Raw genomic sequence first — 55,948 nt, 5'->3', positions numbered from 1 at the left:
CAGCGCGCATTTCACGATTTGACCCATCATATGAACCGACTGCATGACGAGCTTGGGCAGACACTCGCCGTATCCTCGGATTCGCAAGGAATGCACAGAAAAGGACTGGCCAACGTATGGAGGCTAACAAGCCAGGCCCAGAATGAAGTGAATCAGCTGCCGCTCGCGCTACTGCCTTTCAATAAAGCGGAGCAATTCCTGTCAAGGGCATCCAATTTCGCTTACCGGGCGTCAATACGCGATCTCGCCAAACAACCGTTGTCGCCTGAAGAAATGAAAACGATGAAGTCTTTATATGCGACTTCCGATACCGTGACCAAGCAGCTCGGACAGATCCAGGATGCGGTCATTAATAATCGGCTGAGGTGGATGGATGTCGAGGTGGCCATGGCGACGGAAAACACACCGCATGACAATACGATCATCGACGGCTTCCGCACCGTCGACAAGCAGCTCGGCTCGTATCCCGAGAACGAGTGGAGCCCGTCGGCGATGTCGACGGATCGCAAGCTGTCCGCCGACGGTTTAACGGGACGGGACATGACGCCTCAGGAAATCAAAGCCCGGGCACTCGCTTTCCTCGGCCGCCGGGAAGGCGCAGGCACCGGAGTTAAAGTGACGGAGAGCGGTAAAAAAACCGATCTTCCCGCGTACTCCGTAACGGTCAACGGCGGCAGCTCGAATGTCCAGATGGATTATACCCGTAAAGGGGGACATCTTCTTTGGTACATGAATCCCCGCAGTGTGGCATCCGCCAACATCAATTTCGATACCGCGAGGAACAAGGCATCGCAATTTCTTGTCCGTCACGACTATAAAGAAATGACTCCCGTGACATATGACCAGTATGATCATGTTGCGGTATTCACTTTCACCGGCAGCAAGGACGGCGTACGTATATATCCGGACAAAGTGACCGTTCGAGTCGCGCTGGATAACGGCGAAGTCGTCGGACTTCAAGCTCAGGATCACGTCTTCGGTCCCAAATCGGCAGCATCGGCCGCCGGCCGGCCTCAGATGAAGAAGGAGCAGGTTCAGAAAGGATTGAACCCGGATTTCAAAGTGCAGGACTATGCGCTTGCCGTTATTGAGAACGACATGCGTCAGCCGGTGCTGTGCCATGAGTTCGTCGGACGGATCAACGGACATCGATACCGGATTTATATGAACGCCAGCACGGGAATCGAAGAAATGGTCGAAGACATTCCCGAGTCTGCAAGCCCGATTTACCGATAAGAAGTCTATCCTCAAGCGCTTCGCCCTCATGTGACAGCCGGCTTGCCGGCTCCATGCAGGGCGAAGCCATTTCCATTCCAGCAGCTTTTGCCTATATCAAATTACCTCCGCATGGCAGGAGAGGAGTACATACAATCAGATGCGAAATAGGTTTGACAAAACCAAACAAATGGATTTCGTCACTTGGTCGGATCGTCTCGAACGGCTTCTTGTGAGATGGATCATCATTCTAGCAGTGCTGCTGACGGTCTCTCAAGGACTCCTCCAATTTCCTTCCGTGCGGGAGCGGGTCACCACGACGGACGCCTCCGAAGGAGTCCCCTATCACCCTCGACCGGCCAAGTGACGACATCTCCCGTTTTTGCATCTCGCTTTTTCGTGTGGTATAATTTGCTCAATTACAGCAGGCTATAGCCTGCCTATTTTTTCTTCCTGACATCTTCGTTTGCAGCAAGTAGGAGGCCAGTCGTTCTTTCATGAATTTTCCATCAGCTGAACGGATCAATATTGCCATTGACGGACCGGCCGGTGCCGGCAAGAGTACGGTTGCCAGACTGGCGGCTCAAGCCCTTCAATATATTTATGTGGACACTGGCGCGATGTATCGGGCCGTCACGCTGAGGGCATTGGAACAAGGAATGTCTAATGAAGACGAGGAACGCGTCGCCGCTCTGGCGAACGAACTCGATATCGAGCTTCTCCCCGGGTCGGACAGCCAGCGCGTGCTTGTTGACGGAGAAGATGTCAGCACCCGGCTTCGTTCGTTAGATGTGAATCGTAACGTGTCGCATTTTGCGCGGATCGAAGCCGTCCGCCATCGTATGGCCGATCTTCAGCGGCGCATGGCGAAGCAGAAGGGTGTGGTCATGGACGGCCGTGATATCGGCACCCATGTGCTTCCCGATGCGGAGTTGAAGGTTTTCCTGACGGCGAGTTCGATAGAACGCGCCAAACGCCGGTTTCTGGAGCTTGGACCCGATCCGGGAATCTCGCTGGAACAATTGGAAAAGGAAATCGCGGAACGCGATCGGCTGGATCAAGAACGGGAAATTGCTCCCCTCCTTTGCGCCCCCGACGCTCGTGTGCTCGACTCCACCGGCAAATCGGCGGACGAGGTCGCCGGGCAAATCGTCACTTGGGCACTTGCGATTGCGAGAACCATTTCGGCGGAGGAGAAGTAAATTATGATATATCGTTTTTGCCGGCTGTTAGCCCGTATCTTGTTTATGGTCGTTTACAGGCTTGAGGCGCGGGGTATTTCGAATATACCGCACACCGGTCCCGTCATTCTTTGCAGCAACCATAAAAGCTTGCTGGATCCCATCACGATGGGGGCATGGGTACCCCGCAAGGTTCATTATATGGCGAAGGCCGAATTGTTTACCGTTCCTTTGCTCGGGCCGCTTATCAAAGCGATAGGCGCGTTCCCGGTCAAACGCGGCGGAGTCAGCAAAGAAGCGATTAGAACGGCCATCTCCCTATTGCAGGAAGGTCACGTGATGGGCATCTTTCCTGAAGGCACCCGCAACGAATCGCTCGGCATGGGCAAAAGAGGAGCCGTCTCGATGGCTGTCAGATCCAAGGCGATGGTCGTTCCGGTAGCCTTGGTCGGAGACTATCGCCCTTTTCGCAAGATGATTGCCGTTTACGGGGCACCCATTGATATGACGCCTTTCGCGGAACAAGGGACGACCGAAAGTATGGAGCAAGCGACGGAATTGATCATGTCCCGGATCGCAGAGATGCTGAGAACCGGCCGGCCCGCACAGTAATCGCCTTTTATGCATGATTACGGCAATAATCCCTCATACTATAGGCATTATTTGGTTCTCATTTATTCGGGTAAAGAAGATTTAAGCACCGCAAGACGCGGGTTTAAATAAAGTTGGGGTAGAACTGAGGAGGTAATTTCACATGTCTGAAGAAACCAATGTCCAGGAAACGGCAGCCGCCGATACGGCCGGCCAAGACACGATGGAGAATGTAGTCACCTTGAAAAAAGGGGATACCGTGAAAGGCACGGTCGTAAAAATCGAAGATAACCAAGCGTTCGTCAGCCTTGGATATAAATACGACGGCGTGATTCCGCTTCGCGAGCTGTCGTCCGTCAATTTGGAGAATGCCGCCGATGCCGTTCAAGTCGGCCAGGAAGTAGAAGCAAAGATCGTCAGCATCAACGACGAAAAAGAATCGCTCGTTCTGTCCAAGCGCCAAGTGGACAGCCCGCGCGCCTGGGACGAGTTGCAGGCGAAGTTCGAGAAGGGCGAGGCATTCGAAGTCACGATAACGGATGTCGTTAAAGGCGGACTGGTGGCTGATGTAGGCGTACGCGGCTTTATCCCGGCGTCTATGGTTGAGCGCCACTTCGTAGAGGATTTCAGCAGTTATAAAGGCCGTTCATTAAAAGTGAAAGTCAAGGAACTAGACCGGGAGAACAACAAGGTCATCCTGTCCGCCAAAGACGTGCTCGATGCGGAATATGAAACCCAGAAGCAGCAAATTATGGGTTCTTTGCAGCCGGGTCAAGTGCTGGAAGGCACTGTTCAGCGTCTGACCCCATTCGGGGCATTCGTCGATATCGGCGGCATCGACGGCTTGGTCCACGTTTCCGAGATGGCTTGGCAGCACGTCGCGCATCCGGCGGATGTCGTATCGGAAGGCCAAAGCGTTAAAGTAAAAGTACTTAAAGTCGATCCATCGCTCGGCAAAATTTCGCTTAGTATCAAAGCAGCCCAACCGGGTCCATGGGATAACGCTTCCGGACAGTTCAACCCAGGTGATATCGTCACCGGTGTCGTGAAACGTCTGGTAAGCTTCGGCGCATTCGTCGAAATTGCCCCCGGTGTCGAAGGCTTGGTTCATATTTCGCAAATCGCTCACCGGCACATTGCGACTCCGCATGAGGTGTTGAAGGAAGGACAAGAAGTTCAGGCCAAGGTACTTGACTTCAACCCTGGCGAGAAGCGCGTCTCCCTTTCCATCAAGGAAACGGAAGAAGCACCTGCCCGTCCGGAGCGCGCGCCTCGCGAACGCAAGGAAGAATCCAACATTCCCGCTCCTGAAAGCATGAGCTTTAACCTGGGCGAGAAATTCGGCGACAAGCTGAGCAAATTCAAGTAACCTGAGCTTTTTCAAGTCATTTCATGTTTCGAAGACCCGCCATTACGGCGGGTTTTTTTGTATTCCATGAAATGCTTCAAAGGCCGTAGTTTCCTTTCTTTCCGGGTCATACTAAACCGAGGAGGTGGAGGGATGTCTCCCGTATTTGGCGCCATGTTCCTATGGACCTCAACGGCGATTCTATGGTGGAGCGGCTGGCGGGAAGAGGCGGCAGAGGACATTCCGGAGCGGGCGGTCGCGATTTACCTCGCGGGATGGCCGTTTGCGGTTCGCTTCAATCCGCATATTTCCCCTTCTCTCACGATTAACGGCGCGATGATCTGGACTGTTGCGGCTGTGACCGCATTGGCCTTCAGATTAGATTCTTCAAGAAGGTGGGCGGCGGTATCGGCAGGCGTTCTTCTCGGCGCAGTCCATCTCTTGTTAAACCGGGTTGCGGATTTCCCATCAGGCATGGCTGCCTATTATCCTTCGTGGGCCGGCGCTGTTCTGATCGGCGGGCTTGCCGGCGTATTTCTGCGTAATGCGCCGGAACAAATCATGACGATTTCGACCGCACTGTTCATTGGCGAGATCGTCGGCACATTCGCTCGATCCGCTTGGGAGCCGCTAATCTGGGGTGAATCCTCCCAATGGCTGGAAGGCTGGTGGATTGCGGTCATTTTTGCGCGTTTATGGTCGGTATCGGTGCGGATTCTCGCTTCGCAAGCGCGCAAGCGAGGCTGGAAGGCGGGTCTCAGAGGAGGGGAACAGCGATGATCATTATAGAATGGCTGAATAAATACGAGGATTACGCAAGCGTCATCTTCGGCACAGCATTCGGACTGATCGCACGATTAATGATGCTCCGGAGCGATTATAGGCAATATCCGGCCTATCCCCACGGCAAAATCGTTCACTTGGCTCTCGGGCTTATCGCGGGCGCTCTGGGGGCCGTTGCCGTCCCTGCCTTATATCACAAGGATTACACGGCCATTACTTTTCTTTCTCTCGCCGCCCAGCAATTCCGCGAAGTCAGAAATATGGAGCGCACCACCCTGAACGCGATCGATAAGTACGAGCTGGTGCCCAGGGGAGCCGCATACATTGAAGGGATTGCGGTGGTGTTCGAAGGCCGCAATTACTTGGCGATCTTCGCCGCTTTTCTGACCAGCCTTGCTTCGATGACGATATCCTGGATTGCGGGGCTTATCGCCGGACTTCTGTCGCTGCTCTTAGTGCATTTTTTCAGGAGAGGGAAAAGCATTCAGCACATTGCGATTATTGAGATGGCGCCGGTGAAGCTGGACGGGCCGAATCTGTTTGTCGGAGACGTCTATATTATGAACGTAGGGTTGGAAGAAAATCGGAAAATCATCGAAGAGGAAGGGCTAGGCTTTATTTTGCACCCCAAAAATGACAATGCGAGAGTGACGCTTTCCAATTTGGGCCAGCGCCAAGCGATCCTGCATGACCTTTCTACAAGACTTGGCGTGTTTCGGGACGAAGGGGATCCGCTCCTGCTTCCGCTGGCCAAGCTTGGATTGAAGACAGGAAAGCTGGGTCTGTTCGTTCTCCCGCGGGAAAAGGACAAGTCCGTCGCTTATCACGCAGTATGCAATGTGCCGTTACTTGAAGCGGCTGTGCGGATGCCGACGGAAGCAAACCACCGTCATTCGCAGGGGGCTCCCAATGGCTAAAATTGTCGGCGTTGTCACTACGGATCGGAATGGCGTTGCCGGCGGAGCGCCGATCTTTTTTGCAAAAAGCCGGGAGGACCTTGAAAAAGTGGCCCACATGCTCGAGAAAGTGCTGGACTGCGGCGCGCATCAGGTGCATGAGGATTTGTTTATCATTGTCGATCGGCATTAGCCAATCTAAGGGATTTTTGATATGATGAAAGTTGCGAACGTTTCTGTGATTCAGATATTGCGACGGCAAAGCCGTTTGTAGTTGTCGAGGAGTGAACTTATGGCACGACCAGTTATTGCCATCGTCGGACGGCCCAATGTAGGCAAGTCCACGATTTTTAACCGAATTATCGGCGACCGGCTCGCCATTGTTGAAGATAAGCCCGGTGTGACGCGCGACCGCATTTACGGCACCGGGGAATGGACAGGGCGTGCGTTCAGCGTCATCGATACCGGGGGCATTGAGATTGAAGGAGAAGACAGTCTGCTTCGGTCCGTCAGGATGCAGGCTGAGCTGGCCATAGAGGAAGCGGACGTCATCATCTTCATGGTGGACGCCAAAGCAGGGATCACCACTGCCGATGAAGAAGTCGCGAGAATGCTGTTCCGCTCTAAGAAGCCCATTGTCGTCGCTGTCAATAAAGTTGATAATTTACAGCGGATGGACGATATTTACGAATTTTACGGACTCGGGTTCGGGGATCCCGTTGCGCTCTCCGGCGCGCATGGCATGGGAATCGGCGATCTGCTCGATGCCGCCGTTTCCAAGCTGCCCGTGATCGAAGATGAAGAATATGATGACGATATCATCAAAGTAGCTTTGATCGGCCGGCCTAACGTGGGCAAATCCTCGCTGGTTAACGCCATACTGGGCGAGGAACGGGTCATCGTAAGCGAGGTCGCCGGCACAACTCGTGACGCTATCGATACTCCTTTCGAAAAAGATGGCCAAAAATACGTTCTGATCGATACCGCCGGCATGCGCAAACGCGGCAAAGTTTACGAGACGACCGAAAAATACAGCGTGATGCGAGCCATGAAGGCGATCGAACGCGCGGATGTCGTACTTGTCGTCATCAACGGTGAGGAAGGCATTATCGAGCAAGACAAACATATCGCCGGATACGCGCATGAGAACGGCAAAGCCGCCGTTTTTGTGGTGAACAAATGGGATGTCGTCGAAAAGGACGATAAAACGATGCAGCAGTTCACCAATACGATCCGTGAGCACTTTCTTTTCATGACCTATGCGCCCGTCGTCTTCCTGTCCGCTCTTACCAAGCACCGGCTGCACAGGCTGTTCCCTGTAATCAACCATGTAGCGGAGCAGCATGCGCTGCGGATTCCGACACATGTGCTTAATGACATCATTTCCGACGCGGTCGCCATTACCCCGCCGCCAAGGGACAAAGGCCGCAGTCTTCGCATCAATTACGCGACTCAGGTCGGCGTCAAGCCGCCCACGATTCTCATTTTCGTCAATGATCCGGAATTGATGCACTTTTCCTACGAGCGGTACTTGGAAAATAAAATTCGGGCGGCATTCGCGTTCGAAGGTACGCCGTTACGGCTGTTCACGCGTCGTAAGTCGGATCAGGAATAGGGGAGACCGGGTTGTTCAATTCAATTATCGCGATTGTGATGAGCTATTTCATAGGTTCTGTCTCTTTCAGTATCTTATTTGCCCGCTGGCTGCGTAAAATCGACATTCGTCAGCACGGCAGCGGCAACGCAGGGGCGACCAACACGCTGCGCGTTCTCGGGAAAGGCCCGGCTATTGCGGTCTTTACGCTCGACATCGCCAAAGGCGTCGCTGCAGTGCTGCTGGGCCGGCTCCTCGGCGATGAAAGCTGGGTGCCGGTAGCGAGCGGCCTTGCGGCGATTATCGGTCATAATTGGCCGATCTTTTTCCGCTTCAAAGGCGGCAAAGGCATCGCTACGACAATCGGCGCAGTGGCGATGCTCGCCTTTTTTCCGGCTTTACTGGCGGGAATCGCGGCTATTATTACAATTGCGGCAACCCGCTATGTATCGCTCGGATCAATGATCTTCGCGGTATTGCTGCCGATCGTTTTCTATCTGTTCGGCTTGGAGCAGGCTCTCGTTATGGGGGCGGTGGCTATCGGCATTCTGGCACTGCTTCGCCATCGGAAGAATATCGTCAAGCTGATCAACGGCACGGAAAATAAGCTGGGCGGAACTAAAAAGGGTGAGCATCATGGGTTATAAACAAGTCGCCGTCCTTGTAGCGGGGAGCTGGGGGACGGCTTTGGCGCGTGTGCTGGCCGACAACGGCCATACGGTAAAGCTATGGACCCGCAGCGCAAACCAGGCGGAAGAGATCAACGGTCAACGCCGCAATACAAAGTTCCTGCCGGAAGCGGAGCTGCCTGAAGGAATTATCGCTACGACGGATATGAAAGACGCCGTCTCGTCAGCCGAGGCCGTCCTGTTCGTCGCCCCTTCATCCGCGATGCGGGATGTCGCTCGTCAAGCGGCTTTATACTTACATAAAGATGCTCTAATCATACATGCAACGAAAGGGTTTGAGCCCGATTCGCTGAAAAGAATGTCCACGGTTCTTGCGGAGGAACTCGGCCGGTCCGAGCATCAGATTGTCGTATTATCGGGCCCGAGCCATGCCGAGGAAGTTGTCATTCGGCAGCCGACGACGGTTGTCGTCGCTTCCCAAGAAACGGCATGCGCAGAGGCCGCCCAGGATTTATTCATGAATGAAGAGTATTTCCGTGTCTATACCAACCCCGACTTCATCGGGGTGGAAACTGCGGGTGCGATCAAGAATATTATCGCTCTGGGAGCCGGCCTTACGGACGGGCTTGGCTTTGGAGACAATGCCAAAGCGGCGTTAATCACAAGAGGATTGGCGGAAATCGCCCGATTGGGTGCGGCCATGGGTGCGAACCCATTAACGTTCGCCGGTCTTGCCGGTGTCGGAGATTTGATTGCTACCTGTACTAGCAAGCACAGCCGTAACTGGAGAGCCGGCTCAATGCTCGCGCAAGGACTTCCTCTGGAGGTCGTGTTACAGCGTATGGGAATGGTGGTAGAGGGTGTACGAACGACCAAGTCCGCGCATATGCTTGCGTCGCGTTATGGTGTCGAGATGCCGATCACCAACCAATTATACGCCGTTCTTTTTGACGGAAGATCGCCCGAGCTTGCAGTGGGTGCGCTCATGGGCCGAGTGAAGAAGAACGAGATCGAAGAAGTTGCTGACGCCTCGCGCGACAAATGGCTCAGAGGCCAGCCGGGCGTGTGACTATTGGCGGCACTTTTTGCTCTCCCTCCTCATAGGATACAGTGCAAATACCCGGAGGAGGGGAAGCATGGACAAGAAAGTATCCAAAGATATTTTGGGTGTGGTGAAGGACAAAACCGGAAAAAAACATTACGGAGAACTCGATCAAAAAAAATAGCGAGCGGAGTTACCCCCGAAACTCTGAGCAACGAAGCGCAAATCCGCGAGCTCATCAAGCAGGTTTCGGGCATGGCGGGCGTGCCGGTATCCGAAGATACGATCAAGGAAATCGTAGGCGCCGTCACAAAACCGGGTTGAACATGAACAGCTTGGAGTCTCTCATTAAGATGATGTCTAAGAAATAATAGGGTTACGGCAGCAACGGGTTGATCGCTCCGCCAGAGCGGTCAACTTTTTTTATTTGAATTTGCCGTAGTCTTTGATCACCATCGTCGCTTTACAATGCACTCTAACATGAGGATAGACTTCTTCCCAATTCAGTTTTTTCCACCTGCCGTAACTCATGCTGTTCCTTACATATTGACCCAATCCGAGGCTGTCCACGTTGTTCTTCTGCATTTTGGATATCATATCATTGGCTTTATCCGTAATCTGCTCGGAGATTAATCGTTCCAATTTGCGGCGGTCTTGATCTATACTCAAATCCATTTTACCGTTGTACTCCAGTACGGAACCTTTAATCTGAACACTAACGTTAACCGTTATATCATCCCGGGACCGATTGGCGAACACTTTAATTTTTCTTTTGCTGATTAACGATGTGAACATGGCATTGTTTGCTTCTTTATTTGCGGACTCCCCAAAGTCCATGCTCAACTCACCCTGCCTGAAATCTCCTTGCAAAAATCCGAAAATGAGCACTTCATCCGCCGGTATCTTGGTCATATACCTGTCTTCATTGAATAAGGCAATTCCTTCCATAACGACGTTGCCACCTTGTTTTTTAACAATCGGCGCAATCGGATCGATGCCATCGTCATAATAATCCCGCGTGAAATCATACAGCGTAGCTTCCGCGCTCATCTTCGATTTTTCTTGTTTTTCCAACATTCTTTCAATATAAGGACCGGTCATGGGATGCGGGGGATATTTTTCCGTTACTAAATCGTGAGCGCTTCCGTCGACAACGGTTATTTTTAGCCGCTGGGAAATGGAGGGATCCCGCTGGAACGTGTCCATGAGCGGCCATATTCCTTCTTTCGCCAGCCTTGATCCGAACAACACATTTCGCAATTGACCGCTGACCAAAGATAATTCTGTTTTCCTCGATAACCTGATTCGTCCTCCTTTGCTGTTTATGGAAGTCGTCGTAAGAATTTCCTCCCGAACTTTCCTGTTTTCCGGGTCGTTTTTCGGAATCGTCATCGTAATTAACAGTTCCTTTGACGATTTTCCTTCTTCTTCAGGCAGTAAATCATAGCTGGTGGTGTGGACCGTGCCCAATTCTTCCAATATTCGCTGATCCGCGCAGGCGGGTAAAAGTAAGGGGATGATGAGCGCCGCGCCGATACGGCTGATTTTATGCATGGGTATGCCCCTTTCTTTGGAACAAAAGGACAATGATTAACAGCAAAGGAAGCCCGAATGCAATACCTTCTTCGGCGTAACTGAAATACTTAAGCAGCATTTCAACTTCGCTTATAACGTCAGGAACCCAAGCAGCGCCAAAAGAAAAGGCAAGAGCTGCGAAGGCGAGCCAGTTCGTGTCGGCTTTAGGAGCAATCCTTTTTAAAGCAAGTACGCTGGCCCAAGTATATAAGACGACGCTGACCAATACAGGGAATAAAATGAATGCGAACAATAAATTTTCCATTCTTTCTATAAAAGGCAATTTTATGTAAGATAACAAATCAAGCACGGGGTATTGCTGTCTCTTCAATTGCTCCAAACTGTAAACGCCGAAACTAATGACACTTACGACAAGGTAAGCCAACACACTCATCAAATTGCCGATGTAAACGGCTCTCGTCAATTTTTTGTTTTTTTCGGCGTACGGCAATAACAACAACGCGATTTCCAACCCCAGGAAAGCGGAATAAATATCGAATCCGCCTTGGACGAAGTCTGTTTCGCCCTGGAATACAAACGAAGTTAACCTGACCCACTGGAATTCTCCAAAAAAATAAATGACAAGCAGATGCATCCATACAAAGAGCCAAAAGAAAACGGTTGTCGCTTTTGAGATGCTGTAAATTCCTTTAATGACTAACGAGAATGCCAGGATATCCAGCAACAGTTTCAGTAACATAGGGTGAGTCGTAGGAAAGTCCAACATCTGAAAGATGAACACAAACTGCTTCGCGGCAAAACAGCCGATGAGAGTCCATAACGCGGCCAACAACACATAGAGAGGAAATAAAAAGAATTTTGGCAATGAAGCTTCAAGAATTTCGAAAATGGAGCGTCCTTGGCCATAATGGTAAACCAATGAAATGAGATAGATGTTCAGGATTGAAACGGCGAAAAAAAATGCCAAGGACAACCAGCCGTTATAGCCGTAATTAGAGGCAAACAATCGGGGGAGGATCAGCGCGATCACCCCCGATTGATTCATATAAATCATTATGGACACATGAAAAGGATGCAGTTTTTCCATCACGTAAAAACCATCCTATTTTCGCATTTTGTTTCTTACCGGATTCGGCGATTGGTTCACAAAGGGTCTTTTCTTTAACATAGAGAATGGCGCTCTAATAAAAATATCTCCCCAGTCTTTAAGGTTAGATGGGGCAAGCGGGGTTAAATACGAATTTTTTAAGCTTGTGAGCCCCGCAAGATGTACGATGATGAATCCAATACCCAGCATAAATCCGAAATTGCCCAATAATCCCGCTAAAATGATCAAAGGAAAACGGACGAGCCGAATGCACGAGCTCATGATGTAGCTTGGAATCACAAAGGAAGCAATAGCTGAAGAGGCGACGGCAATGATCAGAATATTGCTCGTTATCCCGGCCTGAACGGCCGCCTGCCCGATCACGATACCGCCGACGATACCGATCGTTTGTCCGATTTTCGTTGGAAGTCTTGCTCCTGCTTCTCTTAGCAGCTCAATCGTAATTTCCATCAGAATAGCTTCAAACAAGGGAGGGAATGGAACCCGGCTTCTGGACTGGGCGAGGGACAGTAAAAGTGTCTCGGGAACCATCTCATAATGAAAAGTGGTTACGGATACATAGATTGGAGTCAGCGTCAGTGTCATAAAAAGGGCAAAAAGTCTTAGCAGCCTCAGTGCACTGCCTACCGGCCACCGTTGGTAATAATCATCGGGGGAACTAAAGAACTCGAAGAAGGAGGCAGGCGCGCAAATGACGGAAGGGCTGCCGTTCAATATGGCGATTACTTTTCCCTCCGCAAGCATGGAAGCCGCGGTGTCCGGCCTTTCCGTGGATATGAACAGCGGGAATATCGAATTGGGATTATCCTCGATGTATTGTACAAGCATGTTCCCGTCAAAGACGGCATCCATCTCAACCCCGCTGATGCGATGTACCAATTCGTTCACATGCTCCATGTTTACCACATCGTTTATATACATCACGTAAACATGATTTTTGGTCAGTTCGCCGATTTCAAGCTTGATCACTTTAAGATGCGAGCTTTTTACTCTTCTTCGAATGAGGGACACATTTACTTCCACTTCTTCTACAAAGCCGTCATGGGGACCGACAATGACCGACTCCGTTTGAGATTCTTCTATGGCACGGCTTTTCGGGTCGTAAGCTTTGACGGAATATGTATTGCTGCCGTGAAAAACGGCAACTTCTCCGCTTAATATCGCTTTGATTAATGATTGTGACTCTGTAATCGGTTTATATATGGTTCTTTTCAGCAACTGGTCAACTTCGTCAGCGCGTATATGCGTGAAGGGTTCCGAGATTTCGCGAGTAAATTCTTGGCTTCCGATAAAATGTCCGAAATACACGAAGTCAACACCGATTTCGGGTAACTTTAGGTGATTAAGATCAGCGCAATTACGGAGTTCTGCCATTGCGTACTCCATGGAAGGCTGCATATTCGGCTCCTTATTCTCTTGTCTGCCGGAATCGTTCACTGCACCTCCGCCTCCTCCTGAATCCTTATCTCCAATGTTCGCAATCTGCCGAATTTTATACTTTGAAAAGGGTTTGCGGCCAAGCGGCGGCTTTTGTCTTCTTTCGTCGGAGATGGTATAATATTGTGCATTTGAGGATGTTTATCGTATGGAGGAACTTATAGTATGTATTTCCTGTTCCAAACCTATGCCGCCGCCAAGCTGGATGCCATGGGCAAGATGTGGCTTTCGCTGATCGGCATCGGCCTGATGGTCGCGGCGGCTCTCATTATAACTTTTGCCCGGACCAAGACAAAAGGATGGCTGCGGCGGGTACTGACGCTGGTTGCAGTCGTTCTCCTCTTGTATGGTTTCCTCTGCGGGTTTCTTTCGATTGTATGATAACTTTAAAGGGAAGAACGCTTACTGCAAACGTAGATGCACAGGTCGGTAAAAGCCTGCTGGACCATGCTTTGGCTGCCGGTGTCGATTGGCAATTCAACTGCTCCCGGGGCACTTGCGCAAAGTGCAGATGTATCGTGCAGGAAGGCGCCGATTTGTTGTCGGAACCGAATGACGCGGAATGGGATCGTCTTGGAGCTGAGGAACTGGATGAAGGATTCCGGCTTGGGTGCCAAGCCGCAGTCATGAAGCCGGGGGATATTAAAGCCGTCAACCGGACTTATTTTTAAACGATATAGGAAGTGGAGACATGAATACTGGTTTTCCTGCTTCCGCATTGTCCCTTTTGGCGGATAAGCTGACAGGCTGTGAAGCGAGCTGGGTCGTCGGAGGCAGCACCGGACTGAGTCTGCGGGGTGCATCGCTGGAGCGGCCTCCCAGGGACTTGGATGTTTATGCGGATCTGGCTTCAGTGCCGATTCTGCATGCTCGTTTGTCCGAGTATGCCGTCGATGGACCGGCTGAGAATGAGACTGAACGGTATCGGTCGATATTGTCCCATTACAGCATGGAAGAGACGATAGTCGAACTGGTGGGGCATTTCAGAGTCAGGGCCGTTCGATCGGAATATATGACAGAAGTGGACGATGTCCTCTATCCGAACGCCGATATTATTCATATTAAGGGGCACCAGGTCCGTCTCGTTCCATTAGCGCACGAGCTTATTTTTAATCTGCTCAGGGAGCGGATGGATCGGGCTTCCGTTGTCGGAGAGCTCATTGCACATGATCCGGCTCGGCATTTGCCCTTGTTGTACAAATTGCTGGCAACGAATCACATTTCTCCGGACGTGGCGCAGCGAGCATTGAGCTTGGCGGCAGGCGCGGCGGTGCAGGAGGATACTCGATGACAACCAACCACCTCGTCACTTTTCTTCCGGACAATCGTTCGATCGGCGTCCGGCCCGGAACAACGCTGCTGGATGCTTCCCGGCGGGCGCGTGTCAATATACGCACCCGATGCGGGGGGGTGGCGGGATGCCTGATGTGCAAGGTTTACGTTTCGAAGGAACAAGCGTCATCTCTGCAAGCGCCTACTCTCGCTGAGACTCGCAAGCTGGGCCCGCTGCTGGAGGCGGGAACGCGGCTCTCCTGTCAAGCGCGGGTCAAAGGAGACGTCACCGTGACCATCCCCGAGGATCCGCTCAAAGCAGTCATTCGCAAAAAGCTGGCGGAGCAAGAAGAGGATGATTTTTTCTGATCGCTATTTTAGGAGGCTATTAGCCGATGAAGTTTCGTAAGGTTGCGCGACGAATGGCTGTTATGATGATGTCTTCAGCGTTAATGTTCATGACCGGCTGTCTGTATCCGGATGACCACACTCCCGGGAGTAACGTGTCGGCTCGAGAATCCGTGCTTACGGTTCAGGACGCCGTTGACAGATATCAGGAACAGACGGGACTGCTGCCGATCCAGAACGCGGGAGAGGCCGTGCCGGTCTATGAGAAATACAAAATAGATTTCGGCAAATTGCAACGGATGAATTTTTTGGCGAATATGCCTTCCATGGCATTCGAGAACGGCGGAGATTATCAGTTTCTGATCGTCGACGAACAATCGAAGCGGCGGTAAAACTGCTGGATTTGGCCGTATTTCAAGCGGTGGCCGGCGTTCAGGATAAGGTGGATGAATATCGGTCGGCCAATGGCGGTAAGAATCCGTCTGCAGATGAAGTGTATCCTGGATTCTCAGTAGTGGATTTCAATAAGCTGGGGCAACGCGCTCCCGAGATCCGCAGCATGTACTCGCAGCAATCTCTGAATTTGCTGATCAACGACAAAGGACAAGTGTTTGTCGATTACGGAATCGATATTCAAACTGCGGCCGCCAAATCCAAAGCGGCACCGGAAGCCGGTGAAGATCTGCGGCATAAGCTGGTGGAGGCTTCCTACTTCGTGCCTGTGAAATCGCCTGTTTATCATTGGGTATCTAACGCCCCACAAGCCGTTCAGGGCTAATCCCATTCTTGAACAATTTTTTTACCTGAGAGAGACATACGTGTCTCTCTTTTTTCATATGATCATGGGGGAAACAACAGGAGCGCCGGCGGGCGTACGTCGGCATGGAAAACAATTTGCGGCGCCGCGTCATGAATAGAGGCGTTCGCACATAGAATGTTACCAGTCCAAGTTCGTGTACGAGTTCCGTCGCGCTGGCGGGTCACGAAGGTTTCGCGATTACGATGGGAGGGAAATTCTCAGTGGAAAAAGTGGACATTTTCAAAGATATTGCCGAGCGCACCGGCGGCGATATCTACCTCGGGGTCGTAGGTGCCGTCCGCACAGGCAAATCGACCTTTATTAAACGTTTTATGGAAACCGTCGTATTGCCCAACATAGCGCACGAGGCGGATCGAGTACGCGCAATTGACGAGCTGCCCCAGAGTGCGGCTGGCCGGACGATCATGACAACCGAACCTAAATTTGTGCCGAACAATGCGGTACAGCTGAAAGTGGCCGAAGGCCTTGAAGTTAACGTTCGTCTTGTAGATTGCGTCGGTTACACCGTCGAAGGAGCCAAAGGCTTCGAAGATGAGGGCGGCCCGCGAATGATTACGACTCCTTGGTTTGAAGAGCCGATTCCGTTCCAGGAAGCGGCGGAGATCGGCACTCGCAAGGTCATTCAAGAGCACTCGACCCTCGGCGTTGTCGTCACAACGGACGGAACGATATCGGAAATTCCCCGCAGTGCTTACGTGGATGCGGAAGAACGGGTTATCGACGAGCTGAAGGAAGTCGGCAAGCCGTTTGTGTTGATCGTAAACTCGGCGCGGCCGAAGAGTGAAGAAGCTCAGTCTCTTCGCAGCGAATTGGCCGCTAAATATGATATTCCGGTAATGGCCCTCAGCGCTGCCACGATGGGCGAAGAAGAAGTTATGGGAGTTCTCCGCGAAGTGCTCTACGAGTTCCCGGTACACGAAGTGAACGTGAATCTCCCGAGCTGGGTCATGGTGCTGAACGAAGGACATTGGCTCCGCAGCAGCTTCGAAAGCTCCGTACGCGAGACCGTCAAGGATATCCGCCGTCTGCGCGACGTGGATCGGGTGGTCGCCCAGTTCATGGAATATGACTTCGTTGCGCGCGCGGGTTTAAGCGGTATGAATATGGGGCAGGGCGTAGCCGAAATCGATTTGTATGCGCCCGATGAACTGTACGATAAAATTCTGATGGAAGTCGTCGGCACGGAAATTCGCGGAAAAGACCATTTGCTGCAGCTCATGCAGGAGTTTTCTCACGCTAAGCGGGAGTACGACCGGTTTGCGGAAGCGCTCGAAATGGTCAAGACGACAGGGTATGGAATTGCCGCTCCATCGCTTGCCGAGATGCAGCTCGACGAACCTGAGCTCATCCGTCAAGGCTCCCGTTTCGGTGTGAGACTTAAAGCGACTGCGCCGTCGATTCATATGATCCGAGTGGATGTGGAATCTGAATTCGCGCCGATCATCGGGACCGAGAAGCAGAGCGAAGAGCTTGTCCGCTATTTGATGCAGGATTTCGAGAAGGATCCGATCAAGATCTGGGATTCCGATATATTCGGCCGCTCCTTGCATTCCATAGTTCGGGAAGGCATTCAGGGCAAAATCGCGATGATGCCCGACAACGCCCGCTACAAGCTGCAGGAAACGCTCGGCCGGATCATCAACGAAGGCTCCGGCGGTCTGATTGCCATCATTCTATAAAGTAAAACCTTGAGGGGCTGTCCCATATCGGGACTGCCCCCCTCTGTCATATTGGGCCTTTCGCAAGCCGTCTTTTATCAAAGCCAAAAATTTTGGAAACCCGATTGACATACTCGGAATTGCCGATTATAGTAATTCTATCATTCGTGGTGTTACATAATGGGAGGCAGAGAGATGACAAAAAGTAAATTGGGTGTCACATCGTTAGCTTTAATGCTCGCATTGATTTTGGTGCTGTCGGCATGCGGTAACAAAGAAGAGAATGCGGGAAGTTCACCTTCCGCTTCTGCGGCGGAAACTTCCGGCAATCCGGGGTCCGATGCGCTCAAAGGCAAAAAAATCGCGCTCATCATGCGTCTGAATACGGGTACTTTTTCCGCGCAATATGTGGACGGAGTCAAAGCCCAGATCGCCAAATACGGCGGCGAAGTCAACGTTCTCACGGCTAACAACGATCTGAACAAAATGGCTGCCAATCTGGATGCGGCAGTAAACAAGAAGTATGACGGCATCCTGATCGATCACGGCGACCCAGGCGCATTGACGGCCGGCGTTAATAAGGCGCTCGCAGCCGGTATTCCCGTCGTTGCGTTTGATTCTGCTTTGAACGGAGTTGAAGGCGTAACGAACCTGGCTCAGAACGACCAGAAGATGGCCGAATTGACCTTGGAGCAGCTCGCTAAGGACTCGGGCGGCAAAGGCAGCATTGTCAAAGTTTGGGTGGCCGGTTTCCCTCCGATGGAAAGCCGCCAGATTTCATACAAGGCGTTCCAAGACAAATACCCGGACATTAAACAAGTTTCGGCTTTCGGCGACGCGAGCAACCCGCAGCTGGACACGCAAAACAAAATGGAAGCTGTGCTCAAACAGTATCCGAACAAGGGTGATATTACCGCTGTCTGGGCTTCATGGGATGAATTCGCAAAAGGCGCAGCCAATGCAATCAAACAAGCGGGACGCGATGAAATCAAAATTTACGGCATCGATCTCAGCGACGAAGACCTGAAGATGATCCAGGATCCGAAGAGCCCGTGGGTTGCCTCGGCAGCCGTCGATCCTTCGTCGATCGGCCAGGTTCAGGTCCGCTACTTGTACCAGAAGCTGCACGGCGACAAAACGGATGCGGTCGTTGAACTCGAGCCCGTATTCGTGCATCGCGACATGCTTCCGAAGGACAAAGTCGTCACCACCGCCGACCTGTCGCAATATGTAGAAGGATGGGGCAGCAGCGATTTCGGGAATACCGATTATCTGAAAGCTTTGGAGCAATCCGCAGGCGCGAAATAATCGGCGCAGGGTTTGCCAAGAGCACGGCGCGGCCAATAACCGCGCCGTTTCCTGCATTTTAAGAGTGTGTTACAATGCCAATGGCGCGGCAGGAAAGGGGTGTGACCATACATAATGGAACAGTTGAACGGCGCTGAGCTGCAAATGCGGAATGTGTCGAAATCGTTCGCAGGGGTTCCGGCCTTAAAATCCGTCGACTTCGGGGTAAGAGGCGGCGAAATCCATGCATTGCTAGGCTCTAACGGCGCCGGCAAAAGCACATTGATGAAAATATTGTCCGGCGCTTATGAAGCGGAAGAAGGAACCGTTGAAATCGGCGGCCGCAGCTTTCGTTTCAATTCTCCCTCAGATGCCAAACAAGCAGGTATTCATTGCGTTTATCAAGAAGTGGACACGTCCCTCGTCCCTCATCTCAGCGTATCTGAAAATATATTCATGGACCGCATTGCTTCTTCCAAAGGAGAAAAGTGGCTCAATTGGCGAAAGCTGCATGATCAGGCGCAGACGCTGCTGCGGCGGATCGGCTTGTCTTTGTCCCCTCGAACGCTTGTGCGGAATCTTTCATTATCCGAGAAACAAATGGTGCTGATTGCAAGACTGGTGGCCGAGGAGGCGAAGGTGGCTATTCTCGACGAACCTACCGCTCCTTTAAGCATAGAAGAAACGGACAAATTGTTCCGCATCATGGAAGGGCTGAAAGCGTCCGGTATCGCCGTCATATTCATCACGCACCGGCTGCCGGAAGTATTTCGCATATGCGATCGCATCACAGTCATGAGAGACGGTCAGCGTGTACTTACCGAACAACGCGAAAATATCGATGCCGCGGCTGTTGTCAGAGCGATGTTGGGCAGGAGCTTCGAAGAGGAATATCCGAAGCTGTCCGCCGACATCGGCGAGACTCTATTTTCCGTACAAGGTTTATATGCGGGCCCGAGAGTCAAGGGTGTCGATTTGGAAGTGCGCCGCGGAGAAATCGCCGCGGTGGTAGGCCTGGTGGGCGCGGGGAAAACAGAGCTGTCCCGAGCGTTGTTCGGCGCGGATCCCGTGCAAAAAGGTACGGTGTCGGTCGGCGGACGGCGCGCCGATCTGCGTAGTCCGAACGATGCTTTGAGATCGGGGATTGCGCTTGTTCCGGAGGAGAGGCGGAAGGAAGGGATTCTGGTTCGGGAGTCGGTGCTGCATAACTTAAGCTTGCCGATCCTTCAATCAATCAGCCGACTCGGGATATTGTCCGGTGCGGCGGAGCGAAAGCATGCGGACCGTCAAATTGCCGGCCTCGGCATCAAGACGCCGGGCGTTTCCCAATTGACCGCTTATTTGAGCGGAGGCAATCAGCAAAAAGTGTCGATCGGCAAATGGCTAGGAACCGAGGCTGAAGTGTTTCTGTTCGATGAGCCTACCAAAGGTGTCGACATCGGCGCGAAAAGCGATATTTTCCGTATTATCGGACAGCTCGCCCGGCAAGGGAAAGGAATCTTGTACTTGACGTCCGAATTTCCCGAAGCGCTGGGACTTGCCGATCGGATACTGGTCATGTGCGACGGAGTCATCGTGAAATCATTTGCCCGCGGGGAAGCCTCTCAGGAAGATTTATTGTACTATGCCAGCGCGGGCCGGGAGGAATTGGCGTGAAAAAGCTTTTACTGCCTTTTACATTCAAATACGGCGCACTTGTCTTTATCGGCTTGGTCGTGCTGTTTTTCTCTTTGAACGACGAAGCCTTTTTTACTTACGGCAATTTAACCGATATATTGCGATCGATTTCGATCGTGACGTTCATAGCCATCGGGGTTACGATATCTTTGACTGTGGACGGGTTCGATCTATCCGTCGGATCGACGGTGTCTCTATCAACCGTGCTGACCGCGACGCTGATGGTATGGTATGAAATGCCTTTGATCGTCGTGCTTGTCGTGTCTATTGCCGTCGGAGCGTTAATCGGTCTGCTGAATGCTTTCCTTATCGTCAAGGTGCGGATTCCGGATTTGCTGGCGACTTTGGCAGTGATGTTTATAGTGAGCGGGATTCATAAGACGTATACCAAAGGTTACTCCATCTATAACAATATGCCGATGGCGGACGGCAGCACCGCTCCGGGCGTGATGCTTCCGGAATTTCTATGGATCGGTCAGGGCAAGCTGTTCGGCGTTCCGTTTCCGGTTATTCTGATGCTGCTGGCTGTCATTGCGGTCCATCTGTTTTTCAAGTACACGCGGTGGGGCAGGCAGATGATCATGACCGGCGGCAACGAGGAAGCAGCGCGTTTATCCGGTTTGCGCGTGAAGCGTATTCGCACGCTCGCGTACGTCGCTTCAGGCGTATTCGCGTCAATCGGCGGAATCCTGTTCGCTTCCCGGATCGGCTCCGGCCAAATTGACGCGGGCGCACCCCTGCTCATGGAGGCGGTAGCTGCCGTGTTTGTAGGTTACTCGGTATTCGCCGCCGGACGGCCGAACATGATCGGCACGTTTGTCGGTGCGGTTCTGATGGGCGTTCTGGCAAACGGGCTGACGATGCTCAACATTCAATATTACACGACGGATATCATTAAAGGAGCGGTGCTAGTTCTTGCGCTCGCGGTCACTTTTATTCATCTGAGCCGGCGCAAAGCGTAAGCGAAATCGCGGAAAATCGCGCCACGCTTGAAACTGCCGCCATTGTGTGTGTATAATTTCTTTGAAAACGGATAAACAGATAACATGCTTGTTTTCCGTTATGGGAGGTGAATGCCATGAACAAAACCGAATTGATCGCTAAAGTGGCTGAAGTGGCCGATTTGTCAAAGAAGGACGCAACCCAAGCGGTTGACGCCGTATTCGACGTCATAGCCGAGGCGCTGCAGAGCGGAGACAAAGTGCAGCTCGTAGGATTTGGAAACTTCGAGGTGCGCGAACGTTCCGCCCGCAAAGGACGCAATCCGCAAACCGGTGTGGAAATTGAGATTCCGGCCGGGAAAATTCCCGCATTCAAGCCGGGTAAGGCACTTAAAGAAGGCATTAAATAAGGTAATGGATGGTGGCGGGATGTCTCCCGCAAATCGGGTTGCCACCCTTTAATAGGCTGTGCTATAATCACTCTCGTACTTTCATCCGTCGGGGTATAGCGCAGACTGGTAGCGCGCACCCTTGGGGTGGGTGAGGCCGTGGGTTCAAATCCCGCTACTCCGACCATTACATACGCAGTCGATACTGCTTTCCTGTTGGTAACACTCCGGGAAGGCAGTTTCACTATTTTGAGGGTATTTCATGAGCTTGCCGACGGATCGATACGATGAACTCATTGCAGATCATTCCAACTAAAGGGGATTGCCATGGATAACAATCAGGGTGATTTTTTTGTGGTGAAAGCGAAAGACAACGGAGTGCAGGTTATCGGTCTGACACGAGGCCAGGATACGAAGTTTCATCATACGGAGAAGCTGGACCGGGGAGAGGTGCTGATCGCCCAGTTCACCGAACACACTTCCGCGGTAAAAATCCGCGGCAAAGCGACCGTGATGACGAAATACGGCACCGTTGAAACCGACGAATAAGGTTGCAAGCAACAGAGCGCAGGCATAGCCTGCCTTTTTCTTTTGTACAATGGATAGGAAGATACCTCTGCAGGAGGGAGCAACTTATCCATGTCCTTTTCGCGTCAATTCGCATTTATTTCTTTACTCGGGCTCGCTGCAATTATCCTGCTGGGGCAAGTGCCGTTCATCGACCAGGGCATTAAGCACAAGCGTCAGGAAACGGCCGTGTTTGATCCCGTCAGGGTGGAAGCTTTGTCGGACGACAATCTTGTCGATGCGCTGATCGGACTTCCGCTGCGGGAGCGGCTCCGGAGGGTAAGCTGGGATCACTCCATTTTGACGATCGATTTGAAGGAAACCGATTCTTCCCAGGTATGGACAGATACCCGGGATCTGATTCTGTTCTCTTTTCACGAAACGGACAATGTGAGACAGCTGCTGCTGCGGGTATTCGGCGGTAAAGACGGGAATCCGGCTCTGCTCATGGCTGCAGAGACGAAATTCTTCGATTGGACGCCTAAAGAGCTGTCTCGTTTAAAAGCCGCTGCGGGTTTTCACGACAGTGCAATTACAGGCAAAATTCGGATTGCAATTACACCTGCGGGTCGGCGCTGGCAGCAAAATTTTGCAAATTGATGAACAAAAACGGCGGCTTATGCTTCATATGGACGGATATGTTATAATAAACGAAATCAAGACCGCTGTTTTGGTGCGTGGCAGCATGTTCGGAGGCTGAAGTATGACGAGGGTTCGGATCGCGCAAAAGGCGCAGAAATATATCAATCATGACATGATCAGCCTGCACACCGATTTGCCGGAATTTCCGGAGGGCAGGGTTTCTTTGTTATACAACGTACTAAGCCATCAACCGGCGGCGGCTGCTCAAAAAGAGCTTTTGTCGCTGGTGACATCGCTTGTTCAGATGGGTCTGGACACGCATGAAATGGTGGATAACGAACCGCTTGGAAAGCATGGCATGATGGCTATGAGAGCCCAGCAGCTGAAGGTGCTGGCGGGAGATTATTTCAGCAGCCGTTTTTATAACTTGCTGTCGCAAGCCGGTCAGATCGATATGATCCGGCGTATAAGCGAAGCGGTGTGCGAAATTAACAGGATCAAAATGAGCTTATATGCCAAAATGAGCCAGTTGAAGCTTGGTGCGGAGGAGTACTTGCATTACGGGGCCGAGCTGAAGTCAGGCTTGTTCCTGTCGTTCGGAGGATTAATGACGGGGCTGTATGAACGCATTTGGCCGGAGCTGGTCGACAAGTTCAGCCGCTGCGAAGTGCTGCTTGCCGAGCTGAGACGGTTGCAGAAAACAAGCTCGCTCGACGGAAGCTGGGGGATGTGGCACATTCTCCAGGAGGGTACCGAAGACGACCGCCGCGCAGTCCGCGAGCGCAGGGACGAGCCGGGGCTGATGGCATCGCTGCTTCAGAAATATGATGTCGCAGACAAGCTGTGCAGTTTGCTTCGCCAGTCCACCGGGCAGCTTCAAGGGGTGATGCAGCGGCTGCAATCCGACAAGCTGCTGCGGGAACTGCAGCCGCTGATCGAGCCGTTCGTTCAGGCGGCGTCGGCACAAAGAGCAGCCGTATTGAAGGAGCTGGGATAACAACATGATGGACGGCGAATCGAAACAGCAGCATGTTCATGCGGTTTTTGAAAGTATAGCGCCCAAGTACGACATGATGAACGATGTGCTGAGCTTCAGAAGGCATAAAGCTTGGCGCCGTTTCACGATGCGCAAGATGGACGTGCAGCCGGGGCAGTCATCTCTTGATCTGTGCTGCGGGACATGCGATTGGACAATTGCGCTGGCCAAAGCCAGCGGCAGGGGAAACACGGTAGGTCTCGACTTCAGCCAGAATATGCTGAACATCGGACAAGCCAAGATCGACAAACTCGGCATGTCCGATCAGATCACTCTTGTTCAGGGCAATGCGATGGAGCTCCCTTTTGCAGACAACTCGTTCGATTACGTTACGATCGGTTTCGGTCTCCGCAATGTGCCTGATATCGTTCAAGTTCTGAGGGAGATGAAGAGAGTCGTGAAGCCCGGAGGCAAAATCGTCTGCCTGGAGCTTTCCAAGCCGACGTGGCAGCCTTTTAAAGGACTCTATTATTTTTATTTCGAGAAGCTGCTGCCACTATTAGGCAAGTGGCTGGTCAAAAAATACGAGCAGTACCGGTGGCTTCCCGAGTCGCTCGCGGCATTCCCGGACTTGCAAGCTCTTGCGGAGCTGTTCCGGAACGTCGGAATGCGCAATGTCAAAGCTTATCCGCTGACCGGCGGCATTGCGGCCCTGCATATCGGAACAAAGGGGAATGAAGGGGCATGATGTCCAAGCTGCGTACTTTTTTAGAGATGATTAAATTCGAACATACGATATTTGCACTGCCGTTTGCTTATATGGGAGCGATTCTAGGGGCTGTGACCGTCGATGGAAGGCTGCCCGGCTGGAGCGAATGCGGCTGGATTTTACTGGCGATGGTCGGTGCGCGGACTGCTGCAATGGGACTTAATCGGGTCATCGACAAGGCCATTGACGCCCGCAACCCGCGAACGGCCGCGCGCGCTATTCCTGCGGGTCTGCTGAAATCCGGAGAAGTGATCGTTTTCATCATCATTTCACTCGTCTTGCTGTTCTGGGCGGCATCGCAGCTAAATAGTCTCTCCGTTAAGCTTCTGCCGCTGGCGGTATTCATGCTTGTTCTGTATTCTTATACGAAACGATTTACTTGGGCATGCCATCTGGTATTGGGTTTAACGATCGGCTTGGCTCCGCTCGGAGGCTGGGTGGCCGTAACCGGCGGCGTAACGCCCGCCTCCCTGGTGCTTTATATTACAGTTGCGATATGGACTGCCGGATTTGATATCATTTATGCTTGTCAGGATGTGGATTTCGACCGCAAGGAAGGGCTGCATTCCATTCCGGCGCGGTTCGGCATCACCCGCGCACTCGATATCGCCCGGGCGTTTCATGCGTTCACCGCTGCCGGCTTTGCGCTTTTGCTCATTATGACGGACCTAAGCTGGTGGTATTTTGCCGGGATCGTCGTGGCTGCCGCCCTGCTGCTTTACGAGCACCGGCTGGTGAAGCCGAACGATCTGAGCCGCTTGAATGCGGCGTTCTTCACGATGAACGGCATTCTGAGCGCAGTCTTGTTCGTATTCACGTTCATTGATCTCGTGGTGGTGAGAACGTGGTAGCAGTTGCCGCACAGCGATCTATAGCAACGCGCTGGGTTGTCGGAATTACCGGCGCCAGCGGAGCAATCTATGGAGTGACCTTGTGCCGGCAGCTGCTTGATGCCGGTTTTCATCTGCACCTGGTTGTCTCCGACGCCGGTTGGCGGGTGCTTAAGGAAGAGCTCGGATGGGACGCCGCCCGGCGGATTGACGCACTTCAGTCGGCCTTCGGAGAATCTATGCAAGACGGCCGTCTCACCTATCATCCGTTGAATGATATAGGTGCGAGCATCGCCAGCGGATCCTTCCGCTGCGAAGGGATGGTTGTCATCCCGTGCTCGATGGGCACGATGTCGGCGATCGCGAACGGGGCGTCCGGCAATTTGCTTACACGAGCCGCGGATGTCATGCTGAAGGAAGGCCGGCCATTGCTGCTCGTACCCAGAGAAACTCCGCTTCACGCGATTCATTTGGAAAACATGCTCAAGCTGTCCCGACTTGGCGTGCGGATCATCCCCGCGATGCCGGCGTTTTACAACGGACCTCAGAGTTTGGAGGACATCGTGAATTTCATGGCAGGCAAGGTCATGGACAGCATGGGCGTTTCACACAATCTGTACAAAAGATGGGGAGAATCCAATGACTAACGGCCTCCCGCGGCCTCTTCGAATCGGCCGCATAGACTATACGAACGTCTGGCCCGTATTTCATCATTTCGATCCGCTCTCGCTTCGTTATCCTGCGGAAATGGTAAAGGAAATGCCCGCAGTGCTTAACCGCAAGCTGAAAGCGGGAGAAATCGATATGGCGGCTATTTCTTCTTTCGCTTTCGGGTTATCTTCCGATTCCTATTATTTGCTGCCTAATCTGTCCGTCAGCGCTCTCGGAAGTGTGCAGTCCATCTTGCTGTTTCTGAAATCGCCTTTGGAGAAGGTGATCCATGGCAAGATTGCGCTGACAACGACATCTGCCACGTCCGTCAATTTACTCAAAATTATTATGGAGAAGTTTTATGGCGGGAAACCCGAATATGAAGATGCGGAGCCGGCCCTGGAGCAGATGCTTGCGAACGCCGATGCGGCTTTGCTGATCGGCGATCACGCCATCCGCGCCTCTTGGGAGAATCATGGATACCGGGTGCTGGATCTCGGTGAAATATGGAATGTGTGGACAGGCCATTGGATGTCTTTTGCTCTTTGGGGGGTTCGCAGAGAAGCGGCGGACGCCAATCCTGAGGCCGTGGCCAGCATCTACGAGGGATTGCTCGAAAGCAAAAGGCTCGGCAGCCGCGATTTAACGCCGCTGGTGAGTAAAGCAATGCGTCAAATCGGCGGCACAGCTTCCTACTGGCGCAGCTATTTTCAGAATTTAAACCATGATTTCGGTCCGGATCAAAAAGCCGGTCTTCTTCTGTATTTCCGATATGCGCACGAACTCGGTCTGATGGACAGACAGGTGGATCTGTCGGAATGGCCTGTGCCGTTGCGCCGCTGATAACTTCAAACTGCAGGTGAACCTATGAAATTGATGCAGCTGTACGCCGCTATGAAATCCGATCTCCAAGCCATTGAAGACGATATGGCCGCCGCTATCACATCCGAGCTGCCGCTGCTCAGCGAAGCATCGCTGCATTTGCTGAAAGCAGGGGGCAAAAGACTGCGTCCCGTGTTCGTTCTGCTTTCCGGGAATTTCGGCAACTACTCCTTGGAAACGCTGAAACGTGTGGCAGTGCCGTTAGAGTTAATTCATATGGCGACCTTGGTTCATGACGATGTGATCGACGACGCGGATATCCGCCGGGGTCAACCCACCGTCAAGTCAAAGTGGGATAACAGGATTGCGATGTATACCGGGGATTACATATATGCCAAAGCCTTAACCGTAATTACAGAGCTTGATAAACCGCGTATTCATCAAATCCTGTCGAGTGCGATCGTGCAGATGTGCATCGGCGAGATGGAACAGATTCGCGATTTCTTTAACGTCGATCAGACGGTTAGAACGTATATGCGCCGCATTCGCCGGAAAACGGCGCTATTGATTGCAATAAGCTGCCAGCTTGGAGCGATGGCTACGGATGCGCCCGACAGATTCAGCCATGCTTTGTACCGTTTCGGCTACAACGTAGGGATGGCCTTTCAAATCACGGACGACCTGCTGGACGTCTGCGGCGCCGAGAAGGCGATCGGCAAGCCGCCCGGCAGCGATTTGCGGCAAGGCAACATAACGCTGCCGGTCATTTACGCGCTCCAAGATGAACGTGTGCGGGAGGAGCTTCTGCGGGAGATTACCGTGATACGAGACACCGAGGGACCAGTTAATTCTTCTGCGGCCGTTAAATTGGTGCGATCAAGTCAAGGTATAGCGATGGCGGAACGGCTTGCCGACCGCTATGTCGCTAAAGCGCTGCAGGCTCTGGATACGCTGCCCGATCAAGCTGCGAAAAGGAATTTGGCCGAAATCGCCCGCTTTGTAGCGAACAGGAGTTATTAAGCTGGTTTTTTGTGGTAAAATGAAGTTTACGCAGTTAATTGCAGGAAGGGAGCATCTTTTGTGGAAAGAACTTATCTGATGGTGAAACCCGACGGAGTGCAGCGCGGGTTGATCGGTGAAATTGTCGGCCGCTTCGAACGCAAGGGTTTGAAGCTGGTGGCAGCGAAACTGATAAATGTTGAATTAGAGCGGGCGGAACGTCATTACGCAGAGCATAAGGGCAAGGATTTTTATGAGAAGCTGCTGACTTTCATTACCGCCGGACCGGTATTCGCCATGGTTTGGGAGGGCGATCAGGCGGTTGCCCTATGCCGTGCGCTGATCGGCAAGACAAACGCGCTCGAAGCCGCCCCCGGCACGATCCGGAGCGATTACGCCATACATACGAACTTCAATTTGATCCACGGATCGGATTCCCCCGATAATGCGGAACGTGAAATCGCCATTTTCTTCAATGATGAGGAACTGGTTTCTTACGACAAGGCCATACAGGTATGGATTTAAAAGGAGAGCGGCGTCATGGGTGACCGGCAGCTTGCCGAGTTTGACAAGTCCGGGGATGAAGACTTTGCAAGATTCATTGTCGACATTAAGCGCCTCACCGGAATTGACCTTTCACTATACAAGGAAGCGCAGATGCGCCGCCGCTTGACGACTTTGCGTATGAAGCACGGGTTTCACAGCTTTGCCTCTTATTTCGCAGTACTGGTCAAGGATACTTCACTGCGCAATGAGCTGCTGGACAGGATGACGATCAATGTGTCTGAATTTTGGCGGAATCCGAACAGGTGGCAGGTGTTGCAGGACAAATATTTGCCGCACTTGATCAAGCAATCGCCCCGGCTCAACATTTGGAGCGCAGCTTGCGCGACCGGCGAAGAGCCTTATACGATCGCTATGATTTTGGACACATTAGGTGTACTGAGCCGCTGCTCCGTGTTGGCTACCGATTTGGACGAGCGGGTTTTGGAGACGGCTGCCGGAGGCATCTACCCGGAGCGTTCGTTGCGTGATGTGCCGCTAACTTGCAAGACGAAGTATTTTCAGGCATCCGGAGGGATGTTTAAAGTTGAAGACAGGCTGAAAAAGCTCGTTACATTCCGGCAGCAGAATTTGCTGTTCGATTCATTCGGGGAACACTATGACTTGATTGTTTGCCGGAATGTCATGATCTATTTCACTGAAGATGCAAAGCATATATTGTACGATAAGTTCGCCCGCGCTTTGAAGCCAGGCGGCCTGCTGTTCGTCGGAAGCACGGAGCAGATTTTCTCCCCCGGTCAATACGGATTGGAGAGCGCGGACACTTTCTTTTACAGAAAAACGATCTAAAATGCATGCAATACGCGCTGCCGGCCCATACTAACGATACGCGAGCCAAACGGAGGGAACCATGGACAAACGTAAAGTTATTGCCGCTTATCGCCGGGGATTGATCTCCGTGCATGAATGTGCGCAAATACTCGGTTTGGACAATGTGCAACTGCTCGGATATATGAGAGAAGCTCGTCAGTCGGCAAAAAAGAAGCAGTCCGTGCGTACCTGACGGGCTGTTTTTTTGTGCGCTGCTCCGTATGACATCCGCGGCGCGTGTAAACAAAATTGCCATTATACTTTTACTTTTGTAGTCAAACGCTTTAACGCGTTAGTGTGCTTGTCAACCCCTTTATGCTATACTATAATAAAAAAAGACGTTCACGGGCAGTGCCAAGGGAGGAACCGGATTTGACTTTAAGATACTTAACCGCGGGTGAAACACATGGACCGCAGCTTACCGCAATTATTGAAGGCTTGCCGAGCAATCTGGAGCTGGATTTCGAAGCTTTGAATTTTCAACTGCAGCGCCGGCAAAAAGGACACGGCCGCGGCGCCGCATGCAGATCGAGACGGACACGGCACAGATCGTCGGAGGCGTTCGTCATGGCAGAACGACAGGCGCTCCCGTTGCGATTATCGTCGAGAACAAGGACTGGAAGCATTGGACTTCCGTCATGAATGTCGAGCCGATCGAAGGCGGAGACGAAGCGAAACGGCGGGTGCACCGTCCCCGTCCGGGACACGCGGATCTGAACGGCGGATTGAAATATAATCTTAAAGATTTGCGTAACGTTCTCGAACGTTCGAGTGCCCGCGAAACGGCTGCGCGAGTGGCTGTGGGGGCGATAGCGCGTCAACTGCTGGCGAAATTCGGAATAAAAGTAGCAGGGCATGTCGTGTCCATCGGGGAAGTGACGGCGGCAGCTCCGAATCTTCCGATTGACGAGCTTATTGCAGTTACCGAGGAATCTCCAGTGAGGGTTGCAGACAAAGACGCTGAACGTCAGATGATGGATTTGATCGACCGAATGAAAACTGAAGGCGATACGATCGGCGGAGTTGTAGAATGCATCGTGACGGGACTGCCGGCAGGTCTCGGCAGCCACGTCCAGTGGGATCGCAAGCTCGACGGCCGGATTGCGCAAGCGGTCGTGTCCATCAATGCCTTTAAAGGCGTTGAAATCGGAATCGGTTTTGAAGCGGCACGCAAGCCCGGCTCCCAAGTGCATGATGAAATTCTGTACGAGGCGGACAAAGGATTCCACCGCGCTTCCAACCGCGCCGGCGGCTTCGAAGGCGGGATGAGCACGGGCGAACCGATTGTGGTCCGCGGTGTGATGAAGCCGATTCCGACGCTGTATAAGCCTCTTGCGAGTGTGGACATCGATACGAAAGAACCTTTTACCGCGCAAGTGGAGCGCTCGGATGCGTGTGCGGTTCCGGCTGCGAGCGTCGTTATGGAGCACGTAGTCACCTGGGAAGTGGCAAGAGCGTTTCTGGAGAAATTCGGCGGAGACTCGATGGAAGAAATTCAGGCCAACGTAGACAGCTATTTGCGTCAGATCGAGGCGTACTGATGATCGGCGAGGCCCGGGAACTTACAGTGGAACTGGGAGACCGATCCTATCCCATATATATCGGGAGCGGCTTAATTCGAGGTGTGGGACAAGTGTTCAGAGACCGGGACTTTCCGGTGCAGGCGCCTGTTCTGCTGGTAACCGACGCGTCGGTGGCGAACTTGTTCGCCGCCAAAGTCGAGGAATCCCTGACGGGTGCCGGATATCACGTCACACGTGCGGTTGTCCCCTCGGGGGAGAACTCCAAATCTCTCGAAATGCTGGATCAGCTTGTCGAGACCGCTTTGAAAGCGGGTTTAGACCGCCAATCAACGGTTATTGCTTTGGGCGGCGGTGTCGTAGGCGATTTGGCGGGATTCCTGGCAGCATCCTATATGCGCGGAGTACGCTTCGTCCAGATGCCGACGACCATTTTGGCGCATGACAGCAGTGTCGGGGGAAAGGTCGCCGTCAACCACCGGCTGGCCAAAAACATTATCGGGGCATTTCACCAGCCCGAATTTGTCCTCTACGATCTGGATACGCTGTCGAGCCTTCCGACTCGGGAAGTGAGAGCGGGACTCTCGGAGGTTATCAAGCACGGGCTCATATGGAACAAAGAGTTTGTGAACTGGTGCGAGGACAACGTTGAGCGGCTGCTCGGGCTTGAACCAGATGCGCTTGGGTATGCGCTCTACGAAGCTGTCGTGTGAAATCAATCATCGTTTCGCGTGACGAGCGCGAGCATGATGTGCGGGCCATTCTGAACTTGGGACATACGATCGGCCATGCGCTAGAGGCTGTTGCCGGCTACGGCGAGGTGCTTCACGGCGAAGCCATTGCCATTGGCATGGTCGGGGCCGCGAGGCTGGCAGCGAGATTCGGATACGATTCGAGTATCGCTTCCGAGACAGAGCGCATATTGCGCAAGTTCGGTCTGCCGGTGCGAATCCCGGCACAGTATAAAACGGAAGACATCATGGGCGCGATGCAGCACGACAAGAAATTCAGTGAAGGCCAAATGGTGTTTGTTGTGCCGACGGCGGTCGGTGTCGTGGAAATACGCCGGGATGTTCCTTCTTCGTGGGTAAAGGAAATCGTAGACGGGTTGAGAGAGGGGACGGACCAGCATGAGCGTTAGAGGAATTCGCGGGGCTACTACGGTAGAGTTGAATGAAGAGAAAGCGATTCTGGATGCCACGATTCAATTGCTGAACGGCATCGTTGAAGTCAATCATTTTTCGCCTGAAGATATCGCGCATGTGTTTGTAACGGTAACTCAGGATTTGGACGCAACTTTTCCGGCACGCGCCATCCGCCAAATGGACGGTTGGGACCTTGTGCCTCTCATGTGCGCGATCGAGATACCGGTGAAAGGCAGCCTGGAGAAGTGCATCCGCTTGATGGTCTCGGTAAACACAGAGCTGTCGCAATCGCAGATCCAGCACGTGTACCTCAACCGGGCCAAGGCCTTGCGCCCTGATTTGTCGGACAGATGACGTGCAGCGCGTTGTACGGTACTGTTATGATTGATCCAACTATGATATTCTAACTCTGTTGATATCCTTTATATATCGCGTGAAGCACACGCCGTTTGTCTCTTCGGAGCAGACGGCGTTTTTGCATTTTGAGGGGAGAGGAATGTCATATTTAAGTCGGCCTACGAGAAGTTACTGGAAGAGCAGCATGAGCAGGCATCCGGAATGCGTCTGGAGCAAATTAAAAAACATGCAGCTGGAGAAAAGAAACTGCTGGAGACAGTTGTCTGGCCGGTGTTTAAATCGTTTGACGGATTTATTTTAGAGCATGAGATCCTTAGTCTTACCGGCGTAAAGATCTACATCGACGCTGTGTTCGAACCGCTGGGATTCGCTGAGGCGGATGGATTTGTGGTACATGCCGAGAACATTACCCTCACCGGTTTGACTTTGAGCATCAGCGCATACGTACAATGGCGATGTATGGCTACAGGTATATTCCATTTACTAAGGATGACATGGATAAACGGCCAGAAGTCTGCAGACGAACGATGTATGAGCTTGTTGGCCGATATTCCACGGGTTTGACACAAAGCTATACTCAGTTTTCGTTGTACGAGCGGGAAGTCATCCGATATGCTATGAGACTGAACCGACCTCTCCGCCTGCGTGATGTATGCTTCTGCTTGCAGTCCAGCGACGAATTCAGCCGCCGCATCATCAGGCAACTTATGAGCAAAAAGATTCTTCGCCCCGTGAAGTATACTACCGTCCGTCATCATGAATATGTGTTGGAAGAAAACGTACGCAGCTTTTTCTGGTGAGTAACACGCTGCGAGCGGTTTAAATGCTGTGAAAAGGCGCTGCCGGCTGAATTAAGCCGCTCCCAGCGGTTTAAATGAAACTGTTGGCTTAATTCAGAGACCGTGCGGGGGCCAATCCATATAGCACAAAGGCACATTTGGACCAGCTAACCTGTTGACGCTTCTTGCGCCGAAATGATATAGTAAGTTACATATTAGACATTGCGGAACAGCCGGCCATAGGGACGGCAACTTACGCAGATGTGAGCCAAGTAGAGATGAGATTAGATGAGCTGAGCTGCTGTACCATTGCGTGTCTTTGTTACGCGATGTTAAAGTGCGACTCTAATCGATTATGCGCATCTCTGCGGAGCAGAGGTGCTTTTTTATTTTTCCGGCATCTGAAGTTCCGGCCGATCATGAACAAAGGAGAGATAATCGATGGATCAGCAGGAGCTGCAGCAAATTAAGGCAATGGCGGGCAAATACAATGTGATCCCCGTCGTTCGCCGGCTCTTGGCGGATACGGAAACCCCGATCCGGGTGTTCCAGCATCTTAGCCGCGACAAGCGATCGTTCTTATTGGAGAGTGTGGAGGGCGGCGTCAAATGGGCGCGATACTCTTTTATCGGGACGGACCCTTTTCTGGTTCTCCGGTTGAAGAAAAACAAGCTGACACTGGAGCAGGCCGGCCGAACCGAGACCCATCACACCGGGCAGCCGTTGCAGCTTCTTCGGGAGAAGCTCCGCTCCTACAGGAGTCCTTCCATTCCGGAGCTGCCGCCATTCACAGGCGGGGCGATCGGATTTTTCGGATACGACTTGCTGCAATACTATGAGAAAAAACTGCCGCCGCATGATATCGACGACTTGAATATGGACGATATGCATTTCATGTTCTGCGATCGCATTATTGTTTTTGACCATTTCAAGCAGCAGGTTCTTGTCATCGGCAATGTGCACATCGCGGAAGGAGCGACCGACCGGGACATAGAGCAAGCCTACCGGCAAACGTGTGACGCGATCGACGAAACGATCCGCCGGATCAGGCAGCCGCTTCCCGCATTGGCTTCCATGGGTACACCGCCGCAAGATCCGGAGCTCGGCGAAATTTCATCAAATCTGACCAAGGAAACATTTGTGCAAAATGTCGAGCAGGCGAAAGAGTACATTCGTGCGGGCGATATTTTTCAGGTCGTGCTTTCCCAGCGTTTTCATATCGAAACGGAAGTGGATCCGCTCCATGTGTACCGCGTGCTGAGAACGATGAATCCTTCGCCGTATATGTACTACCTGAAGCTTGACGACGAAGTGATCGTAGGAACGTCACCGGAACTCCTTGTTAAAGTCGATAACGGAAAAGTCGAGACGAGGCCCATTGCCGGAACCCGCCCCCGGGGCACAACGCCGGAAGAGGACGAGGCGCTGGAGAGAGAACTTTTGGCGGATGAGAAGGAGCGGGCGGAGCACATGATGCTCGTCGATCTGGGCCGCAATGACATCGGCAGGGTGTCCGCGTATGGAACGGTGAAATGCGACAGCTTCATGGATATCGAGCGTTACTCCCACGTGATGCACATCGTATCCAACGTCAGCGGGCAGCTGAGCCCGGACAAAGATTTTTACGACGCGTTTCTCTCATGCCTGCCTGCAGGCACGGTGTCCGGAGCTCCCAAGCTGCGTGCCATGGAGATTATAGCCGAGCTGGAAAATGAAGCGAGAGGCGCATATGCGGGAGCAATTGGATATCTCGGATTTTCGGGCAGCCTCAACACCTGCATTACAATACGGACCATTATTTTCAAACATGGCAAAGCTTACGTGCAAGCGGGCGCCGGCATCGTATGGGATTCCGTTCCGGAGAACGAATATCAGGAGACTGTGAACAAGGCAAAAGGAATGCTCAAGTCGATCCGTTCGGCGGAAGCGGCATTTCCTTCAGCTTCGGCCGGCACGCGAAGCACCGATGAGCTCGTTGTTGTCGGGGATCGGCGTACAAATTTGGACTATGACTAAGAGGCAGGAGGTTTAACACCATGAGCCAACTAGTAACGATAAATTTAACCCAAGCGTTGAACAAAATGATGAGCGGCGGCGATTTAACCCGTGAAGAGGCTTTTGCAGCCATGACTGCCATTATGAAAGGCGAGGCGACACCGGCTCAAATCGCGGCGACGGTTATCGCTCTTCGCATGAAAGGCGAGACGGTAGATGAAATTACCGGCTTTGCGGAGGCGATGAGATCCTTTTCAGACCGTGTTGTAACCGAAAATGTAAATTTGCTTGATACTTGCGGCACCGGGGGCTCCGGCATTCATAAATTCAATATTTCGACGGTGTCAGCTATTATTAGTGCAGCAGCGGGAGTGAGAGTCGCCAAGCACGGCAACCGCGCCGTATCCGGTAAAGCGGGCAGCGCCGACGTACTGGAGGCGCTCGGCGTCAACATCAATCTGAGCGCGGAACAAGCGGCCGGCTGCCTCGAGGCCACCGGCATATGCTTTATGTTCGCGCCGCTGTACCATCCTGCGCTTAAGCATGCCGCCGCGCCGCGGCGTGAGCTCGGCGTGCGCACCATTTTCAATATGCTCGGACCGCTTGCCAACCCTGCGAATGCCGACCGGCAGATGATCGGCTTGTACGACCGGAACAGAACCGCTACAGTTGCCGCCGTGCTATCCCGGCTTGGGCTGAAAAGAGCGATGGTCGTCGGCAGCCATGACGGTCTGGATGAAATCAGCATTTCCGCTCCGACTCAGGTATCCGAGCTGCAGGGCGGCGAAGTGATCACCTATGACATTACGCCCGAGCAGCTGGGTCTAGCTACGGTTCCGCTGGGTTCCGTTCAAGGCGGAGATGCAGCGGAGAATGCACGCTTGATCGGTAAAGTTCTAAGCGGAGATAAAAGCCCGTACCGCGATATCGTGTTAGCGAATGCCGGAGCGTGCATCTATGTGGCCGGCCTCGCGGGCACATTGCAGGACGGTGTAAACCTGGCTGCCGGGACGATCGATAACGGACGTGCCGCGGCCAAATTACAGCAGTGGATTGCCACGACAGGAGAATTGAGCCATGTTTCTTGATCGCATAGTCGCTACCAAAAAGCAAGAAGTCGACGCACTGAAGGGCGCCCTTTCCATATCCAAAGCGGAGAAAGCCATCTCAGACTCAGCTCCGTGCCGTGGTTTTCACCAAGCTTTAGTTAACCGCAATCGGCCCGTCGGCCTGATTGCCGAGGTAAAGAAAGCCAGCCCTTCCAAAGGACTCATCAGAACCGATTTCGACCCGGTTTCTCTTGCACAAGCTTATGAAGCAGCCGCGACCGATTGCATTTCCGTTCTGACGGATACAGAATATTTTCAAGGCAGCAACGATTACTTAAAAGCAATTCGCGAAAAGGTGAAGGTCCCGCTGCTGCGCAAAGACTTTACCATCGACGAAAGGCAGATCTACGAGGCTCGGCTCATTGGCGCGGATGCCGTACTACTGATAGCGGCGATCCTGTCGAAAAGTCAATTAGCTTCATTTTACGATCTCGCACGCGATTTGGGCATGGACGCTTTAGTGGAGGTTCACGATCGTCGGGAGCTCGAAACGGTGCTGGATATGGGTAAAGCATCTTTGATCGGCGTCAATAACCGGGATCTGAAGACGTTTGAAACCAATTTAAATGTAACTGAGCAATTAATCCGGCTCATGCCTCAAGGGGTAGCAGCCATCAGCGAAAGCGCCATTGCCGAACCGGAGGATGTGGAGTTCGTGCGCAAAGCCGGAGCGCAAGCCGTATTGGTCGGCGAAACTTTTATGCGTCAATCCGACGTACAGTCGGCTGTCCAGCAATTGATGGGACCGCTCACGAAAGAAGGAAGCTTGGGATGACGCATCAAGCCATCGTGAAAATTTGCGGAATCAAACAAGAGGAAACTCTGCATGACATGTACGGGCTTCCGGTCGATTACATCGGACTTGTATTCGCCCCAAGCAAAAGGCAAGTAACGCTGGAACAAGCGGCTATGCTTCGCTCTGCGTCGAGTAAAATCCCTATGGCCGGCGGGCGGCCTCCGCGCTCAGTCGGGGTTTTCGTTAATCCTTCAATCGAGCAGATTGCAGAGGTGTTATCCGTTGTGCCGCTGGATGTTATACAATTACACGGTGAGGAAACGCCGGATTTTTGCCGGGAAGTGCAAAACCGGTTTGGTGCCGAGGTTTGGAAGGCGATGCCGGTTGGCGAGGATGACAGTGCCGATCGACTTTCCGCTTATAAGAACGCAGTTACAACGATTCTTCTGGATACGGCGGGCGGCGGCACGGGGCGTACCTTTCGCTGGGACTTGATCCCAACCTATCAAGAGGCGGCCGAAATTAACGGATTGCGGTTATTCATCGCCGGCGGTCTCTCGCCGGAGAACGCCGGTCAATTAATGAAAGAGTACCGCCCGGCCGGCGTGGACATATCCAGTGGTGTGGAAACGGATGGAGTTAAGGATGCGGGCAAAATCGCCGCATTCGCAGAAAGGGTGAAACGTTCATGAATCAAGTGCCGGATCAACACGGCCGCTTCGGCCCGTTCGGCGGCAAATATGTGCCTGAAACGCTAATGAATGCATTAATCGAGCTGGAGGAAGCCTACCTTCGATATAAAGACGATCCTGACTTTCTGGAGGAAGTGCGGTACCTGCTGAAACAGTACTCCGGACGGCCGACACCGCTTTATTACGCGGAAAGGCTGACGCAGCAGTTTGGCGGGGCGAAGATTTATCTGAAACGCGAGGATCTGAACCATACCGGCGCTCACAAGATCAACAATACGATCGGACAAGCCGTTCTTGCGAAACGGATGGGCAAAAAGAAAGTGATTGCCGAAACCGGCGCCGGACAGCATGGCGTGGCATCCGCTACGGTAGCCGCGTTGATGGGACTCGAGTGTAAAGTGTTTATGGGCGAGGAGGACACGAAGCGTCAGCAGCTTAACGTATTTCGGATGAAGCTGCTCGGCTCGGAAGTCATTCCGGTTATGTCCGGCACGCGAACTCTAAAAGATGCTTGCAATGAAACACTGCGTTACTGGGTGAGCAATGTTGAGGATACGTATTATATCCTGGGTTCCGTAACCGGGCCGCATCCTTACCCGATGATGGTGCGTGATTTTCAGCGTGTGATCGGACTTGAAGCCCGCGATCAGATTCAGGAAGCGGAGGGCCGTCTGCCGGATGTGATCGTCGCTGCAGTTGGCGGAGGAAGCAATGCGATCGGTATTTTTCATCCGTTTATTAACGATGCGTCCGTGCGCCTTGTCGGCGTGGAAGCCGCAGGCCGCGGTATAGAGACCGAGGAGCATGCGGCGACAATGACCAAAGGACGTCCCGGCGTATTCCAAGGCTCGATGAGCTACGTGCTTCAGGATGAACGCGGACAAGTGCTGCCGGCACACTCGATCTCCGCCGGATTGGATTATCCCGGAATCGGACCCGAGCACTCCTATTTAAAAGATATCAAGCGCGCCGAGTACGTCCCTATTACGGATGCTGAGGCATTGGATGCGTTAAAAATGCTCTCGCGTACGGAAGGAATCATTCCGGCATTGGAATCCGCGCATGCCATAGCTCAAGCAGTCAAGATTGCGCCTGCGATGGCTAAAGACGAAATAATGATTGTGAACCTGTCCGGCCGCGGAGACAAAGATGTGGAATCGATCATGTCCTATGAAGAGGGAGTGCAGCCATGAGTACGACGACAGCGCCTAACGCGATCGACACGGTGTTCGCCGAGTTGAAGGAGCGGGGAGAAACGGCGCTCATCCCGTTCATGACGATGGGAGATCCCGATCTCGACACATCCGTCGCACTCGTTGAGGCGGCTCAGCGGGCGGGAGCGCATATGATCGAGCTTGGCGTGCCGTATTCCGATCCCCTCGCAGACGGTCCCGTCATTCAGAGAGCTTCCGAAAGGGCTTTGAAGAACAGGATCACCATGCAGGACTGCATGGGTGTCGCCTCCGAAGCAAGACGCCGCGGAGTAACGATGCCGTTCATTCTGTTTACCTATTACAACCCCGCCTTGCAGCTCGGTTTGCCTAAATTTTTCGGCCTGCTCAAGGAGCATGGGTTCAGCGGGGTTATTATCCCCGATCTTCCTCTGGAAGAAGATGCGGAAGCAAGGGCCATCGCTGAAGAGTGCGGTGTTCATCTCATTCCGCTCGTAGCTCCGACCTCTCAAGCGCGGGTAGAGAAAATTGCGGCAAATGCCAGAGGCTTCGTCTATTGCGTCTCTTCGCTGGGAGTTACGGGGGTCCGCTCCGCTTTTCACGAAGGCATCGAGACTTTTTTTAAGCACGGTTCGCCAAGCATCATCCGTACCGATCTGCGTCGGCTTCGGCATTTCTTCGCGCGAACATGCGGAGCGATTTGCCGGGCAATGCGACGGCGTGATTGTCGGCAGCGCCATCGTCCGAAAAGTCGAAGAGGTGCTTCCTGAGCTGATCTCGAACGACGAGGAAGTCCGTAAGCAGGGCTATGACACGGTCGAACATTTCATCGCCGGGCTGAAGCCAAGGAAATAGTGCTGTACAGCGTTAAAGCGATATGTCAAAATAGAACGTACAATGAATACGGAGCGGCAGACGCTCCGTTTGCCATATTTTCAGGAGGGAAAGCTATGCAACCTAAACCGAATATTGTGGACTTGCCGGTGTACCAGCCAGGAAAGCCTGTGGAAGATGTAAAGCGCGAGCTGGGCTTGACTGAGGTGATCAAGCTGGCTTCGAACGAAAATCCGTTCGGATGCTCGCCGAAGGCCAAGGAAGCTATTACTCGCGAGCTCGAGAACATGAGCATCTACCCCGATGGGGCGGCCGTTGAACTGACCGCCGCATTAGCGAAGCAGCATGGGGTAAATCCGGATCAGATCATTTTCGGAGCCGGTTCCGATGAAGTCATCCTCATGATCGCAAGGGCTTTTCTTGTGCCCGGCGACGAGACGATTATGGCCGATCAGACGTTCCCTCAGTATAAACATAACGCACAAATAGAGAATGCCGTCAGTATCGAAGTTCCTCTCAAAGAGGGTACCCACGACCTGGCTGCGATGCTTGATCGTGTCACGGATAAAACAAAGGTCATTTGGGTGTGCAACCCCAATAACCCGACCGGCACCATAGTCACGGAAGATGAGCTCGAAAGCTTCCTGTCCTCAGTACCTCAGAATGTGCTGGTCGTATTGGATGAGGCCTACTGCGAGTATGTTGAAGATCCCTCCTATCCGGACGGTCTAAAGTTGCTTCGCAAGTACCCGAATGTCGTACTTCTTCGCACGTTTTCTAAAATATACGGTTTGGCATCGCTCAGGATCGGATACGGAATCGGCCGTCCCGACGTCATCCGAAGCATCAATCAAGTGCGTGAGCCTTTTAACACATCGAGATTTGCGCAAGCTGCGGCCTTGGCTGCCATCAACGATGAAAGCTTCCTGACGGAATGCCGCCGTGCCAATAAGGAAGGTCTGCAATATTTGGACGGGGAGTTCCGGCAAATGGGTCTTCAAGCGTTCCCGGCGTATGGCAACTTCATTATGGTCGATGTGCGGCGGCCGGCGCTGGAAGTGTTTGATGCTTTGCTTCGCCGCGGCATTATCGTGAGAGCAGGCCATAAGGGATACCCCGCTCATATCCGGATCACGGTCGGAAGCAGGGAGCAGAACGAGAAGGTAGTCGCCGCGCTGAAAGCGGTTCTGCAGGAAATCGCGATAAAGGTGTGACAGCATGAGCTCAGAGTTTAACACATCAGCGGAAAGATCAAACGGCCAGGGGCAGGGGAAATCCGTCAAAATCACGATCTTCGGTGTCGGACTGATCGGCGGTTCCTTGGCTTTATGCTTCAAAGGGAAACCTGGCGTGCAAGTGACCGGCCACTCCATTAACCCGGCTTCTGCGCAGAAATATGCGGACAGAGGCGTTGTGGATCACGCTACGACCTCTATTGCCGAAGCGGCGTCGGACGCCGATTTTCTTTTTCTTTGCGTTCCGGTGGGCCGCTTGGAAGATTATTTGGAGGAGCTGGCCCGCATCCCGCTGAAGCCGGGTTGTATCGTTACGGATGTCGGCAGTACGAAAGCCTCTGTTGTCCGTCATGCATCCATACTTGCGGAGCAAGGCGCAGTATTCATCGGAGGTCATCCGATGGCCGGCTCCGAACGTTCGGGTGTTGAAGCGGCGAGCTCCCATTTGTTTGAAAACGCCTTTTACGTGCTCACACCAACTGAACAAACGCCGCCGCAAGCTGTTGACCGGCTGCAGGAACTGTTGAAATATACGAAAGCACATATCGTCAAGACCGATGCGGTGCAGCACGACGACATCGTCGGGGCGATCAGCCACATGCCGCATATCATCGCCGTCGCGCTTGTCAATCAGATTGCCGGCTATAACGAGTCGAACGAGCTTTACGGAAGTCTTGCGGCCGGAGGCTTCCGGGACATCACCCGTATCGCGTCCAGCGATCCGCTCATCTGGCGGGATATCTTGCTGAGCAACCGCGGCGTTCTGTTAAAGCTGCTTCGCGACTGGCAAGCGGAGATAGACGGTTTCTCTGCATTGCTCCAACAGTCGGACGGGGACGGGCTGGAGGAGCAATTCCGGCGAGCGGGACAATTCCGCAGTCAGCTCCCGGAACGCAGAAAAGGTATGATCACATCATTATACGAATGCTACGTTGACGTGCCCGATCACCCCGGGATCATCGGCAAAATCGCTACCGAGCTCGGGCAAGCCCGGATTAACCTGAGCAATTTGCAGATTATCGAAAGCCGGGAAGATGTGCCGGGCGTGCTGCGGTTATCTTTCCGTCAGAATGAAGATCTGGACAAAGCGGTTGCGCTGCTGAAATCAATGGAGTATTCGGTTCATTTTTGATCACGCATCGGCCGTCCCTGAAGACGGCCGTTTTTTTGTGCGATAAAACCCGGAACTCTAATGTAACCGCTTAAAATAAAATGAAAACGCTTATTGACAAAATGTAAACGTATTCATATAATAAAAGTACAGTATGGTTTCTCTCCACTCCTATCCAATACTCGCACTATGTGCAGCCACCCTCCGGGGTGGTTTTTTTTTGCTTGTTATGCCAATTGGGTAATAACCATAAAATAGGACACATTTCCCTTCAATAATTTGAGAAATTTTTAAGTTCATACCCACTGCACCTGTGATACAATAACTGTTGTGATTTGTAAAAAACTGGTTTCTCAGGTAGAAATGCGCCCCCCGGCGCAACTTTTTCGTTTTTGGCCGGTACAATATATATTACATCCGGCTGCGAACGTTTACCCTGAAGAGGGGAGGGTCGCGGACATGATGACCGATTCCCAATTAATTCGCGAGATCAAAGACGGGAACGTAGAGCTGTATTCAACGTTAATGGGACGATATCAGAAGAAAATTCTGTCTTTCGTATACCACATGCTCAAAAGCGCAAAACTGGAATTACTTGCCGAGGACATATGCTCGGAGACGTTTTATAAAGCCTACAGAAGCTTACATTCCTTTCGGGAAGTGGACGCATCCTTCTCCACTTGGCTGTATACGATTGCCCGGAATACGGTTCTAAGCGAGCTTCGGAAGCAGAAGTCGGCCCATCTGTCGCTGGACGACTCCACATACATACCCGCCGCTCCGCCGGAAGCGGCGCCCGAGCAGCGCTTGCTGCGCAGCGAGAAAGTATCCATGGTACGGGAAGCGATCAACAGCCTTCCTGAAAAACAGCGGTCCGCACTTATTTTAAGGGAATATGACGGTATGGATTACCAGGAAATCGCCAACATACTGGGTCAGACGGTCAGCTCCGTTAAATCGCTGCTATTCCGCGCCAGGGCCAGTGTCAAGACGCAATTGGAATCATACATGAACGAACCGGCGATGACGAAGGAGTACGAGGAGATGAAACTGCGATGAAATGCGAAGAGGCAGCGGAATGGTTCGGAATATACAGGGACTTGCCGGAGGATTCCCCCGAACGTTTAGCCGTTGATTTGCATGTACACAGCTGCAGCGCATGCGAGGCGGAATTCCGTATTTGGGAAGAGAGCGCCCTATTGCTTCATGAATGGCCTACGGACGACACATGGAGCGAGAATCCGGTGAATGTCAGTGGGCTGAATGAAAGCGTCATGAACCGGATCTACTCGGAACAAAGCTGGTACATGCCGACCGTTCGCCGTACGTACACGTTTTCTTACGCCTTCAGGCGCAAGGTGGCCGGATTGCTTGCTGCGCTTCTGGCCTTGTTCGTCTGCGGATTTTTGTATACATCGTTCAGCCGGGCTCATGGCTTGACCGCCAAGGACACGGGTATTATGGAAACGGCGAATGCATTCGCCGCGAGTCAGCAGTTAAGCAGCAGCGTGCATGTCGACGTCCCCGTTGCAAGCTTGAGCGACCCCATTATGCTTCATGTGACACCGTCAATGCCGGAATATTGGATCGCCTTCTCGATGCTGGGAATCATTATGACGCTGCTCATACTGAATTGGTTCTCTCGTGTACGTGCATGATGAAACCGACCCGAATCGGCTGGATTCGCCATGGCGTTACAGAATGGAACCGATTGGGCAAAATACAGGGCGTTACCGATATCCCGCTCAGCAGCGAGGGGATCAATCAGGCCCGTTTGCTGGCAGATCGTCTCGTTCGCGACGGTGAGTCATGGGACGGAATCATGTGCAGCGATCTGACTCGCGCGGTGCAGACCGCGCAAATATTAGCCGACAGCATGGGAATTCCCCTTATAGAGGATTCCCGCCTGCGCGAACGTTACTTCGGGCAAGCCGAGGGAACGACTGAACAAGAGCGGCTGGCCCGTTGGGGCGCCGACTGGAGAAATCGGGTGCCCGATCAGGAAACGGATCTCTCGATTGTCGATCGGGGCATGAAATTTGTGGAGGAGCTGACCCTGGAGCATGCCGGAGAGGCGTGGCTTGTCGTGACCCATGGCAGCTTTTTAGCCAGACTGCTCAAGGTTATGTGCAAGGAGCTGGACGACAGTTATCTCCTGAACATGTCTCTCAGTATCCTTCAGAGACAGGAGCAAGGATGGCAATCATTGCTGCACAACTGCACCATCCACTTAAACGATATTAAAGCAAACTCATAGTCGACAACGAACTCTGGCGGCCACGCCAGATTTTTTTGCGTTTATATGAAGTTTAAAACCTCTTTACCGCGCCGATAATGGAGAGTAAATCCTCCATAAAGCGGGGAATGACATATGAACTTGGCCGACATGCTCTGTTACGCGGATATTGCCGAGTTAACCAGAATCGCAGAAACCTATGATTGCAGCTGCAGCAGCCACTCGAAAAATGAGTTGATCCAATCCATTCTGTCGACGGTGCAGCGGCGGGATGTGCTCGAAACGCGGGTTGATGAGATAACGGCGAGCGATTTGCGTTTTTTGAATTCGTTATTGTTCGAATCCCGGGCGGCTTATAGTCTCGAAGAATTGAAAGCCAGAGCGCTCGGAAGCGACCCAGCCGTTCTCCGGCAGCAAGTCCTTGCGGCGGGCGTTGAATTCAAGCCGCCGGAGCCGCCTCCATTAGCCAAAAGCCCGCCGAAAGGCGGCCGCACCCGCAAAGCGAAAAAAACGCAGGAAGTTCCACCCATGGGCCCGGATGAAATTGCCCGCCATGCCATCAGCCGGTTCAAGCGTTTCGGCTGGTTGTTCAACGGCTTTTCTCAGCAGACCCGCTATTTATACCAGGTTCCGGAAGACATCAAAACGAGGCTTTGCGATGCTTTGGAACATAAATATCGCGCCTCGCTGGTGTATACGGAGGAACCTCCCGTGTATCGGGACGAAAGAAGCTTGATTTTGGACGATTTCGTCCAATTCATGCGCTATGTCCGGGCCAACGACATTCCGCTTACTGCAGAAGGGGTGATGTACAAAAGGCAAGTCGGACAGATTCTGGAGCTGTTCGCCGTCCACGAGAACATTCCGGCCCGGGGCGGCTGGAGATTCGGCTATGGCCGCAGATTCCGCGATTATCCCGACAGGTTTTCGCTCATCTACGATTTTGCATACTATCACAAGCTGATAGCGGAACAGCCGGACAGGCTGGTGCTTACCGAGCAGGGTCTCGGCATAGCGGATGGAACGGAACGAATGGATCCCACCGGCTTGTACCGGTTCTGGCTGCGGGTGTATAAGGGAGCGATCCCCAATCTATCCGCGCTGATTCAATGGGTAATGCGGCTGTCTTCTAACTGGTTGACCGTCGAATCCTTAACCTCTATTTTGCAGCCTCTCGTTCGTCCCTATTATTATGATACGCAGCAGGACATCCTGGAGCGCCGCGTATTGACCATGATGCTGCACTTAGGGATGGTGCGGTGGGGAGAAACTGCAGAAGGGGCAAACGTTATCCGCATAACACCGCAAGGCAAATCTTTGATTTCCGGCAATACGCTGGCTTTTGAAGATAAGCTGGTCATAGACTGACCGCCGTTTGACAGCCGGCAGGTATGTTGCTACAATCTCTGAAAATTCACGTTACGGGGAAAAAAGGAGAGATTGTATATGCAACTGCCTTTTATGGGAATTTACCCGCGATTGGCGTCGGGAGTCTATGTTGCGGAAGGAGCCAAAATTATCGGGAACGTCACGATCGGCGAGCAGAGCACCGTTTGGTTTAATGCGGTATTGCGCGGGGACTTGGCGCCGATCGAGATCGGAAGACAGTGTAATATACAGGATGGGGTCGTAGGCCATGTGAATACGAATCAACCTCTTGTTCTGGAGGATGGAGTGTCAGTCGGACACGCTGCAATCATCCACGGATGCCGGATAGGCAGAGGTACATTGATCGGCATGGGGGCTATCGTCTTGAACGGGGCTGACATCGGTGAATATGCTTTAGTGGGAGCCGGCGCGATCGTTACGGAGAACCAGGTCATTCCGCCTTATACTTTATGCTTGGGAACCCCTGCGAAGGTGATCAGGGAGCTGACCGAGAAAGATCTGCAGCGGATGAAAACAACGGCGGACAGTTACGTGAGCAAAGGCGAGCAATACGGGAACCCCTGATCGAGGAGCCCGCAACGCCGGATTTTGGAGGTGCAACGAATGGACAACATGAAAGTCGCCTATGAGACCATGCTGGGGCTGGCGGCAGAAATGGTCCTTGACGAAGCGCTGCGCAATTACCGGACGGAGAAAATATACGACGCTATTGATGATGCGCTCGCACAAGGAGACGTCGAATCCTTTCGGCGTTTGACCGATGAATTAAAGACCATTCAATCCTAAGCCGGTTCGCGCTTTGAATCGGCACGAACAAGGCGCCTTTTTCCTTTTCTAAAGGAGGGAGGCGCTTTTATTGTGAGAAAATATAGAGTAGGATGGATTGTATATTAGAGTAAAAAGGACATGAAGGGAAGAAGCATTCATATGCCGTTAATCGATTTTCCGCTTGAGCAACTTCGAACCTATCAAGGGATCAGCCCAAGGCCGGCAGACTTCGATGATTACTGGGAGCGGGCCTTGACCGAAATGAAGAGCGTCGATGCCCAAGTGGAACTGATACCGGCCCGGTTCCAGGTGCCGATCGCCGACTGCTTTGAGCTTTTCTTCACAGGCGTGCGCGGCGCCCGGATTCATGCGAAATACATACGTCCCAAAGGCAATTCAGCTCCTCATCCCGCCGTCATTCAATTTCACGGGTACTCCATGAATTCGGGGGACTGGATGGAGAAAGTCGCTTACGCCGCGCTCGGCATAAGCTTCATATCCATGGACGTCCGGGGACAGGGCGGTTCATCCGAGGATGCAGGCGGAGTGAAGGGTAATACATTAAACGGGCATATCATACGCGGGCTAGACGATCACCCGGACAACCTGCTGTATCGCCAAATCTATCTGGACGCAGCGCAATTGGCCGGCATCGTAATGGATTTGCATGAAGTCGACCCGAGCCGAGTCGCTGCTATGGGTTATTCGCAAGGCGGCGGGTTGACGCTGGCTTGCGCGGCGCTCGAGCCCAGGATTGCAAAGCTGGTTCCGGTATATCCTTTTCTCTCGGACTATAAGAGGGTGTGGGAGATGGATCTGGCGAAAGATGCTTATGATGAAATACGAGCCTATTTCCGCAAGTTCGATCCCCTTCACACGAGAGAAGCCGAAATTTTCGAAAAGCTGGGTTATATTGATGTTCAGCATTTGGCGCCTCGTATTAAAGGTGAGGTCATGATGGCAACGGGACTGATGGACACGATCACGCCTCCATCCACGCAATTTGCCGCTTACAACAAGATTATTTCTCCGAAAAGGGTAGAGGTTTATCCCGACTACGGTCACGAGGGGCTGCCCGGTTTCGCCGACACGGCGATGACTTTTATTGCCGAATGGCTTTGAAGCATGAACAAGAAAGGACTCTGAATATGAGGTTCAGTGAAATCGACGAAGCGGGCTGGGCGGAGCTTCAGCCGTTTCTGGACACGTGCCTGCTGCCCATATCCGGTCTTACCGGCGGGGAAACTCCCGCGGAAGCCACGGAACTCGCGGCCAAAACGGGAGATTGGCTCGCTCCTTTGGAACAGGCGTTTACCGGACGAACGGTAACTGTGCCTGCGTTCCATTACTATAGTGGAGACGTGGATGACAAGCAGAGGCTTAACCGGTTATGCGGACAGTTGAAGAAACTCGGCTATCGTTACGTGATTGTTGTGTGCGGCCGGCCGAACGGCTTTGCGGATGTGTCTGCGGATCTCATCATTCAGCCTGTCAGGGAAGACGAGCTGCCCGATGAACAGAGGCTGCGCAAGGAGATTGCAGACCTCTGGAGAAGGGGCTCAAGCGAATCTCTCAAGGAATTGTGACAATTTGAGAACATTTTAAGTTTGGTTTTGCTGACTCGCTATGAAACTCGCAGCCCCATTCTTGACGCTCTATAACGCGTGGGCTATGATAGTTATGTCCTTGTGAACATATTGTTAAGTCCGTATCGGACGCGAGATTTGGTGGGCGAAGGGGGTAGAATGAATGGACCACAAACAGCAGCAAGATACCGCGCACAAGCCGGCCAAGCGCAAAGAAATGACAAGACGCCAGTTTCTTTCTTACACGCTGGGCGGAGCAGGAGCCTTCATGGCAGGCGGGGCCATTTTACCGATGATCCGCTTTGCTGTAGATCCTATATTGCAAAAGAAAGAGCAAGGTGCTTTCGTCAAAGTTATCGAGGAAAGCAAAGTGACGAATGAGCCGACGGAAGTAAAGTTCAAGATCCATCAGGTCGACGGCTGGTACGAGAGCGACCCGCAGCTGGCGGCGTGGATCTCCAAAGGAGACGACGGCAAGATTTTTGCGCTGTCGCCTGTCTGCAAGCATCTGGGATGCACCGTTCACTGGGGCGGCGAAGATCCGAACAAGTACAATTGTCCTTGTCACGGCGCTCAGTATACCAAAGACGGCAAAAATCTGAAGGTGGCGCCGAAGCCGCTGGACGAATTCGAAGTGAAAACGGACAACGGCTGGGTTTATCTCGGACCGCTCGAACCGAATAGTCGCGTGAAGTAGAAGGAGGGCGTTTCGTCCATGTTCAAAAACATGTACAACTGGATTGACGAACGTCTGGATATTACGCCGATGTGGAGAGACATTGCGGATCATGAGGTGCCTGAGCACGTCAATCCGGCTCACCATTTCTCCGCTTTCGTTTATTGTTTCGGCGGCTTGACGTTCTTTATTACCGTAATCCAAATCCTTTCCGGCATGTTCCTGACGATGTACTACGTACCGGACATTATCAATGCTTATTACAGCGTCGATTATCTTCAGCACCAGGTGGCATTCGGTGCCATCGTGCGCGGTATGCATCACTGGGGAGCAAGCCTCGTAATTGTCATGATGTTCCTACATACCCTGCGGGTCTTCTTTACAGGCTCTTACAAAGCGCCTCGTGAAATGAACTGGGTAGTCGGAATGCTGATTTTCTTTGTCATGCTCGGCCTTGGATTCACCGGATATTTGCTCCCTTGGGACAACAAGGCGTATTACGCTACGAAGGTCGGTCTGGAAATTGCAGGATCCGTGCCTTATCTTGGCGAATACATCAAGGAGCTGATGAACGGAGGAACGATCGTCGGTGCCCAAACGCTGACGCGGTTCTTCGCGATTCACGTGTTCTTCTTGCCTGGTGCGCTGCTCGCCTTGCTTGCCGGACACTTCTTTATGATTCGAAAACAGGGCATCTCCGGGCCGCTGTAAGAGAGGGGAGTGGCTAGCAATGGCACATAAACATGATCCGAATGAAAAAGTCGTATATGTCGGGGATTCCCGTATCCGCAGGCACAACAATGTGAACGTACCGCATGATTATTCCGCTTATCCGGGCAAATCGGAAGCGTTCATACCAAACTTCCTGCTGAAAGAGTGGATGGTCGGAGTCGTCGTATTGGTAGGCTTTCTGGTTCTCGTCATCGCCGAACCGGCTCCGCTCGGCTACCCGGCCGACCCGTTAAACAGCTCGTTTATTCCGATGCCGGACTGGTATTTCCTATTCCTGTATCAACTGTTGAAGTATCCTTATACTTCGGGAGACTACCTGGTGCTCGGCGTACTGGGCCTTTCCGGTCTTCCTTTCATCTCGCTCCTGCTTGCCCCGTTCCTGGATACGGGCAAAGAGCGCCGGTTCTATCGCCGTCCGATCGCCTCTTCCTTGATGATCCTTTCGTTGGTCGCTTGTACCTATTTGACCTGGGTATCTTGGCATCATTATCAAGAAGAGCTTAGAATCAACGAAGTGACGCCTGAGCATATCAAGCGTGAGCTTGAGGCGGAGGAAGCCGTCAAGAAGGGCTTGCCGCGGCCGGTTCCGGGCAAAGAGAAGATCCCGGCAATGGTAGCGTCGGACGATCCGACATTTACGGAAACGATGAAAGAAGCCCAATGTATTTCTTGTCACGGCGCCGAGCTGCAAGGCGGCAACGCACCGGCATTGCGCGGTGTCGGCGACAGGCTGAACGAAGAAGAGATTGCCAATGTGATCACCAACGGACGCGAAGCAATGCCGGCGTTCAAAGACCAATTGAGCAAAGAGCAGATTGATCAGGTGGCGGCTTGGCTGGCCAAGCAAAAAGCTGAAGGCGCTGAGTAACGCTCAATCTCGTTCAGCAAATCAATTCACGCAAATAGCGGCACTCGGTGCCGCTATTTTTGCATTACTAGCACAAGGAGGACCTCTCTTGACCTGGAGATGGCTGCTTTCCCGCGGTTTCTTGCTTCACCCCAAGCTTCTATGGCTGATGATGATCATCTACATCCCAGGAACTATTTACGGCTACTACTGGTATAATTATCAGCTCGAGCTCACATGGAATACGCACCCTCATTGGCAGCTCCCTTTCGTTCCGGACAGCCCGACCGCCTCATTGTTTTTTGCCGCTGCCGTTCTTTGGTTGTGGATTTCCCCCGGAGCTTCGCGCCATCGCTGGGTGAACGCTGTTCGCGGCGTCGTCGAGGCGCTTGGTGTAGTGACCTCCGTTAAATACGGCATATGGGCAACCGCCATTATTTTTGCCGGACAAGCGCAAGGGGATATACTGGTGTGGCAGGATTGGATGCTGATTATCGGACATACCGCTATGGCGGTCTGCGCTCTTGTGTATGCCCGGTTTTTCACGTTCGGCGGCATGGCGCTGCTTGCGGCGGCGGCTTGGACGTTCCTCAACGATACGGTGGATTACACCTTTGGCGTCTACCCGAGTCTCCCGTTACAGCTGAGAGATGATTTAATTGCTGTCGGCTCGTTTACTTTCCTGTTGACGGCTTTAAGCGTCTTATCGGCTGCAATCGCTCGGTTTCGCTTTTCCTATCGTGACTAGGACAAACCGTTCTAAATGCGGACATCCCCTCATACCTTAGGGCAGGAGGGGATGTCCTTGTTTGCATATGTACGAGCCATCGTCAGCCGCCGGCTGCGATACTTATGTATAGCCGCTCTTAGCGCTGTTTCTCTGATTTTCGTCATGCCGCTTACAGTGCGGGGTGCTGAAAAGAGCTTTGCTCCTTCAGACGACAGCGCCGCGCCGGCAGCCGCTTATACGCAATTTCTCGCCACCGTCGAAACGCTGTACGATGCGGTGAATAAGGGGAACGTCGATGTTACTCTGAAAAGCCTAAGGGTGATCGAGTACCGCTTCCGCACTTTGCCGATGAACGGCATCGCATCCGTCGAAGGTGTAGAATCGTTAGCCCATAACATTTCGGAAATGCGAAGGGCGGTTACGGCGATCTCGCCGAATGAACAAAGCTGGAAGGCGGGAGCCGCTTCGCTGCGTCTTGCGGCCGACGCGCTCGCCCGGCCTGAAAAGCCGCTTTGGCATCAATACCGGTCCATTCTGAGGGATGATATTCAAGCATTGAAGAAATCTCTGGAAGACGAAGCTTCTGCAGGCGTATTTATTACCCCTGCTTCGGCCGTGCTGTCGCTTGAGCGTTTAGCCCAGCATTACGGTGTGATCCGTACGGCAGCGCTTCTCAAAGCGGAGCCTGGGGTAGTCGAACGCAGCGATTCCGTATTGCGTTATACCCAACGTATGTTAAAAACCGACAAACCGGATGCAGGGACGCTTCTAGGCATTATACCTTCGCTTGAAAGCGCGATGGATGCATTATTTCCCGGAGCGAAGCATACGACGGCGCTTGTTCCGCCGGCAGCGGCGCCGCCTTGGGGCTGGTCGGCGATGATGGGTTCATTCATCGTGACCGTGCTCACTTGGGTCGGATGGCGGCGTTACCGCGCCGAACCTTACGCCCCAGCAGGCGGCAGATCCCGCCTTAAGGATGAGCCGGATGCAGCCGAACGCTTTTTGAAACGATGGAAAAAATAAAGTACCTTGTTATTCGTCCCGAAAGCCTTCTCCGAGACGTCGTGAACATCGTTGATGACGATAAAAGCCCTCCGGTCATGAAGACGGACGAGGCTTTTTAATTTGCGGATTTCGAAACGGCTGACCACGCAATAGATGACGGTTCTGTTGTCACCGGAATATGCGCCTACCGCAGGCATCAATGTGACGCCGCGTTCCAGTTCTTTGGTGATATCCTGAGCCAATTTCTCCGGGTTGTGGCAAATGATGGTGAAGGCTTTGGCCGCGTAAGCACCTTCCTGGATGAAATCGATAACCTTGCTCGCGATAAATACCGTTACGAGCGTATACAGCACTTTCTCCTTCGGTATGAAGAGGAGTGAGATGCCGAGTATGACGACATCAAGCGTGAGAATGATTTGGCCCATGCTCCAGCCGCGGAGCCTGTGAACAATTCTGGCAATGATATCCACTCCGCCGGTCGTGCCGCCTGCCCGAAACACGAGCCCGAGACCGATGCCTAGAGTTACACCGGCATAGAGGACGACAAGGATAAAATCCTGCTCCGTTTGAAAAGGTACAAGCCAGCCCAGCTGCACCAGATTTTCCATCAGCCACAGAAACAATGAAAGCAGAATGACTCCGCCCAGCGTATATACCATTGCTCCCCGGCCCAATTGCCGCCAGCCGAGCAAGAATAGAGGCAGGTTGATCGCCAATGTGGAAAGGGACACTGGGATGGCAAGCGCATAATTAAGCAATATGGCAACGCCGGTTACGCCGCCTTCCATGAGCAAATTAGGCAGGATGAAATATTGCAGGCCGAACGCATATATTGCCGTGCCCGCTGCCAGAAGACCCCAGGTACGCACGAGATTCCACATATTGATACCGTTCAAAAGGACACACCTCCACAAAACATTGTTTTCATAAACGTCTTACGCTAACATAGAAATGACACCTTCAGGAAAGGAAGCCTACAATGGGAGAATCCCGCATAGCGGGCTTGCCGCTCAAGGAGCGCACGCTTGCAGACATCCAGCGTGATGTCGATGCTTACATATCACAGTTCAAGGAAGGTTATTTTTCCCCTTTGTCGATGCTCGCGCGGATGACGGAAGAGGTAGGCGAGCTTGCCAGGGAAATCAACCATCTATATGGAGAAAAGCCCAAGAAGTCCGATGAAGCGGACAACTCAGTCGAGATGGAATTGGGCGACATCTTATTTATCGTCCTTTGCTACGCGAATTCTTTGGGCATCGACTTGACGGACACTCACCTGAAAGTCATGCATAAATTCAATACGAGAGACGCGGACAGGTGGACGAGGAAGGACACCGATAGCCGTTGATATTCATATGCTGTACTATCCTCGATTGAAAGGAGGATGGTCGGCATGGACGGGGATACGTGCCTCCGGCAGGCATACGAAGCCATCTTTCAGGGGGATTTCGAACTCGCGTTACATTGGTTTCAGCAAGCCATAGAGATCGAACCCGACAACCCCGCTTTTTATTATAAAGCATCCATTACATGCGCACGAAGCGGGAAGCAGCCGTTAGCCATGAGCTATGCTCAGAAGGCGGTGGATTTGGATCCGGAGGACAAGTCCTATCAGCTGCACCTGCGGATGATGACGGCCAAGCAGCGCATGATCGATGCCCGGAATCTTCTTACAGCCATTCCGCCGAACATCGAACAAAGCCTGATCTGGTTAAAAGAGGCCGTTCAACTTGATCCGCTGTCCGCGGAAGCCCGGCTGCTGCTTGCAATCGGCTACCGGATTCAGGGAGATTACAGGCGATCGTTGGAATGCTTGCGCGACGCGCTTCAGCTGGACCCGCACTACGAGGAGGCCAAACGTTTGCTGCACGAGGTGAGAGCAGACAGACGCCGCCTCATTAAACAACAGTATTCACATTATAATCCCAGAAGGAACAGGTGATCGCATGTCGCAAAAAATAAAGGTGGCCGTAGCCGGAGCAAGCGGGCGTATGGGCCGTGAAGTGGTCAGGATGGTTTTGGAGGATCCTGACCTCCAGTTGGTTGCAGCCGTTCATACATCGGCAAAATCCGTTGACGCCGGAACGCTGGTCGGTAAACCCGATACCGGCGTCATTGTTTCTTCTGACTTAGGCGAAGCCCTTTCTTCATCAAGCCCAGACGTGCTTGTCGATTTTACCACACCCAAAGCCGCCATGCCCAATACGGAAACCGCAATATCCTACGGAGTGCGCCCGATCGTCGGGACGACAGGCTTCACTCCGGAGCAGATTGCCGAATTGGACAAGCAGTGCAAAGACCGGGGCATCGGCGGATTGATTGCTCCCAATTTCTCGATCGGCGCGATCCTCATGATGAAATTTTCCGCGATGGCTGCCAAATATTTTCCCCATGTGGAAATTATCGAATACCACGGAGACCAGAAGCTGGACGCGCCTTCCGGCACCTCCATCAAAACGGCCGAGCGGATTTCTGAGCTAGAGAAGAGCTGCGCCAAGGGAATCCGAAGGAAGAAGAAGTTATCGAAGGGGCCAGAGGCGGGTACTACAACGGCTTCCGCATACACAGCGTTCGCCTGCCGGGTGTGTTCGCGCAGCAGGAAGTGATATTCGGAGCTTTCGGACAAACTTTGAAAATACGCCACGATTCTTACGATCGCGCCGGTTATATGCCGGGGGTCAATTCCGCAATCAAAAAAATAATGTCCGTGACGGGCATGGTATATGGATTCGAGCATTTTCTAGAGTAGGGAAGGGGAGTTTTGCCGGCTATGATGGACATCGCACTCATCGCTCACGATCGCAAAAAAGAAGAGATGGTCAATTTCGCGATCGCTTATGAACATGTTCTGAAGAATCACCGTCTTTATGCAACGGGAACGACGGGAACGCGAATTATGGAAAATACGTCGCTGAACATTCATCGTTTTATGTCGGGTCCATTGGGCGGCGATCAGCAAATCGGGGCAAAGGTAGCGCAAAATGAGATGGATCTCATTATTTTTCTAAGAGATCCGCTGATGGCTCAACCGCATGAGCCGGATATTATCGCGCTTCTCAGGCTTTGCGATGTTCAAGGTATTCCCGTGGCGACCAACGTCGCTACAGGCGAACTGCTCATCAGAGCATTGGAACGGGGAGATTTCGCCTGGCGCGAGCTTGTCCACAAATATAAGCCGGGGCTTGAAGGATGAGCCGCGCAGATGAAGAGTTGGATATGCTCGTATTCGCGGCTCATCCCGATGATGCGGAGATCGGCATGGGCGGGACGATAGCGAAGCATATCCGGCAAGGACGGAAGGTCGGAATCATTGATCTGACCTATGCCGAGATGTCGTCGAACGGCGACGTGGAAACCCGTCAGCGCGAAACCGCGGAGGCGGCGGATGTACTGGGGTTGACGGTAAGGGATAATCTCGGGCTTCCGGATCGGCGGCTGTCGGTGGAACGGGACCAGATCGACCCGATGGTAACCGCCATTCGGCGGTATAGGCCCCGAGTCGTGTTTGCGCCCTATCATGTCGACCGTCATCCCGATCATATCGTTTGCAGCCGGTTGACTGAAGAAGCGGTGTTTAATGCCAAACTAAGGAGATACATACCGGAGCTCCCAGCGTGGACTGTGAATCAGCTTTATTTCTACTTCATCAATGACGCGCATACTCCGCAGCTGCTGATGGATGTCAGCGATGTGCATGACATTAAAATGAATGCGCTGATGGCTTACCGATCGCAATTTCTGCCTGCAGGCCATGACGCCGATTGGGTGGAAACGCCTCTCACACGGGCTTATCTGGAGCAAGTGGTGGCGAGGGACCGTCTTCTCGGGCAGCCGAAAGGATTCGAATATGCGGAAGGCTTCATACCCAAAGGACCGATCACACTTGACAGCTTCTAACGGTGAACGGTACGGGAATAGAATGATGGATGGCGGATGACCGCGATGCTTGGGCACGCTTTGTCGGATCGC

Annotated in this window: 64 protein-coding genes, 1 tRNA gene and 4 pseudogenes (1 of these 69 running past the window's edge); 65 read left to right on the top strand and 4 right to left on the bottom strand. The window is 52.7% G+C overall.

Annotation, left to right across the window (positions count from 1 at the left end; translation table 11 throughout):
* The 12 genes from ypeB to SD71_RS26320 all read left to right on the top strand — a co-directional run.
* Positions 1–1,236 carry the 3' portion of a germination protein YpeB gene (ypeB, locus tag SD71_RS17835; protein WP_041066085.1) on the top strand. Its footprint begins 126 nt before the window's first position, so the window shows 1,236 of its 1,362 coding nt (coding positions 127–1,362); its start codon lies beyond the left edge, outside the window; its stop codon occupies positions 1,234–1,236.
* A 139-nt stretch (positions 1,237–1,375) separates the two neighbouring features.
* Positions 1,376–1,582, top strand: a complete 207-nt coding sequence (locus tag SD71_RS17830) for a hypothetical protein (RefSeq protein ID WP_041066082.1) — start codon at positions 1,376–1,378, stop codon at positions 1,580–1,582.
* A 130-nt stretch (positions 1,583–1,712) separates the two neighbouring features.
* The gene (cmk, locus tag SD71_RS17825; protein ID WP_041066080.1) at positions 1,713–2,417 is read left to right on the top strand and encodes a (d)CMP kinase; all 705 of its coding nucleotides are present in this window, start codon (positions 1,713–1,715) and stop codon (positions 2,415–2,417) included.
* Positions 2,418–2,420: 3 nt separating this feature from the next.
* Positions 2,421–3,008, top strand: a complete 588-nt coding sequence (locus tag SD71_RS17820; protein ID WP_041066078.1) for a lysophospholipid acyltransferase family protein — start codon at positions 2,421–2,423, stop codon at positions 3,006–3,008.
* Positions 3,009–3,150: 142 nt separating this feature from the next.
* Positions 3,151–4,356, top strand: a complete 1,206-nt coding sequence (gene rpsA, locus SD71_RS17815; RefSeq protein ID WP_041066076.1) for a 30S ribosomal protein S1 — start codon at positions 3,151–3,153, stop codon at positions 4,354–4,356.
* Between the two features lie 132 nt (positions 4,357–4,488).
* The gene (locus SD71_RS17810) at positions 4,489–5,115 is read left to right on the top strand and encodes a hypothetical protein (RefSeq protein ID WP_041066074.1); all 627 of its coding nucleotides are present in this window, start codon (positions 4,489–4,491) and stop codon (positions 5,113–5,115) included.
* Between the two features lie 2 nt (positions 5,116–5,117).
* Positions 5,118–6,035 carry a YIEGIA family protein gene (locus SD71_RS17805; RefSeq protein ID WP_407637558.1) on the top strand — a complete coding sequence of 306 codons (918 nt, stop codon included), beginning with the start codon at positions 5,118–5,120 and terminating at the stop codon, positions 6,033–6,035.
* Positions 6,028–6,207 (top strand): capping complex subunit for YIEGIA, encoded by a 180-nt coding sequence (locus SD71_RS17800; RefSeq protein WP_041066067.1) that lies wholly within the window; start codon positions 6,028–6,030, stop codon positions 6,205–6,207. Before SD71_RS17805 ends, SD71_RS17800 begins: the two co-directional genes overlap by 8 nt.
* 99 nt (positions 6,208–6,306) lie before the next feature.
* The gene (gene der, locus SD71_RS17795; RefSeq protein WP_041066064.1) at positions 6,307–7,629 is read left to right on the top strand and encodes a ribosome biogenesis GTPase Der; all 1,323 of its coding nucleotides are present in this window, start codon (positions 6,307–6,309) and stop codon (positions 7,627–7,629) included.
* A gap of 11 nt (positions 7,630–7,640) precedes the next feature.
* Positions 7,641–8,255: a glycerol-3-phosphate 1-O-acyltransferase PlsY gene (gene plsY, locus SD71_RS17790; protein WP_152619500.1), complete on the top strand. Its 615-nt coding sequence runs from the start codon at positions 7,641–7,643 to the stop codon at positions 8,253–8,255.
* Positions 8,245–9,306 carry an NAD(P)H-dependent glycerol-3-phosphate dehydrogenase gene (locus tag SD71_RS17785; protein ID WP_041066061.1) on the top strand — a complete coding sequence of 354 codons (1,062 nt, stop codon included), beginning with the start codon at positions 8,245–8,247 and terminating at the stop codon, positions 9,304–9,306. The genes plsY and SD71_RS17785 overlap by 11 nt, the downstream gene beginning before the upstream one ends.
* 153 nt (positions 9,307–9,459) lie before the next feature.
* Positions 9,460–9,603 carry a stage VI sporulation protein F gene (locus SD71_RS26320; RefSeq protein WP_407637557.1) on the top strand — a complete coding sequence of 48 codons (144 nt, stop codon included), beginning with the start codon at positions 9,460–9,462 and terminating at the stop codon, positions 9,601–9,603.
* Between the two features lie 99 nt (positions 9,604–9,702).
* On the opposite strand, the gene SD71_RS17780 is transcribed toward SD71_RS26320, so the two are convergent.
* Genes SD71_RS17780 through SD71_RS17770 form a run of 3 tightly spaced genes read right to left on the bottom strand, consistent with a single transcriptional unit; the run spans position 9,703 to position 13,360 of the window.
* Positions 9,703–10,833 carry a Ger(x)C family spore germination protein gene (locus tag SD71_RS17780; RefSeq protein WP_041066059.1) on the bottom strand — a complete coding sequence of 377 codons (1,131 nt, stop codon included), beginning with the start codon at positions 10,831–10,833 and terminating at the stop codon, positions 9,703–9,705.
* Positions 10,826–11,902, bottom strand: coding sequence for a GerAB/ArcD/ProY family transporter (locus SD71_RS17775; protein ID WP_041066056.1), 1,077 nt, complete (start codon positions 11,900–11,902; stop codon positions 10,826–10,828). The genes SD71_RS17780 and SD71_RS17775 overlap by 8 nt, the downstream gene beginning before the upstream one ends.
* Before the next feature lie 15 nt (positions 11,903–11,917).
* On the bottom strand, positions 11,918–13,360 hold the full coding sequence (locus tag SD71_RS17770; RefSeq protein ID WP_235427201.1) for a spore germination protein: 1,443 nt from the start codon (positions 13,358–13,360) through the stop codon (positions 11,918–11,920).
* Between the two features lie 165 nt (positions 13,361–13,525).
* On the opposite strand from SD71_RS17770, the gene SD71_RS17765 reads away from it, so the two are divergent.
* The 48 genes and pseudogenes from SD71_RS17765 (at position 13,526) to SD71_RS17535 (ending at position 51,997) form a co-directional block, all read left to right on the top strand.
* Positions 13,526–13,741 (top strand): DUF2768 family protein, encoded by a 216-nt coding sequence (locus SD71_RS17765; RefSeq protein ID WP_235427199.1) that lies wholly within the window; start codon positions 13,526–13,528, stop codon positions 13,739–13,741.
* Positions 13,738–14,031: a 2Fe-2S iron-sulfur cluster-binding protein gene (locus SD71_RS17760; RefSeq protein ID WP_041066051.1), complete on the top strand. Its 294-nt coding sequence runs from the start codon at positions 13,738–13,740 to the stop codon at positions 14,029–14,031. Before SD71_RS17765 ends, SD71_RS17760 begins: the two co-directional genes overlap by 4 nt.
* A 20-nt stretch (positions 14,032–14,051) precedes the next feature.
* Positions 14,052–14,651, top strand: coding sequence for a nucleotidyltransferase family protein (locus SD71_RS17755; RefSeq protein ID WP_052476372.1), 600 nt, complete (start codon positions 14,052–14,054; stop codon positions 14,649–14,651).
* Positions 14,648–15,001 (top strand): 2Fe-2S iron-sulfur cluster-binding protein, encoded by a 354-nt coding sequence (locus SD71_RS17750; RefSeq protein ID WP_041066048.1) that lies wholly within the window; start codon positions 14,648–14,650, stop codon positions 14,999–15,001. The genes SD71_RS17755 and SD71_RS17750 overlap by 4 nt, the downstream gene beginning before the upstream one ends.
* Before the next feature lie 26 nt (positions 15,002–15,027).
* The gene (locus SD71_RS22515) at positions 15,028–15,372 is read left to right on the top strand and encodes a hypothetical protein (protein WP_052476371.1); all 345 of its coding nucleotides are present in this window, start codon (positions 15,028–15,030) and stop codon (positions 15,370–15,372) included.
* Positions 15,373–15,383: 11 nt separating this feature from the next.
* Entirely contained in the window at positions 15,384–15,758 is a 375-nt protein-coding gene (locus SD71_RS22510) for a hypothetical protein (protein WP_052476370.1), read from the top strand.
* A 242-nt stretch (positions 15,759–16,000) separates the two neighbouring features.
* Positions 16,001–17,479, top strand: coding sequence for a stage IV sporulation protein A (gene spoIVA / locus SD71_RS17740; protein ID WP_041066044.1), 1,479 nt, complete (start codon positions 16,001–16,003; stop codon positions 17,477–17,479).
* Between the two features lie 174 nt (positions 17,480–17,653).
* On the top strand, positions 17,654–18,766 hold the full coding sequence (locus SD71_RS17735; protein WP_041066038.1) for a sugar ABC transporter substrate-binding protein: 1,113 nt from the start codon (positions 17,654–17,656) through the stop codon (positions 18,764–18,766).
* 114 nt (positions 18,767–18,880) lie between these two features.
* Positions 18,881–20,401, top strand: coding sequence for a sugar ABC transporter ATP-binding protein (locus tag SD71_RS17730; protein ID WP_041066036.1), 1,521 nt, complete (start codon positions 18,881–18,883; stop codon positions 20,399–20,401).
* The gene (locus SD71_RS17725) at positions 20,398–21,384 is read left to right on the top strand and encodes an ABC transporter permease (protein WP_041066033.1); all 987 of its coding nucleotides are present in this window, start codon (positions 20,398–20,400) and stop codon (positions 21,382–21,384) included. The genes SD71_RS17730 and SD71_RS17725 overlap by 4 nt, the downstream gene beginning before the upstream one ends.
* A 116-nt stretch (positions 21,385–21,500) precedes the next feature.
* Positions 21,501–21,773 (top strand): HU family DNA-binding protein, encoded by a 273-nt coding sequence (locus SD71_RS17720; protein ID WP_041066031.1) that lies wholly within the window; start codon positions 21,501–21,503, stop codon positions 21,771–21,773.
* 89 nt (positions 21,774–21,862) lie between these two features.
* Positions 21,863–21,939: transfer RNA gene (locus SD71_RS17715), tRNA-Pro, on the top strand.
* Between the two features lie 140 nt (positions 21,940–22,079).
* Positions 22,080–22,301 carry a trp RNA-binding attenuation protein MtrB gene (gene mtrB / locus SD71_RS17710; protein ID WP_041066028.1) on the top strand — a complete coding sequence of 74 codons (222 nt, stop codon included), beginning with the start codon at positions 22,080–22,082 and terminating at the stop codon, positions 22,299–22,301.
* A gap of 90 nt (positions 22,302–22,391) precedes the next feature.
* The gene (locus SD71_RS22505; protein ID WP_052476369.1) at positions 22,392–22,919 is read left to right on the top strand and encodes a hypothetical protein; all 528 of its coding nucleotides are present in this window, start codon (positions 22,392–22,394) and stop codon (positions 22,917–22,919) included.
* Positions 22,920–23,022: 103 nt separating this feature from the next.
* On the top strand, positions 23,023–23,898 hold the full coding sequence (locus SD71_RS17700; RefSeq protein WP_041066026.1) for a heptaprenyl diphosphate synthase component 1: 876 nt from the start codon (positions 23,023–23,025) through the stop codon (positions 23,896–23,898).
* A 4-nt stretch (positions 23,899–23,902) separates the two neighbouring features.
* The gene (locus SD71_RS17695) at positions 23,903–24,625 is read left to right on the top strand and encodes a demethylmenaquinone methyltransferase (protein ID WP_041066023.1); all 723 of its coding nucleotides are present in this window, start codon (positions 23,903–23,905) and stop codon (positions 24,623–24,625) included.
* Entirely contained in the window at positions 24,622–25,497 is an 876-nt protein-coding gene (locus SD71_RS17690; protein WP_041066020.1) for a UbiA-like polyprenyltransferase, read from the top strand. The genes SD71_RS17695 and SD71_RS17690 overlap by 4 nt, the downstream gene beginning before the upstream one ends.
* A gap of 20 nt (positions 25,498–25,517) precedes the next feature.
* The gene (locus tag SD71_RS17685; RefSeq protein ID WP_041066302.1) at positions 25,518–26,123 is read left to right on the top strand and encodes a UbiX family flavin prenyltransferase; all 606 of its coding nucleotides are present in this window, start codon (positions 25,518–25,520) and stop codon (positions 26,121–26,123) included.
* Entirely contained in the window at positions 26,116–26,970 is an 855-nt protein-coding gene (locus SD71_RS17680) for a menaquinone biosynthetic enzyme MqnA/MqnD family protein (protein WP_041066017.1), read from the top strand. Before SD71_RS17685 ends, SD71_RS17680 begins: the two co-directional genes overlap by 8 nt.
* Before the next feature lie 24 nt (positions 26,971–26,994).
* Entirely contained in the window at positions 26,995–27,969 is a 975-nt protein-coding gene (hepT, locus tag SD71_RS17675) for a heptaprenyl diphosphate synthase component II (protein ID WP_041066014.1), read from the top strand.
* Between the two features lie 60 nt (positions 27,970–28,029).
* Complete coding sequence (gene ndk, locus SD71_RS17670; RefSeq protein WP_041066011.1) at positions 28,030–28,473, top strand: nucleoside-diphosphate kinase; 444 nt, start codon at positions 28,030–28,032, stop codon at positions 28,471–28,473.
* Positions 28,474–28,488: 15 nt separating this feature from the next.
* Entirely contained in the window at positions 28,489–29,301 is an 813-nt protein-coding gene (locus tag SD71_RS17665; protein ID WP_041066009.1) for a CheR family methyltransferase, read from the top strand.
* Between the two features lie 61 nt (positions 29,302–29,362).
* Positions 29,363–29,515 (top strand): hypothetical protein, encoded by a 153-nt coding sequence (locus tag SD71_RS24255; RefSeq protein ID WP_165418321.1) that lies wholly within the window; start codon positions 29,363–29,365, stop codon positions 29,513–29,515.
* A 179-nt stretch (positions 29,516–29,694) separates the two neighbouring features.
* Positions 29,695–30,863: pseudogene (aroC, locus tag SD71_RS17660) on the top strand (chorismate synthase).
* A pseudogene (gene aroB, locus SD71_RS17655) lies at positions 30,863–31,983 on the top strand (3-dehydroquinate synthase). Before aroC ends, aroB begins: the two co-directional pseudogenes overlap by 1 nt.
* Complete coding sequence (gene aroH, locus SD71_RS17650) at positions 31,973–32,341, top strand: chorismate mutase (protein ID WP_041066006.1); 369 nt, start codon at positions 31,973–31,975, stop codon at positions 32,339–32,341. Before aroB ends, aroH begins: the two are co-directional and overlap by 11 nt.
* A gap of 204 nt (positions 32,342–32,545) precedes the next feature.
* Positions 32,546–32,908, top strand: a complete 363-nt coding sequence (locus tag SD71_RS17645) for a hypothetical protein (protein ID WP_041066004.1) — start codon at positions 32,546–32,548, stop codon at positions 32,906–32,908.
* A 656-nt stretch (positions 32,909–33,564) separates the two neighbouring features.
* Positions 33,565–35,139, top strand: a complete 1,575-nt coding sequence (trpE, locus tag SD71_RS17635) for an anthranilate synthase component I (RefSeq protein WP_041065998.1) — start codon at positions 33,565–33,567, stop codon at positions 35,137–35,139.
* Positions 35,140–35,159: 20 nt separating this feature from the next.
* Positions 35,160–36,206, top strand: coding sequence for an anthranilate phosphoribosyltransferase (gene trpD / locus SD71_RS17630; RefSeq protein WP_041065996.1), 1,047 nt, complete (start codon positions 35,160–35,162; stop codon positions 36,204–36,206).
* Entirely contained in the window at positions 36,196–37,002 is an 807-nt protein-coding gene (trpC, locus tag SD71_RS17625) for an indole-3-glycerol phosphate synthase TrpC (protein ID WP_041065994.1), read from the top strand. Before trpD ends, trpC begins: the two co-directional genes overlap by 11 nt.
* On the top strand, positions 36,999–37,655 hold the full coding sequence (locus tag SD71_RS17620; protein ID WP_041065991.1) for a phosphoribosylanthranilate isomerase: 657 nt from the start codon (positions 36,999–37,001) through the stop codon (positions 37,653–37,655). The genes trpC and SD71_RS17620 overlap by 4 nt, the downstream gene beginning before the upstream one ends.
* A complete protein-coding gene (gene trpB / locus SD71_RS17615; RefSeq protein ID WP_041065988.1) occupies positions 37,652–38,848 on the top strand; it encodes a tryptophan synthase subunit beta in 1,197 nt (398 codons plus the stop codon). The genes SD71_RS17620 and trpB overlap by 4 nt, the downstream gene beginning before the upstream one ends.
* Positions 38,845–39,682 (top strand): annotated as a pseudogene (trpA, locus tag SD71_RS17610) (tryptophan synthase subunit alpha). Before trpB ends, trpA begins: the two are co-directional and overlap by 4 nt.
* A 95-nt stretch (positions 39,683–39,777) precedes the next feature.
* Positions 39,778–40,875, top strand: coding sequence for a histidinol-phosphate transaminase (gene hisC / locus SD71_RS17605; protein ID WP_041065986.1), 1,098 nt, complete (start codon positions 39,778–39,780; stop codon positions 40,873–40,875).
* 4 nt (positions 40,876–40,879) lie between these two features.
* Positions 40,880–42,028, top strand: a complete 1,149-nt coding sequence (locus SD71_RS17600) for a prephenate dehydrogenase (protein WP_082034319.1) — start codon at positions 40,880–40,882, stop codon at positions 42,026–42,028.
* A 441-nt stretch (positions 42,029–42,469) separates the two neighbouring features.
* Complete coding sequence (locus SD71_RS17595; RefSeq protein WP_041066296.1) at positions 42,470–43,066, top strand: RNA polymerase sigma factor; 597 nt, start codon at positions 42,470–42,472, stop codon at positions 43,064–43,066.
* Positions 43,063–43,665 (top strand): hypothetical protein, encoded by a 603-nt coding sequence (locus SD71_RS17590; RefSeq protein ID WP_041065983.1) that lies wholly within the window; start codon positions 43,063–43,065, stop codon positions 43,663–43,665. The genes SD71_RS17595 and SD71_RS17590 overlap by 4 nt, the downstream gene beginning before the upstream one ends.
* Entirely contained in the window at positions 43,662–44,264 is a 603-nt protein-coding gene (locus tag SD71_RS17585) for a histidine phosphatase family protein (RefSeq protein ID WP_041065980.1), read from the top strand. The genes SD71_RS17590 and SD71_RS17585 overlap by 4 nt, the downstream gene beginning before the upstream one ends.
* 114 nt (positions 44,265–44,378) lie before the next feature.
* Positions 44,379–45,611 (top strand): hypothetical protein, encoded by a 1,233-nt coding sequence (locus SD71_RS25145; protein ID WP_041065977.1) that lies wholly within the window; start codon positions 44,379–44,381, stop codon positions 45,609–45,611.
* A 78-nt stretch (positions 45,612–45,689) separates the two neighbouring features.
* A complete protein-coding gene (locus tag SD71_RS17575; protein ID WP_041065974.1) occupies positions 45,690–46,196 on the top strand; it encodes a gamma carbonic anhydrase family protein in 507 nt (168 codons plus the stop codon).
* A 39-nt stretch (positions 46,197–46,235) separates the two neighbouring features.
* Positions 46,236–46,418 carry an IDEAL domain-containing protein gene (locus SD71_RS17570; protein WP_041065972.1) on the top strand — a complete coding sequence of 61 codons (183 nt, stop codon included), beginning with the start codon at positions 46,236–46,238 and terminating at the stop codon, positions 46,416–46,418.
* A 141-nt stretch (positions 46,419–46,559) separates the two neighbouring features.
* Positions 46,560–47,522 (top strand): alpha/beta fold hydrolase, encoded by a 963-nt coding sequence (locus tag SD71_RS17565; RefSeq protein WP_041066293.1) that lies wholly within the window; start codon positions 46,560–46,562, stop codon positions 47,520–47,522.
* Positions 47,523–47,548: 26 nt separating this feature from the next.
* On the top strand, positions 47,549–47,986 hold the full coding sequence (locus SD71_RS17560) for a DUF2487 family protein (protein ID WP_161793413.1): 438 nt from the start codon (positions 47,549–47,551) through the stop codon (positions 47,984–47,986).
* 163 nt (positions 47,987–48,149) lie between these two features.
* Positions 48,150–48,683, top strand: coding sequence for a ubiquinol-cytochrome c reductase iron-sulfur subunit (locus tag SD71_RS17555; protein ID WP_041065970.1), 534 nt, complete (start codon positions 48,150–48,152; stop codon positions 48,681–48,683).
* 18 nt (positions 48,684–48,701) lie between these two features.
* On the top strand, positions 48,702–49,373 hold the full coding sequence (qcrB, locus tag SD71_RS17550) for a menaquinol-cytochrome c reductase cytochrome b subunit (protein ID WP_041065967.1): 672 nt from the start codon (positions 48,702–48,704) through the stop codon (positions 49,371–49,373).
* A 19-nt stretch (positions 49,374–49,392) separates the two neighbouring features.
* Complete coding sequence (locus SD71_RS17545) at positions 49,393–50,262, top strand: menaquinol-cytochrome c reductase cytochrome b/c subunit (RefSeq protein ID WP_041065964.1); 870 nt, start codon at positions 49,393–49,395, stop codon at positions 50,260–50,262.
* An 88-nt stretch (positions 50,263–50,350) separates the two neighbouring features.
* A complete protein-coding gene (locus tag SD71_RS17540; protein WP_041065961.1) occupies positions 50,351–50,989 on the top strand; it encodes a DUF1405 domain-containing protein in 639 nt (212 codons plus the stop codon).
* A gap of 57 nt (positions 50,990–51,046) precedes the next feature.
* Positions 51,047–51,997: a sporulation protein YpjB gene (locus tag SD71_RS17535; RefSeq protein WP_041065958.1), complete on the top strand. Its 951-nt coding sequence runs from the start codon at positions 51,047–51,049 to the stop codon at positions 51,995–51,997.
* Here SD71_RS17535 and SD71_RS17530 read toward each other — a convergent pair.
* The gene (locus SD71_RS17530; RefSeq protein WP_235427198.1) at positions 51,916–52,875 is read right to left on the bottom strand and encodes a YitT family protein; all 960 of its coding nucleotides are present in this window, start codon (positions 52,873–52,875) and stop codon (positions 51,916–51,918) included. The two genes, SD71_RS17535 and SD71_RS17530, sit on opposite strands and share 82 nt — an antisense overlap.
* A gap of 83 nt (positions 52,876–52,958) precedes the next feature.
* Here SD71_RS17530 and SD71_RS17525 point away from each other — a divergent pair, with 83 nt between their 5' ends.
* The 5 genes and pseudogenes from SD71_RS17525 to bshB1 all read left to right on the top strand — a co-directional run bounded on the left by SD71_RS17525 (position 52,959) and on the right by bshB1 (position 55,876).
* The gene (locus tag SD71_RS17525; RefSeq protein ID WP_052476367.1) at positions 52,959–53,327 is read left to right on the top strand and encodes a nucleotide pyrophosphohydrolase; all 369 of its coding nucleotides are present in this window, start codon (positions 52,959–52,961) and stop codon (positions 53,325–53,327) included.
* Between the two features lie 45 nt (positions 53,328–53,372).
* Complete coding sequence (locus tag SD71_RS17520) at positions 53,373–53,921, top strand: tetratricopeptide repeat protein (RefSeq protein ID WP_052476366.1); 549 nt, start codon at positions 53,373–53,375, stop codon at positions 53,919–53,921.
* A 4-nt stretch (positions 53,922–53,925) separates the two neighbouring features.
* Positions 53,926–54,728, top strand: a pseudogene (gene dapB, locus SD71_RS17515) (4-hydroxy-tetrahydrodipicolinate reductase).
* Between the two features lie 24 nt (positions 54,729–54,752).
* Positions 54,753–55,172: a methylglyoxal synthase gene (locus SD71_RS17510; protein WP_041066277.1), complete on the top strand. Its 420-nt coding sequence runs from the start codon at positions 54,753–54,755 to the stop codon at positions 55,170–55,172.
* Positions 55,169–55,876, top strand: a complete 708-nt coding sequence (gene bshB1, locus SD71_RS17505; RefSeq protein WP_041065955.1) for a bacillithiol biosynthesis deacetylase BshB1 — start codon at positions 55,169–55,171, stop codon at positions 55,874–55,876. Before SD71_RS17510 ends, bshB1 begins: the two co-directional genes overlap by 4 nt.
* Positions 55,877–55,948 lie beyond the last annotated feature (72 nt).

The sequence above is a fragment of the Cohnella kolymensis genome, assembly GCF_000829465.1.
GTDB classification, from domain to species: Bacteria; Bacillota; Bacilli; order Paenibacillales; family Paenibacillaceae; genus Cohnella; species Cohnella kolymensis.
Note: the sequence above shows the minus strand (reverse complement) of the source record. Positions and strands in the feature narration are given on the sequence as shown.

What these genes read in the sequence shown, in the direction of transcription:
- SD71_RS17750 (WP_041066048.1), top strand. Translation starts at nt 14,648, where the DNA reads ATGACAACCAACCACCTCGTCACTTTTCTTCCGGACAATCGTTCGATC.
- SD71_RS17820 (WP_041066078.1), top strand. Translation starts at nt 2,421, where the DNA reads ATGATATATCGTTTTTGCCGGCTGTTAGCCCGTATCTTGTTTATGGTC.
- SD71_RS17760 (WP_041066051.1), top strand. Translation starts at nt 13,738, where the DNA reads ATGATAACTTTAAAGGGAAGAACGCTTACTGCAAACGTAGATGCACAG.
- SD71_RS24255 (WP_165418321.1), top strand. Translation starts at nt 29,363, where the DNA reads ATGGACAAACGTAAAGTTATTGCCGCTTATCGCCGGGGATTGATCTCC.
- SD71_RS17810 (WP_041066074.1), top strand. Translation starts at nt 4,489, where the DNA reads ATGTCTCCCGTATTTGGCGCCATGTTCCTATGGACCTCAACGGCGATT.
- bshB1 (WP_041065955.1), top strand. Translation starts at nt 55,169, where the DNA reads ATGAGCCGCGCAGATGAAGAGTTGGATATGCTCGTATTCGCGGCTCAT.
- SD71_RS17620 (WP_041065991.1), top strand. Translation starts at nt 36,999, where the DNA reads ATGACGCATCAAGCCATCGTGAAAATTTGCGGAATCAAACAAGAGGAA.
- SD71_RS17665 (WP_041066009.1), top strand. Translation starts at nt 28,489, where the DNA reads ATGGGTGACCGGCAGCTTGCCGAGTTTGACAAGTCCGGGGATGAAGAC.
- SD71_RS17570 (WP_041065972.1), top strand. Translation starts at nt 46,236, where the DNA reads ATGGACAACATGAAAGTCGCCTATGAGACCATGCTGGGGCTGGCGGCA.
- SD71_RS17560 (WP_161793413.1), top strand. Translation starts at nt 47,549, where the DNA reads ATGAGGTTCAGTGAAATCGACGAAGCGGGCTGGGCGGAGCTTCAGCCG.
- SD71_RS22515 (WP_052476371.1), top strand. Translation starts at nt 15,028, where the DNA reads ATGAAGTTTCGTAAGGTTGCGCGACGAATGGCTGTTATGATGATGTCT.
- rpsA (WP_041066076.1), top strand. Translation starts at nt 3,151, where the DNA reads ATGTCTGAAGAAACCAATGTCCAGGAAACGGCAGCCGCCGATACGGCC.
- SD71_RS22505 (WP_052476369.1), top strand. Translation starts at nt 22,392, where the DNA reads ATGTCCTTTTCGCGTCAATTCGCATTTATTTCTTTACTCGGGCTCGCT.
- SD71_RS17520 (WP_052476366.1), top strand. Translation starts at nt 53,373, where the DNA reads ATGGACGGGGATACGTGCCTCCGGCAGGCATACGAAGCCATCTTTCAG.
- SD71_RS17800 (WP_041066067.1), top strand. Translation starts at nt 6,028, where the DNA reads ATGGCTAAAATTGTCGGCGTTGTCACTACGGATCGGAATGGCGTTGCC.
- trpB (WP_041065988.1), top strand. Translation starts at nt 37,652, where the DNA reads ATGAATCAAGTGCCGGATCAACACGGCCGCTTCGGCCCGTTCGGCGGC.
- SD71_RS17720 (WP_041066031.1), top strand. Translation starts at nt 21,501, where the DNA reads ATGAACAAAACCGAATTGATCGCTAAAGTGGCTGAAGTGGCCGATTTG.
- SD71_RS17575 (WP_041065974.1), top strand. Translation starts at nt 45,690, where the DNA reads ATGCAACTGCCTTTTATGGGAATTTACCCGCGATTGGCGTCGGGAGTC.
- SD71_RS17765 (WP_235427199.1), top strand. Translation starts at nt 13,526, where the DNA reads ATGTATTTCCTGTTCCAAACCTATGCCGCCGCCAAGCTGGATGCCATG.
- SD71_RS17600 (WP_082034319.1), top strand. Translation starts at nt 40,880, where the DNA reads ATGAGCTCAGAGTTTAACACATCAGCGGAAAGATCAAACGGCCAGGGG.
- SD71_RS17775 (WP_041066056.1), bottom strand. Translation starts at nt 11,902, where the DNA reads ATGGAAAAACTGCATCCTTTTCATGTGTCCATAATGATTTATATGAAT.
- SD71_RS17545 (WP_041065964.1), top strand. Translation starts at nt 49,393, where the DNA reads ATGGCACATAAACATGATCCGAATGAAAAAGTCGTATATGTCGGGGAT.
- trpE (WP_041065998.1), top strand. Translation starts at nt 33,565, where the DNA reads ATGGATCAGCAGGAGCTGCAGCAAATTAAGGCAATGGCGGGCAAATAC.
- SD71_RS17730 (WP_041066036.1), top strand. Translation starts at nt 18,881, where the DNA reads ATGGAACAGTTGAACGGCGCTGAGCTGCAAATGCGGAATGTGTCGAAA.
- SD71_RS17585 (WP_041065980.1), top strand. Translation starts at nt 43,662, where the DNA reads ATGATGAAACCGACCCGAATCGGCTGGATTCGCCATGGCGTTACAGAA.
- SD71_RS17595 (WP_041066296.1), top strand. Translation starts at nt 42,470, where the DNA reads ATGACCGATTCCCAATTAATTCGCGAGATCAAAGACGGGAACGTAGAG.
- SD71_RS17695 (WP_041066023.1), top strand. Translation starts at nt 23,903, where the DNA reads ATGATGGACGGCGAATCGAAACAGCAGCATGTTCATGCGGTTTTTGAA.
- trpC (WP_041065994.1), top strand. Translation starts at nt 36,196, where the DNA reads ATGTTTCTTGATCGCATAGTCGCTACCAAAAAGCAAGAAGTCGACGCA.
- aroH (WP_041066006.1), top strand. Translation starts at nt 31,973, where the DNA reads ATGAGCGTTAGAGGAATTCGCGGGGCTACTACGGTAGAGTTGAATGAA.
- SD71_RS17680 (WP_041066017.1), top strand. Translation starts at nt 26,116, where the DNA reads ATGACTAACGGCCTCCCGCGGCCTCTTCGAATCGGCCGCATAGACTAT.
- SD71_RS17645 (WP_041066004.1), top strand. Translation starts at nt 32,546, where the DNA reads ATGCGTCTGGAGCAAATTAAAAAACATGCAGCTGGAGAAAAGAAACTG.
- hepT (WP_041066014.1), top strand. Translation starts at nt 26,995, where the DNA reads ATGAAATTGATGCAGCTGTACGCCGCTATGAAATCCGATCTCCAAGCC.
- hisC (WP_041065986.1), top strand. Translation starts at nt 39,778, where the DNA reads ATGCAACCTAAACCGAATATTGTGGACTTGCCGGTGTACCAGCCAGGA.
- SD71_RS17785 (WP_041066061.1), top strand. Translation starts at nt 8,245, where the DNA reads ATGGGTTATAAACAAGTCGCCGTCCTTGTAGCGGGGAGCTGGGGGACG.
- SD71_RS17780 (WP_041066059.1), bottom strand. Translation starts at nt 10,833, where the DNA reads ATGCATAAAATCAGCCGTATCGGCGCGGCGCTCATCATCCCCTTACTT.
- trpD (WP_041065996.1), top strand. Translation starts at nt 35,160, where the DNA reads ATGAGCCAACTAGTAACGATAAATTTAACCCAAGCGTTGAACAAAATG.
- SD71_RS17590 (WP_041065983.1), top strand. Translation starts at nt 43,063, where the DNA reads ATGAAATGCGAAGAGGCAGCGGAATGGTTCGGAATATACAGGGACTTG.
- SD71_RS17565 (WP_041066293.1), top strand. Translation starts at nt 46,560, where the DNA reads ATGCCGTTAATCGATTTTCCGCTTGAGCAACTTCGAACCTATCAAGGG.
- SD71_RS17755 (WP_052476372.1), top strand. Translation starts at nt 14,052, where the DNA reads ATGAATACTGGTTTTCCTGCTTCCGCATTGTCCCTTTTGGCGGATAAG.
- SD71_RS17830 (WP_041066082.1), top strand. Translation starts at nt 1,376, where the DNA reads ATGCGAAATAGGTTTGACAAAACCAAACAAATGGATTTCGTCACTTGG.
- SD71_RS25145 (WP_041065977.1), top strand. Translation starts at nt 44,379, where the DNA reads ATGAACTTGGCCGACATGCTCTGTTACGCGGATATTGCCGAGTTAACC.
- SD71_RS17700 (WP_041066026.1), top strand. Translation starts at nt 23,023, where the DNA reads ATGACGAGGGTTCGGATCGCGCAAAAGGCGCAGAAATATATCAATCAT.
- SD71_RS17690 (WP_041066020.1), top strand. Translation starts at nt 24,622, where the DNA reads ATGATGTCCAAGCTGCGTACTTTTTTAGAGATGATTAAATTCGAACAT.
- SD71_RS17735 (WP_041066038.1), top strand. Translation starts at nt 17,654, where the DNA reads ATGACAAAAAGTAAATTGGGTGTCACATCGTTAGCTTTAATGCTCGCA.
- cmk (WP_041066080.1), top strand. Translation starts at nt 1,713, where the DNA reads ATGAATTTTCCATCAGCTGAACGGATCAATATTGCCATTGACGGACCG.
- SD71_RS17525 (WP_052476367.1), top strand. Translation starts at nt 52,959, where the DNA reads ATGGGAGAATCCCGCATAGCGGGCTTGCCGCTCAAGGAGCGCACGCTT.
- qcrB (WP_041065967.1), top strand. Translation starts at nt 48,702, where the DNA reads ATGTTCAAAAACATGTACAACTGGATTGACGAACGTCTGGATATTACG.
- mtrB (WP_041066028.1), top strand. Translation starts at nt 22,080, where the DNA reads ATGGATAACAATCAGGGTGATTTTTTTGTGGTGAAAGCGAAAGACAAC.
- der (WP_041066064.1), top strand. Translation starts at nt 6,307, where the DNA reads ATGGCACGACCAGTTATTGCCATCGTCGGACGGCCCAATGTAGGCAAG.
- SD71_RS17510 (WP_041066277.1), top strand. Translation starts at nt 54,753, where the DNA reads ATGGACATCGCACTCATCGCTCACGATCGCAAAAAAGAAGAGATGGTC.
- SD71_RS17555 (WP_041065970.1), top strand. Translation starts at nt 48,150, where the DNA reads ATGGACCACAAACAGCAGCAAGATACCGCGCACAAGCCGGCCAAGCGC.